Annotated in this window: 43 protein-coding genes and 1 rRNA gene; 18 read left to right on the top strand and 26 right to left on the bottom strand. The window is 40.7% G+C overall.

Annotated elements, in window-relative coordinates:
• Positions 1–99: ribosomal RNA gene (gene rrf / locus M5F03_RS04570) — 5S ribosomal RNA — on the top strand; the annotation flags it as partial.
• Positions 100–382: 283 nt separating this feature from the next.
• Here rrf and M5F03_RS04565 read toward each other — a convergent pair.
• From M5F03_RS04565 to rplM, 9 genes are all read right to left on the bottom strand, one after another.
• Positions 383–793 (bottom strand): roadblock/LC7 domain-containing protein, encoded by a 411-nt coding sequence (locus tag M5F03_RS04565; RefSeq protein ID WP_078194283.1) that lies wholly within the window; start codon positions 791–793, stop codon positions 383–385.
• 10 nt (positions 794–803) lie between these two features.
• A complete protein-coding gene (locus M5F03_RS04560; RefSeq protein WP_249706941.1) occupies positions 804–1349 on the bottom strand; it encodes a GTP-binding protein in 546 nt (181 codons plus the stop codon).
• Positions 1350–1364: 15 nt separating this feature from the next.
• Entirely contained in the window at positions 1365–2339 is a 975-nt protein-coding gene (locus M5F03_RS04555) for a hypothetical protein (RefSeq protein ID WP_249706938.1), read from the bottom strand.
• A gap of 86 nt (positions 2340–2425) precedes the next feature.
• Positions 2426–2785, bottom strand: a complete 360-nt coding sequence (locus tag M5F03_RS04550) for a roadblock/LC7 domain-containing protein (protein ID WP_180022868.1) — start codon at positions 2783–2785, stop codon at positions 2426–2428.
• 426 nt (positions 2786–3211) lie between these two features.
• Positions 3212–3853 (bottom strand): hypothetical protein, encoded by a 642-nt coding sequence (locus M5F03_RS04545; protein ID WP_249706935.1) that lies wholly within the window; start codon positions 3851–3853, stop codon positions 3212–3214.
• Between the two features lie 18 nt (positions 3854–3871).
• Entirely contained in the window at positions 3872–4300 is a 429-nt protein-coding gene (locus M5F03_RS04540) for a ClpXP protease specificity-enhancing factor (protein WP_249706932.1), read from the bottom strand.
• A gap of 27 nt (positions 4301–4327) precedes the next feature.
• Positions 4328–4981, bottom strand: coding sequence for a glutathione S-transferase N-terminal domain-containing protein (locus tag M5F03_RS04535; protein WP_249706915.1), 654 nt, complete (start codon positions 4979–4981; stop codon positions 4328–4330).
• Positions 4982–5444: 463 nt separating this feature from the next.
• Positions 5445–5831, bottom strand: a complete 387-nt coding sequence (gene rpsI / locus M5F03_RS04530; protein WP_078190115.1) for a 30S ribosomal protein S9 — start codon at positions 5829–5831, stop codon at positions 5445–5447.
• Positions 5832–5843: 12 nt separating this feature from the next.
• Positions 5844–6272 (bottom strand): 50S ribosomal protein L13, encoded by a 429-nt coding sequence (rplM, locus tag M5F03_RS04525; protein WP_004722943.1) that lies wholly within the window; start codon positions 6270–6272, stop codon positions 5844–5846.
• A gap of 191 nt (positions 6273–6463) precedes the next feature.
• On the opposite strand from rplM, the gene M5F03_RS04520 reads away from it, so the two are divergent.
• The 5 genes from M5F03_RS04520 to M5F03_RS04500 all read left to right on the top strand — a co-directional run bounded on the left by M5F03_RS04520 (position 6464) and on the right by M5F03_RS04500 (position 10491).
• The gene (locus M5F03_RS04520) at positions 6464–6844 is read left to right on the top strand and encodes a hypothetical protein (RefSeq protein ID WP_180009219.1); all 381 of its coding nucleotides are present in this window, start codon (positions 6464–6466) and stop codon (positions 6842–6844) included.
• A gap of 90 nt (positions 6845–6934) precedes the next feature.
• A complete protein-coding gene (gene pdxA, locus M5F03_RS04515; RefSeq protein ID WP_249706912.1) occupies positions 6935–7918 on the top strand; it encodes a 4-hydroxythreonine-4-phosphate dehydrogenase PdxA in 984 nt (327 codons plus the stop codon).
• A gap of 21 nt (positions 7919–7939) precedes the next feature.
• Entirely contained in the window at positions 7940–8797 is an 858-nt protein-coding gene (locus tag M5F03_RS04510; RefSeq protein WP_249706910.1) for a pilus assembly protein PilJ, read from the top strand.
• A gap of 30 nt (positions 8798–8827) precedes the next feature.
• Positions 8828–9640 (top strand): 16S rRNA (adenine(1518)-N(6)/adenine(1519)-N(6))-dimethyltransferase RsmA, encoded by an 813-nt coding sequence (rsmA, locus tag M5F03_RS04505; RefSeq protein ID WP_078190111.1) that lies wholly within the window; start codon positions 8828–8830, stop codon positions 9638–9640.
• A gap of 5 nt (positions 9641–9645) precedes the next feature.
• Complete coding sequence (locus M5F03_RS04500) at positions 9646–10491, top strand: symmetrical bis(5'-nucleosyl)-tetraphosphatase (RefSeq protein WP_078194272.1); 846 nt, start codon at positions 9646–9648, stop codon at positions 10489–10491.
• Between the two features lie 52 nt (positions 10492–10543).
• Here the strand turns inward: M5F03_RS04500 and M5F03_RS04495 are convergent, their stop codons facing one another.
• The 6 genes from M5F03_RS04495 to hflX all read right to left on the bottom strand — a co-directional run bounded on the left by M5F03_RS04495 (position 10544) and on the right by hflX (position 14776).
• The gene (locus M5F03_RS04495) at positions 10544–10990 is read right to left on the bottom strand and encodes a DUF2147 domain-containing protein (RefSeq protein WP_078194271.1); all 447 of its coding nucleotides are present in this window, start codon (positions 10988–10990) and stop codon (positions 10544–10546) included.
• A 140-nt stretch (positions 10991–11130) separates the two neighbouring features.
• A complete protein-coding gene (locus M5F03_RS04490; RefSeq protein WP_078190108.1) occupies positions 11131–11580 on the bottom strand; it encodes a DUF2147 domain-containing protein in 450 nt (149 codons plus the stop codon).
• Positions 11581–11640: 60 nt separating this feature from the next.
• On the bottom strand, positions 11641–12093 hold the full coding sequence (locus M5F03_RS04485) for a DUF2147 domain-containing protein (RefSeq protein WP_249706907.1): 453 nt from the start codon (positions 12091–12093) through the stop codon (positions 11641–11643).
• 248 nt (positions 12094–12341) lie between these two features.
• Entirely contained in the window at positions 12342–13016 is a 675-nt protein-coding gene (locus M5F03_RS04480) for an LrgB family protein (RefSeq protein ID WP_078190106.1), read from the bottom strand.
• A 10-nt stretch (positions 13017–13026) separates the two neighbouring features.
• A complete protein-coding gene (locus M5F03_RS04475; RefSeq protein WP_078194269.1) occupies positions 13027–13398 on the bottom strand; it encodes a hypothetical protein in 372 nt (123 codons plus the stop codon).
• A 43-nt stretch (positions 13399–13441) separates the two neighbouring features.
• Positions 13442–14776, bottom strand: a complete 1335-nt coding sequence (gene hflX, locus M5F03_RS04470; RefSeq protein ID WP_078190104.1) for a ribosome rescue GTPase HflX — start codon at positions 14774–14776, stop codon at positions 13442–13444.
• Between the two features lie 410 nt (positions 14777–15186).
• Between hflX and M5F03_RS04465 the strand changes: the two genes are divergently transcribed.
• Complete coding sequence (locus M5F03_RS04465; RefSeq protein ID WP_180108980.1) at positions 15187–16011, top strand: lysophospholipid acyltransferase family protein; 825 nt, start codon at positions 15187–15189, stop codon at positions 16009–16011.
• Between the two features lie 44 nt (positions 16012–16055).
• On the opposite strand, the gene M5F03_RS04460 is transcribed toward M5F03_RS04465, so the two are convergent.
• Entirely contained in the window at positions 16056–17675 is a 1620-nt protein-coding gene (locus tag M5F03_RS04460) for a phospholipase D family protein (protein ID WP_228144793.1), read from the bottom strand.
• A gap of 104 nt (positions 17676–17779) precedes the next feature.
• Between M5F03_RS04460 and M5F03_RS04455 the strand changes: the two genes are divergently transcribed.
• Positions 17780–18790, top strand: a complete 1011-nt coding sequence (locus M5F03_RS04455; RefSeq protein WP_249706904.1) for a metallophosphoesterase — start codon at positions 17780–17782, stop codon at positions 18788–18790.
• 291 nt (positions 18791–19081) lie between these two features.
• On the opposite strand, the gene M5F03_RS04450 is transcribed toward M5F03_RS04455, so the two are convergent.
• Both M5F03_RS04450 and trhA read right to left on the bottom strand, forming a co-directional pair.
• Positions 19082–20395: an MFS transporter gene (locus tag M5F03_RS04450; RefSeq protein WP_078194265.1), complete on the bottom strand. Its 1314-nt coding sequence runs from the start codon at positions 20393–20395 to the stop codon at positions 19082–19084.
• A gap of 145 nt (positions 20396–20540) precedes the next feature.
• Positions 20541–21182, bottom strand: a complete 642-nt coding sequence (trhA, locus tag M5F03_RS04445) for a PAQR family membrane homeostasis protein TrhA (protein WP_180110239.1) — start codon at positions 21180–21182, stop codon at positions 20541–20543.
• A 107-nt stretch (positions 21183–21289) separates the two neighbouring features.
• On the opposite strand from trhA, the gene M5F03_RS04440 reads away from it, so the two are divergent.
• The gene (locus M5F03_RS04440; protein WP_249706902.1) at positions 21290–22513 is read left to right on the top strand and encodes a class I SAM-dependent methyltransferase; all 1224 of its coding nucleotides are present in this window, start codon (positions 21290–21292) and stop codon (positions 22511–22513) included.
• Between the two features lie 11 nt (positions 22514–22524).
• On the top strand, positions 22525–22950 hold the full coding sequence (locus tag M5F03_RS04435; protein ID WP_249706899.1) for a GNAT family N-acetyltransferase: 426 nt from the start codon (positions 22525–22527) through the stop codon (positions 22948–22950).
• Positions 22951–23027: 77 nt separating this feature from the next.
• Here M5F03_RS04435 and M5F03_RS04430 read toward each other — a convergent pair whose 3' ends face one another.
• The 3 genes from M5F03_RS04430 to M5F03_RS04420 form a co-directional block, all read right to left on the bottom strand.
• The gene (locus M5F03_RS04430) at positions 23028–23366 is read right to left on the bottom strand and encodes a hypothetical protein (protein WP_249706897.1); all 339 of its coding nucleotides are present in this window, start codon (positions 23364–23366) and stop codon (positions 23028–23030) included.
• Between the two features lie 184 nt (positions 23367–23550).
• Positions 23551–25683, bottom strand: a complete 2133-nt coding sequence (locus tag M5F03_RS04425) for a 3-hydroxyacyl-CoA dehydrogenase NAD-binding domain-containing protein (RefSeq protein WP_249706895.1) — start codon at positions 25681–25683, stop codon at positions 23551–23553.
• Between the two features lie 11 nt (positions 25684–25694).
• Positions 25695–26900 carry an acetyl-CoA C-acetyltransferase gene (locus M5F03_RS04420; protein WP_249706892.1) on the bottom strand — a complete coding sequence of 402 codons (1206 nt, stop codon included), beginning with the start codon at positions 26898–26900 and terminating at the stop codon, positions 25695–25697.
• 206 nt (positions 26901–27106) lie between these two features.
• On the opposite strand from M5F03_RS04420, the gene M5F03_RS04415 reads away from it, so the two are divergent.
• Complete coding sequence (locus tag M5F03_RS04415; protein ID WP_111885037.1) at positions 27107–27376, top strand: hypothetical protein; 270 nt, start codon at positions 27107–27109, stop codon at positions 27374–27376.
• Positions 27377–27426: 50 nt separating this feature from the next.
• Here the strand turns inward: M5F03_RS04415 and M5F03_RS04410 are convergent, their stop codons facing one another.
• Positions 27427–28437, bottom strand: a complete 1011-nt coding sequence (locus M5F03_RS04410) for an AraC family transcriptional regulator (RefSeq protein WP_078190094.1) — start codon at positions 28435–28437, stop codon at positions 27427–27429.
• Positions 28438–28647: 210 nt separating this feature from the next.
• Here M5F03_RS04410 and M5F03_RS04405 point away from each other — a divergent pair, with 210 nt between their 5' ends.
• From M5F03_RS04405 to M5F03_RS04385, 5 genes are all read left to right on the top strand, one after another.
• Positions 28648–29769 (top strand): CaiB/BaiF CoA transferase family protein, encoded by a 1122-nt coding sequence (locus M5F03_RS04405; RefSeq protein ID WP_249706889.1) that lies wholly within the window; start codon positions 28648–28650, stop codon positions 29767–29769.
• Between the two features lie 216 nt (positions 29770–29985).
• Positions 29986–31224, top strand: a complete 1239-nt coding sequence (locus M5F03_RS04400; protein WP_249706944.1) for a carbohydrate porin — start codon at positions 29986–29988, stop codon at positions 31222–31224.
• A 170-nt stretch (positions 31225–31394) separates the two neighbouring features.
• Entirely contained in the window at positions 31395–33800 is a 2406-nt protein-coding gene (locus M5F03_RS04395) for a glucose/quinate/shikimate family membrane-bound PQQ-dependent dehydrogenase (RefSeq protein ID WP_249706886.1), read from the top strand.
• 265 nt (positions 33801–34065) lie between these two features.
• A complete protein-coding gene (locus M5F03_RS04390; RefSeq protein ID WP_078194255.1) occupies positions 34066–35709 on the top strand; it encodes a nitrite/sulfite reductase in 1644 nt (547 codons plus the stop codon).
• Entirely contained in the window at positions 35702–36187 is a 486-nt protein-coding gene (locus tag M5F03_RS04385; protein WP_249706882.1) for a DUF934 domain-containing protein, read from the top strand. The genes M5F03_RS04390 and M5F03_RS04385 overlap by 8 nt, the downstream gene beginning before the upstream one ends.
• Before the next feature lie 70 nt (positions 36188–36257).
• Here the strand turns inward: M5F03_RS04385 and M5F03_RS04380 are convergent, their stop codons facing one another.
• From M5F03_RS04380 to M5F03_RS04370, 3 genes are all read right to left on the bottom strand, one after another.
• A complete protein-coding gene (locus M5F03_RS04380) occupies positions 36258–36707 on the bottom strand; it encodes a VOC family protein (RefSeq protein WP_249706880.1) in 450 nt (149 codons plus the stop codon).
• Positions 36708–36913: 206 nt separating this feature from the next.
• Positions 36914–38089: a thiolase family protein gene (locus M5F03_RS04375; protein ID WP_180133919.1), complete on the bottom strand. Its 1176-nt coding sequence runs from the start codon at positions 38087–38089 to the stop codon at positions 36914–36916.
• Between the two features lie 113 nt (positions 38090–38202).
• A complete protein-coding gene (locus tag M5F03_RS04370) occupies positions 38203–38724 on the bottom strand; it encodes a GspH/FimT family pseudopilin (RefSeq protein WP_180133920.1) in 522 nt (173 codons plus the stop codon).
• Positions 38725–39102: 378 nt separating this feature from the next.
• On the opposite strand from M5F03_RS04370, the gene omp38 reads away from it, so the two are divergent.
• Complete coding sequence (gene omp38, locus M5F03_RS04365; RefSeq protein ID WP_249706877.1) at positions 39103–40155, top strand: outer membrane protein Omp38; 1053 nt, start codon at positions 39103–39105, stop codon at positions 40153–40155.
• Positions 40156–40578: 423 nt separating this feature from the next.
• Complete coding sequence (locus M5F03_RS04360; protein WP_249706875.1) at positions 40579–42756, top strand: TonB-dependent receptor; 2178 nt, start codon at positions 40579–40581, stop codon at positions 42754–42756.
• 65 nt (positions 42757–42821) lie between these two features.
• Here the strand turns inward: M5F03_RS04360 and M5F03_RS04355 are convergent, their stop codons facing one another.
• Positions 42822–43910, bottom strand: coding sequence for an SDR family oxidoreductase (locus M5F03_RS04355; protein WP_249706873.1), 1089 nt, complete (start codon positions 43908–43910; stop codon positions 42822–42824).
• Positions 43911–44162: the final 252 nt, after the last annotated feature.

Below are 44162 nucleotides of genomic sequence, written 5' to 3'. Positions count from 1 at the left end.
AGAGTGAACCACCTGATCCCTTCCCGAACTCAGAAGTGAAACCTCTTAGCGCTGATGGTAGTGTGGGGTTACCCATGTGAGAGTAAGTCATCGCCAGCTCATTATTCGAAAACACCCCCTGACTAGTGCAGGGGGTGTTTTTTTATGCGGGGAAAAAGGGAAAAGAAGAAAAGAAGAAAAGAAAAATAGAAGAAAAGAAAAATAGAAGAATAGAAGAATAGAAGAATAGAAGAATAGAAGAATAGAAGAATAGAAGAATAGAAGAATAGAAGAATAGAAAAATAGAAGAATAGAATAGGAAAATGAATAAGTTAAAGTGACGAATAAATGAATATTTCTGCCTCAAATATAAATTTAATAGTCTTTAATATTTCTATAAAGTTTATTGATCCGCTGAAATAATTGATTGCGTTGCAGCTTTAAGCATATATAAGACTTGGCCTAATAAAATGTCCTTATCAGTCAATGCCACAATAATCATGGGATGATTTTGTGCAGCAACAGATGCAAGTATCGCTTTTCCATTTTCGGCATCTAAGGTTATATTTTGACAACCGACCAAATGAATTTCTTTAATAAATGCTGACACCATTGCAAGGATAGAGCTGCTAACCGCAGCTAACTTGCTATTGTTATATTGCCCACGTTTGTAAACACTCGTTAGCTCAAATCCATCTGTTGAACACACCATGATGAAATGAACGCCTCGTGCATTGTTAATAATATTATTTATTTGTTCACGGGCATGTTGTATTAACTCATTCGAAGCGGTGCGTTTTGTGACATTAAACATTAGTAGCTCCTTATGCAGTGATATAGTGATTTACTTCGATTGAGGTAATTAAAGCTTCAAGAAGCAGTAAAATGTCAGATTTTTTGCGACAGTCAATAAAGAATAGGGGCGAATATAAGTCCTGACTAATTAACCAATCCTTATAGATAGCGGTATTTGTCGAACTGGTGATTTCATCTGTATGGGTAATTCCAATGGCTATGTTATCTGTATAGTTTTGGAAGGTTTCTAAGTAGCTTTCGAGTTCACTTAAGGGGTCATTAACATTATGATCAATCAGGATAATCGTCCCGATTGCGCCTTGACAAATAACTGGCCAAATAAAATCAAAACGACTTTGTCCAGGGGTACCATATAAACCTATTTTTAAACCATCTTCTAAGGTCACTTCTCCGTAGTCGATACCTACTGTGGTTTCAAGTTTTTGATGGCTGGTTTGATCTGTATTAAACGCCTCGGTCAGTAAAACTGGGATATCAGAAAGTGAACGGATCGCTTCAGTTTTTCCAGCACCCATAGAACCAGCAAAGACAATTTTATATTGCTGAAGAATCATGTTTGATGTCCTATTCTAAAATCCAAATTTACGCCGTAATTTACGAAAGAAGTTTTGCACAAAGTTCTTTTCTTCTGTTGGTTCATGCGTTTCAGGTGGCGTGTAATGTTTATCCCAAAGATTTATTTTTTTAATATTCAGTGATGCCATATTCGCAGCAATGAACTGCCGAACGGTGCTGAGGGGGATATCATATTGTTCTGCGATCGTTGATATCTTTGCGCCCTGGATAAAACATGCAGAAAGTTGAAAAATTTGTTTATGAGATAAATGTTCAGCAGGTTTTGGCCAGCTTAAAATTCGAAAATGACCATCTTCAGGAACTGTTTGGTAAAAATTCGGAGTTTGCCAAAATAGATTCCATATCCAGTCTTGAAGGATGACGGGGTGCTTTCGACTTACATGGGTCATATCTTCAATTGATGCGAAATCATATTTAAAACTAGCATCTGTGTGTTGAAGTTGACGCTCGAGGTTGAGCCAAGCTATATTTTGCGCGGTATCGATTACCGCTATTGTACCTAGATCATCATATAGGTGTAATTTTTCATGGTTATCTTCTGCATACATTTTTTTGAAGTAATCATCTTCCAAATTAAAATCGCTAAAGCTTTGAGTTTGACATTTTTGTGCATGCTCTATGGATTCGTTAAGGCCATTATGGCTGACGAGATGTTTATCAATCCATTGATTGAGCTCTTGATTATCATCCACGGGTAGGAACAGTGTATTGTTTCTGACGCGCCCTGATTGTTGGTTGTCTTTCGAGATCTTGAGCCAAGGTAAAGCGCGGCGAGTTAATATTTTTTGAATTCCTTCGGTGTCAAAAAAACGCTCATGAATAAATAAGCAATCGAGATTCACATCAGATGCACTTTTCCATTGGATATTAAAGTGCTGTGGAAAAATTGCGTAAAGCTGATGTTTGAGTTGATCTGAATCATGAATACTTAATCCTGCAATGCCGATATTGATATATTGCTTATTCATGGTGTTCCTCGACTAATTTTATTCAAACCTGTAAAACATTTTGGGAATAAAAAACCCTCTTATTGGCATAAGAGGGTTGGGTGAAATTAAGCAAAATCTAAGTTTTTTTCATAGGTTTTTAATTCGTGTCGAGCCATGGCTAGGTTTGCTTTGGCACGATCAAGTACTAAATATAAGAATACGGATTCATTATTTTCCAGTGGACGAATCAAGTGATACTGCTTTCCTAAGGTAATTAAAATATCAACAATGTGATCATCTAAATTGAGTGACTGAGCAACACGTCTTTTGGAGCGAACCACTTCAGTATTTCCAGCAGCTGCTAATTCTAAATCAATATCTCCACCGCCTTGTGTCGCCATAGCTAGGCCACTTTCACCGTCTACCAGTGCCGCTGCATGAAAACCGTCGATTGTTGTGAGTGATTCTAATGAAACTTTAGCCATTTTTATGCCCCTCTTTTAGGTTATACATGATTATTATTTGTAGATATTTAGGTAATTAAACTAGCGTTTTTAACTACATAATTTAATTATAGGAAGCGTAAGGGGCTTTGCAATAAAATTAATTTTTTGCTTTAAAAGGATAATATTTTCTAAATATAGCGTTAAGTTTTAGGATTTAAAAAATGTGATTTAATTTGCTATATATATTTTTTATGTATTTTAGAACTTTATTTTTGATATAAAATTTACCAAAAATTCAAATGTAATATTTTGTAAATGGTGTGACAAAACTCAATTTTTGCAGAATAAAGCTGACCGATTTACATAAAGAAAACAAAAAGTGATCTAAAGGCGTGTAATTTAGAATATTCGATTTAAAAAAACCTGCTTAAAAAGCAGGTCATTGATTTAGACAAATGAAGCTACTTAAGAAAAAATTTTACAAGCTGCAGATGCCAAAATCCATAAAATCACCACTGCAACAATAGGCTCTACAATTTTTGACCAAGTTGGAACTTGTACTTCAGTTGTCACATCTTCTTGAGTATGTTGTTGATTAACCATTTGATTGAACTCCTTCATTGATGCTTCTAATGATATCTCTTCTTGCAGATTGGGTTTAGAACCAAGAAGCTCTGTTAGGTTGTTTGTTGACCAAACCCAATCATCCGCTTGACCAGAAAGGTGTTCAATTTGTCCATTGAGTAATTCTTGAATGCTTTGTGGTGAGTGTGAGCCGGTATCATGAAGTTGCTTTAATTCATTTAATTGTAAATGAAAAATTTCAGTTGTTAGGTGCTCAAGTTCAGAGCGCTCTAATATTGATGCATTCGATGGATTGGTGGTCAGATGGCGTGAAACTTCTTGAATATAGAGTTCATCAGGATGAGTAATTTCTTGATAAACCTTTTGAGCATTAATGTGGAGCTGATGAATCAATTCACCAAAAGTTAATGCATTAATTTCACGTATATGTTGACGTTTTTCTTCACGATTTAAATGACTTAAAAGCGTAGGCTTTTGAGATTCTATTTGTTCGACAAAATATTGTACTAAATCAAAAGCCATTATTCGCTTCCTTATTCTTTAATCGAGCAACCTTAAACCTGGTTTTTTCTTCGGCTGCTCTTGTTGTTCTTGGTCGTTTGATTTTAAAGCATTTTGATCATTCTGAATACCTTCATATTCTTGAGGATCGAAGAACATGCCTTGACCATTTTCACGTGCATAGATACCTAGAACAGCAGAAAAGGGGATATAGAGGTTTTGCGAAACGCCACCAAAGCGTGCAGAGAAAGTAATCGTCTCATTGCTCATGTGTAGCGCATGCGTTGCATGAGGTGCGATATTCAGGACAATTTGGCCATCTTGGATATATTGAATTGGCACCATCGTACCATTCTGTGTCGCATCGACAAGTAGGTACGGTGTAAGTTGATTGTCACAAATCCATTCATAAAGTGCCCGTGTTAAGTATGGACGCGTTGGAGTGAGTTGTAGTTCTTGTTCAGACATAATGCTTACTCGAATATTTATGGGAAATTAATTTTTCGCTAAAAGCTCGCTATAGCGATTTTTTTCCTGCAATGTCATCGATTTGATAAATGCAGGACGGCTAAAGATGCGTTGGCAATAGAGAAATATAGGGCGGCATTGCTGTTTGGGAAGCTCAATCCCCATGGCTTTTAGGCGCAGAAATACAGGTGCGAGCATACAGTCTAACATGCTAAATTGTTCAGACATAAAATAAGGATAATGCTGAAACAAGGGGGTTAGTGAAATGAGTGTATCACGTAATTGTTTTTGTGCTTTTTGCTTGGCTTTTTCATCGAGGGTATCGGGATGGCGAAGCATAATATCGGCAAGTCTTAACCAATCTTGTTCGAAGCGCCATACATATTGACGTTGCTCTGCACGAGGCATGGGTGCATCTGCATACAGTTTATTTTGACGATATCGGTCATCCAGATATTCGGCAATAATACTGCTGTTATAGAGTTTTAGGCCATTTTCAATCATCATCGGAAGTTGATTGTAGGGATTTAAACTTGCAAGATCTTCGTCTTCATCATCAGCAATAATTAAATTATGTTTGATTTGCTTCTCTGCAAGTACATAGCGTATCCAGTGTGAGCGAAAGTCATCCGCATGACTGTAAAGCGTAATCCCTTGGAGAGGTGCATTTTCGATTGACATAATCCGAGACGATGAGAAATGAATAAGATAGGATACTAAAATTAGACAGTAAAATCACGGAGACTTTAGCAATATCAATGCAGCTACAGTGAAAATTACAGTTTTGTTTTATTTGATAGCTTTTCATGTCATTCATTTACCTGATCGTCACCGCATGATGACCATTGCACTTGTACAAAAAATTATTATTTTTCGCTTCTGTTATTTTTATGGGCATTGGCTTTTATACGGCACTCGCTGGAGGTTATGCCTCTGATTATGGAGCAGAGGATGATAGCCTAGAACAAAAAAGCAAAATGACCATCTGTACAATTACACTAACACTGTCGGTTATATGCTTAATTGCGAGTTTGAGTCTCTTTGTTTATCGGATCGTTATTCTATTTGCATCATCTTCATAAAAATTAAGACATAAAAAAACCTTGGCATAAGCCAAGGTTTTTTGTCCGATTCGGTAAACGAATTAACGTTTAGAGAATTGAGGACGTTTACGAGCTTTACGTAAACCAAGTTTCTTACGTTCAACTTCACGAGCATCACGAGTAACGAAACCAGCTTGACGAAGAGCAGGTTTAAGAGTTTCGTCAGAAGCGATCAATGCACGAGTAATACCGTGACGGATAGCGCCTGCTTGACCACCGATACCACCACCAGCAACAGTGATGTAAAGGTCATATTTTTCAGTAGCTTCTAAAAGCTCAAGTGGTTGATTAACAACCATACGAGCAGTTTCACGACCGAAATATTGTTCTAAAGAACGGTTGTTGATTACGAGTTTACCAGTACCAGCTGATAGGAAAACACGTGCAGTTGCGGTCTTACGGCGACCTGTACCATAGTTAGTAGCCATGTGCTGTATCCCTTAGATGTCCAAAACTTGTGGCTGTTGAGCAGTATGTGGATGCTCAGTACCAGCGTACACTTTCATTTTCTTGATCATTGCATAACCAAGAGGACCTTTTGGCAACATGCCTTTTACAGCACGTTCGAAGATTTCTTCTGGTTTGTGAGCAACTAATTTTTCGAAATTAGTTTCACGAATACCACCAGGGAAACCAGTGTGGCGATAATATTTCTTATCAAGTGATTTTTTACCAGTCACTTGAACTTGCTCAGCATTGATAACAACGATGTAGTCACCAGTGTCAACGTGAGGAGTATAAGAAGTTTTGTGCTTACCGCGTAAACGACGAGCGATTTCAGTCGCAAGGCGACCTAAAGTTTTGCCAGAAGCATCAACAACGTACCAGTCGTGTTGAACTTCAGCTGGCTTAGCGCTGAGAGTTTTCATTAAACCACTACCTATTATAGTTGGTTTGGACTATGGAAGCTGTCCAAACAAAAGGAGACGCGATTCTATACGAATACGTGAAGAATCACAAATGAAAATATAAAATTTCAAGCGCTGTATTGTAGTATATTTCTTCAGCAATAAACAGCAGATAATCCAGAAATTATAAAAAAAGCGGATGAAAGTAAATCATGTCGAATTCTAATCTGTTAAAAAACACATCTGAACCCTCATTTTGGCGGCAATGGTTGCAATTAATGGGCTTATGTAGCGCCTTGGTTTTAAGCCCAACTTTTTTGTATTTGGTGTATTTGCATGGGGCGGATGGTGCGATCATCGTTTGGTTAATGATGCTCACTTTATTTTTCCTTAGTTATTTATTGGTTTATCTGTTGATTGGATTATTGCTTGTGGGTGGTATGTCTTTTTGGCTGATAACGAAGTACCCGCAACATGTGTCAGCCGTTCAGCGCGGCATTGTCATTCTTATTGCACTGATTTGGATCATTGGCATTTCAGGTTTTGCTTTCGATTTCATCCCATACAATGTCGCACAACGCGCTTATTTTTGAGTTTTAGTCCGATATTTTTAATCAATAAAATTAGGTCTGTCATGTGCATCACACAGTATAATAATGCTATTGCACACACAGGATAGACCCATGCTGCCTTTATATATCACGAGCGGTGAACCCGCAGGTATCGGACCTGATATTTGTTTGAGCTTAGCCAATCGAATAGATGAAAGGCCACTTGTGGTTCTTATTGATAAAGATTTGCTGCTCAAGCGTGCTCAACAGTTAAAGCTCGAAGTTGAACTGATTGACTATGTTGGGCAGGAGGGTTCAGCAGCTCTAGGTCAGCTTTATGTGGAACATGTACCTGTGGCTAAATCTGTCATCGCAGGTCAGTTAGATGTGAATAATGCAGCCTATGTGTTGGAACAATTACGTCGTTCTGCAGATTATGCGATGTCTGGCAAAAGTGTAGGTGTTGCAACTGCACCTGTGCAAAAGTCGATTATTAATGATGCCGGTATTCATTTCAGTGGACATACGGAGTTTTATCAAGAATTTGCAGGCGTTGATCGTGTCGTGATGATGCTTGCGACCAAAACTTTACGTGTGGCGCTTGCAACTACACATTTGCCTTTGCGCGCTGTAGCAGATGCAATTACCAAAGAACGCTTACATCAAGTGATTGATATATTAATTCATGACTTAAAAACCAAATTTAAGAAAGATCACCCACATATTTTGGTGTGCGGTCTTAATCCGCATGCGGGTGAAGACGGCTATTTGGGCATGGAAGAGATTGAAGTGATTAATCCCGTGCTGGAAAGCTATCGTGCTCAGGGAATCAATATGAGCTTGAGTTTACCTGCGGATACCTTATTTACCCCTGAAAATTTAAAAGATGCAGATGCGGTTTTGGCGATGTATCACGATCAGGGCTTGCCTGTGTTAAAGTCGCAGGGCTTTGGCGAAGCCATCAATATCACTTTGGGCTTGCCATTTATTCGGACTTCAGTGGATCACGGTACAGCACTGTCACTGGCTGGAACTGGTCTTGCTAAAAGTTCGAGTTTACAGGTGGCGGTTGATTTGGCTTTAGAATTAGCACGTGCGAAAAATAACGAAACTTAATAATAAAGGTTTGAATTTTATATGAATAATAGTAAAAAATTATCAAAAATAAAACAGGAAAATAACAAGATGCTTAGGGCAAAATCGATCATTCGCCCATTTTTTGGGATTGCGTTAGCGTTGATGCTGTCAGCATGCTCAACGCTCGCTACAGATCATCATTCTTGTGAATTAAAAGTATTATCGCTGCAAATTCCAAAACAGACGGAAGGATTTATACGTTTTGCATCACCGGCTGCCGTGGATGGCTTTAAACATAATCAGCAAAAATTTAATCAAGCGCTGACTGCGGTGCATAAAAAATATGCGAATCGTGATGGTGCTGATAAAATGCTTCAAGATGGACAGGCAATCAATGCTAATATTGATCTGCTTGTACAGCATCAAAATAGCCTGAGTGCGCTATATGAATCTCAACTTCTTGTAAGTGAAACCATTCCGGGTATTCAAGCTGAATATAATATTCTGGCTGATATGATGGCTAGAGTAAACAATTCAGCTATTCAAGCAATGATTGCCAAAAATCAAGTCTATATTGCGGGACGAATGTTGAGTTCTTTGCTGAAGTTAACTGATGTGAATTCTATTCATCCAGACGATTTAGATGACTTTTTAGCAGATTTTGAAACTTTCAATATTTATTTGAAGGCTCAACTGAATGGTAATCCCGAACTGGGTGTAGAGCGCGTAAACAATGCTGAAATGCGTGAAAGTTTGCTCTCCATTCAGGCTGAAACTGAAGAAATGATGAAATCTGAAACAATGGCTTTGTTGCAACAAAGAGAGCCATTGCTCAGTGTAATTAAAGCGGCTCGGGATAATGTGACCAAGTCCGAAGAAATTTTTGCTCGCTTGAGTGAATTTGAATCAAGTCAGTAATCGTTGTAATAAACCTATGCGGAGAATTTTATGTATCAAATTAATGCCCTAAACCCAAAAGATGAAGGGCATCACACGCGTAAGCGGTTTGGACAGAATTTCTTACATGATCAACGTGTTATTGCCAAAATTGTACGTTCGGTAAATCCGCGTACTGGTGACAATATTGTCGAAATTGGTCCCGGTCTTGCTGCGCTTACATCGCCTTTAATTGGTGAATGCGATGCTTTAACTGTGGTTGAGCTGGACCGTGACTTAGCCGCAGGTTTGCCGGGCCGTGTGCCGCATCCCGAGCGCTTGACCATTGTTGAAACCGACGCGCTGAAATATGACTTTACCGAGCTGTTTGCCGAAGGCCGTCCACTGCGTGTGGTTGGCAACTTGCCGTATAACATCTCGACACCGCTGCTGTTTCATCTCTTGGAGTTTGGCGACAAAGTCAAAGACATGCACTTCATGTTGCAAAAAGAAGTCGTGGACCGTATTACCGCTTCACCGAATACTAAAGAATATGGTCGTTTATCGGTGATGATTCAATACTTCTGCAAACCGACGTTTTTATTTGAAGTTCCGCCGGGTTCGTTTAATCCGCCGCCAAAAGTCACCTCTGCGGTATTCCGTTTAGAGCCTTATGCCGTTAAACCGATTGTGGCGAAAGATGAAAAAGCGCTTGCGCGTTTGGTTTCACATGTCTTTACTCAGCGCCGCAAGACCTTGCGTAACAGCTTAAAAGGCATGTTGGTTGAAGATGGTTTTGAAAATGCAGGGGTTGATCCAATGGCGCGTCCTGAAACCCTAACACTTGCAGAATTTGTCGCATTAGCAGATCAAATGGTGGCTTAATAATTATGACTCGCAATATTCGCTATAACTATGTCATTGGTGATGTTCAAGGCTGTTTTGAAGCATTAAAAGCTTTACTGAAAGAGATCAAGTTTGATGCAGACCAAGATTTTATATGGTTTGCCGGTGATCTCGTCGCACGGGGTGAAAACTCGGTAGGCGCTTTGCGGTTCATCAAAAAATTAGTGGATAGTGAAGTTGCGGCGACGGTACTGGGCAATCATGATCTGACTTTGCTGGCATGCGCTCGTGGTATTAAGGATATCAATCCTAAAGACAATATCGATGATGTGATTCACGCTTTAGAAAGTGATGATTTGATCGATTGGTTGCGCAAGCAGCCGCTGTGTCTATTTCCGAATGAGCAAACCATTTTGACCCATGCAGGCATTCCTTTGAATTGGACTGCGCAGCAAACCGCAGACTTGGCAAAAGAGGTGGAAGCGGTGATTGGTCATGACGACTTTGATGTGGTTGATGCGTTTCTTCAAGTGATGTACGGTAAAGAGCCGAACCTATGGACGGATGATTTGTCTGGTCATGCGCGCTTACGCTGTATTACCAACTATTTGACCCGCATGCGCTTAACCGATGCAGAAGGCCGTTTAGAGTTTAGTTTTAAAGATTCACTCGATGACCCTATGCCGAAGGGTTTTAAGCCATGGTTTGAGTTTGAGTCACAAGCAGCTCAGACCCATCAAATTCTTTTTGGTCATTGGGCTGCTTTACAAGGAAAAAGCATTTCAGCAAAAATCCAAAATGTGGATGGCGGATGTGTCTGGGGCAATCAGTTGATGGCCTATCGTTTAGAAGATCAGCACATGTTTGCTGTCGATAATCCTGTAATGTAAGTATTTAAAAATAAAAAAGCCGCATTGATGCGGCTTTTTATTGGTGTGAGGATTAGTCTAAACGAATCCAAGTTTGGTTACGACCTAAGACTGAAACGCCAATACTTGCACGGATCGAAATACGTTTTCCTGTGCTGTTTAAGCGCACTTTAGCATCATAAACTTTGCCAGAAAGAGGGTCGATAATACGACCTTTTTCATAATTATTTGTATTATTAATTTGCTTTAAACCTTTAACAATTTCCATGCCGAGAATCGGTTGGTTGGTATAAGGTGCAGGGCACTTATTGCAGTTTTTTTGCGGTGTATAGCCCGGGCGTGGCGTAATTTTAATAATTTTACCGGTATAGGTATTATTGGATTCTTTGTGAATCGAAATAATCGCTTTGGCCGCTCCTGTTTTATCGTCAATTTGTTGCCACGTGCCAGCAATGTCATTTGCAAATGCACCATTCATCAATCCGAATGTGCAAAGGCTGAATAATATTTTTTTAAACATAATCGCTTTTCCCCTAGAAGCGTGATTTATGAGCACGTATGTTAGAAAGTTTACGAGAATAGTCAACTTTATTTTTAAAATAATTTGAATATCTTAGGCATAAAAAAACCGCCATGTTGGCGGTTTTTATAACACTGAGCTTATTCTTGGCGAATCCAAGTTTGACTACGACCGAGTGCTGAAACACCCATATAGCCACGCAGCGTGAGACGTTTTCCGCTGGCATTTAAGCGAACTTTTGTGTCGTAAATTTTGCCAGAAAGTGGGTCAATAATACGGCCTTTGTCGTAATTATTGGTCCCTTCAACATGTTTTAAACCAGTTAACACATCAAGGCCTAAAATCGGTTTGTTTTTATAAGGTGCAGGGCAGTTTACACAGGTGTCACGTGGCGTATAGCCCGGACGCGGCGTCACTTTGATGATTTTACCCACGAATGTGCCATTACTTTCTTTACGGATTTCAATAATGGCTTTTTGTGAACCAGTTTTATCATCAATTTGTTGCCAAGTCCCTGAAAGGTCTTGAGCAAAAGCTGAACCACTCATTACAGCAGCTAAGAATAAGAGGCTCACTTTTAATTTTTTCATCAGATATTCCCTGTAGGTGGTTCACCTATATCAAATCAATTTACTGAATAAATTTAAAATTTATTCAACGCGAATCCATGTCTGTGTACGACCAATCGCGGAAATCCCCAGATATCCACGTAAATGTAAGCGCTTACCATTGGCAGAAATTTTGCCTTTTAAGCTGTAAATTTTGCCTGCTAAAGGATCAATAATTTTTCCTTGAGAGTAGGTATTTTCACTTTCAAGTTTCAGCCCCTTAAATACATCCATCCCTAAAATAGGCTGGTTGGTATAAGGTGCAGGGCAATTCACACATTTTTCCTTTGGTGTATAACCCGGACGTGGCGTCACTTTCACAATTTTGCCGGTATAGGTGTCTTTGGCATCTTTTCGAATTTCGATCAGTGCTTTAGGCGAACCAGTTTTATCGTCAATTTGTTGCCAAGTCCCTGTAAGATCATGAGCATAGAGTGCGGAGCTTGTAACTACAGCACCGAATAATGCAGCCCATTTCAAACTTTTTTCGATCATATTAATAATCCTTTATCAATACACTTTGTGAGGGTTTATTGATCATACTAGGTAATATTTGAACTTAGAGCAACTACTCTAAGCGTAAATATTTACATTTTATTCGGGAAAGTTGACATGTTGCACAAAAGTGCCTTTACCAAAAATGTAACATCCACAGCACATCGTTCAATGTGTTGTGGTGTACCCTTGAATTTATATTAAGTTTATTTTTTATACAAAACAATCATTTAAAAGTGATTGCTCAGTCACATATTTTGTAGATAGAGTATGAAAGTTGGCAACCAGATTGCTGTGAATACTGCATTTACCGCCATGCCAAATGCCGCATAGCGCCCAGCAATGCTGCCGCGCTGCCAAGCTTGAGCTGTGCCAATCGCATGTGCAGCAAGTCCTAAGGCGAGTCCTGATGCACGTTCATCATGAATATTTTTGAGTATGATGGGTGAAAATGCTGCGCCAATCACCCCTGATAAAATCACAATCAAAATTACCAAAGGAATCGGGGAATGCAGCAGCGTTGCAATGTTGATGGCAATAGGGGTGGTCACTGCCCGTGTAGCAAAAGCCATAATGGTTGGATCTGACAAATGCAGCAAATAAGCCAGCCCCATAGGGAGGGCAACGGCACTGATACTGGCAAAGACTAAAATCCCGCCCACGGCTTTTAAAGGCAAGTCATCGTAGCGCATCGCTGCTAAAGGAATAGCCAAGGCCACTGTGACATAGCCGAGTAAGTTATTGAACAGTGGATTGACCTGTGCCATATAACTTTCATAGGAAATGCCAAAAAGATAGAGCATACCAATGACGAAAAACATCCCAATCACAATCACGGGGATTTGCGGTAATTTTTTATTAATAGGTTTTGCGACAAGATAGGCGATCAGGGTAATGATGAATCCAGAGATGATTGAAAGCATGTTGATTATCCTATAGCCATTTCTTAGACATTTTTGCGTAGACCCACAGCGGTATGAGGGTGCTGACAAAGAGAACAATCAAAAACATCGGAATTTCATCGCCTAAATGCATCATCATTAGCAATGAGCCTGCACTAATAGGTAGGAAGGCAAAGGCACTTTCTTTCATAATTTTATTATTGGTATCGACCAAACTGGCTGGAATTTTGTTGAATTTTCTCCAAAATGAAAGCACGATCAAGAGGGCAATCAAACCGACTAGATTGCCTAATTCTGGGTGATTGAATTGCTTCATGACCCAGACCGCGCCTTCACGGAAAATAATAATTAATGCAATAGTGCCTATCCAGGCTTTCCAGTCGATGCGCTTGATCCAGTCCATTTTTGTCTTTCGTTAAAATTATACTAATCAAGTTTTAACCGATTTAGTCTTTAATTTCAAATTCTTCAAGTGGACGTTGAAATTGTTGCGCACGCGTTCCCAAAATTTCTTCGATGGGTAAATGCGCCTGTTTAATCAGTTGTTCTAACTTATGCGGGGCAATGATGACATGCAAAATTAAGTTGCCTTGTTCATCATAACTTTCATTTTGGATCACATTGAGCGCATACAGTTGTGTTCTTAATTTGCCATAAGCCGGTTTTAGACGGACTTCAAAGCTTTGAATCTGTCCCATTAAGCATTCTTGAACCGCTTGGCGTAATAAGGGAAGACCTTTACCACTATGTGCTGAGACATAGACACGTTCCGGCTGATGTGGCTTGCCATAGATGATTTTAGGATCTTCGCCACTGACATCAATTTTGTTATAAACGCGCAGAATCGGAACATCGACACCAATTTCTTTCAGTACTTTTTCGACAGCCTCGATTTGTTCCATCATGTCCGGACTGCTGGAGTCAATGACATGTAACAATAAGGTCGCCTCCAACGTTTCTTCTAAGGTGGCTTTAAACGACTCGACCAGTGAGTGCGATAAATTACGCACAAAACCTACAGTATCTGCGAGAACTAAGTTGCCGATGCCATCCCAATGTAGACGGCGTAAAGTTGGGTCAAGTGTCGCAAAAAGTTGGTCTGCTGCATAGACATCACTTTTTGCTAAATTATTAAATAAGGTCGATTTACCAGCATTGGTATAACCCACCAATGACACGGTTGGAACAGCAGCTTTTTGACGTGCCACACGACCTTGCATACGTGTTTGGCGGACTTTCTCAAGTTTCGCTTTGAGTTGTCCCATACGGAGCTTGAGTAGCCGACGGTCAGTTTCCAGCAGCGTTTCACCCGGTCCACGTAGGCCGATCCCACCTTTTTGGCTATCGAGATCGCCACGACTACGAATCAGTCGTGAAGCCATATGTTGTAATTGGGCCAATTCAACTTGCAATTTACCTTCATAGGTACGTGCGCGTTGGGCAAAAATATCTAAAATTAATTCTGTACGATCGACCACACGACAACGCATGATGCGTTCAAGATTACGTGCTTGGGCAGGAGTGAGGGCATGGTCAAAGATGACCAATTCGGCTTCATGCTCTGCAACCACTTCTGCAATTTCTTCAGCCTTCCCTGAGCCGATAAATAATTTGGCATCAGGCTTAATACGCTGAGCATGCACATGTTGCAGAATATTGGCACCTGCAGATTGAGCAAGTAAGTGGAATTCTTCGGCATCAAGGTCTGCAAGCATTTGTACTGCCACACTGACTAAAATTACGCGTTCACCGCTCGCTTGATGTTGATTTAAATTTTCCACTCAGCACACACTCCTGTTTAAAGATTCATTTTAGGCGAAAATGCAGTGCGATGGTTAATCTAAGTGAGGGATTAATGGCTAAGTTCTGTATGTCGTGCTATTCAATTAGAGAAAGCTTCGAAAGCTCAGCGCCAATAAGAAAAGCACACTCACATATATCAATGAAAAACCAGCAATGGCTTTTAACGCTTGCCATGAAGAAATAGAGGGATTGTCTGAATATGAATGATTCATAATTTTAACCTTTAAAACCGATATAAAAATAATATTTGATTTTTAAAAACGATTAAAATGGGAAAATATTATCTTCGACTTCGGTTTTTATGATCAATGCAAAAAAACTGTCTTCGGTATATGATGATGAAAATTTACGCCAAATTGTGGCACCGTGTCCTTTTAGTGAACCGTTTATGAATCAACCTCAAATCGTCAATACACCGCAAATTAATGTGTTTTCAAAATTTTATTTGTATTGTAAAAAAGTCGGTGCAGCAGCTGTTGCCGTGACGCAGGGTTTTTATTTGGTTTATCGTCATCAATTGTATAAAGACCCGAATAACCCGCAAAATACTCGCTATGTGCAGTATTTTTGTCGCAAGTTATGCAAAGTATTCAATCTTGAAGTCAAAGTGCATGGTGAAATTCCACGACAACCAGCCCTTTGGGTAAGTAATCATATTTCATGGTTAGATGTGGCAGTTTTAGGTTCTGGTGCACGTGTTTTCTTTTTGGCGAAAGCTGAAATTGAAAAATGGCCAGTGCTGGGTAATTTGGCGAAAGGCGGTGGCACCTTATTTATTAAGCGTGGCTCTGGCGATTCAATTAAAATTAAAGAACAAATTACGGGCTTCTTAAAACAAGATACGCCGGTACTCTTTTTTCCAGAAGCCACCACTTCAGATGGCAGCAAAATTAAAAAAATTCATGGTCGTATTTTAGGTGCGGCAATTGAAGCCGAACGTCCAGTCCAAATTTGCTTAATTTGCTATGTGAATCAGGACGGTGAACTCGATAATATTGCGCCCTATGTCGGAGACATTAGCTTTGATCGACATGTCAAAAATGTCTTAGAAATGCCGAAAGTCACAGCGCATCTGATGATATTGCCCGCAATTGATTCGGCAGGTCATACTGTTGACAGTCTGACACAAGAAGTGCAGCAAAAAATGAATCAGGGATTAGCAGAGCTTCAAGCTAAAGTTCTTAAAGCGCCAGTTCCAGTTGAAGCTAAATAATTTAATGATACAGGCTGCAAGGGGATGCCTTTGCAGCACAATCCTTACATAAAGCCTTCGAGCGGCAACCAAGAGATAAATTTCACCCCTGCTTTTTGCCACCACTTGATTTTCGGTTCACGTGGATAAATACGCGTTTGACCATTTGACAGCTTAATTTTCCAATTGATCTGTTGGTCTGCATTGAGTACTAACTTATAGGCATATTTACTCAAATTTTCATCCATGGTGTAGTGGACTGCTTTGGCTAAGCGTGGGCTATTCAGTAATACCCCAATTTCAGTATTTAAATATGCTGAGCGAGGGTCAAAGTTAAATGAACCAATAAAAACTTGTTTTTCATCAATTGCCATCAGTTTGGCATGTAGGCTTGAACGGCTTAAACCTTTTAGACTAACTTTAGATTTTTCCGCCAACTCTTTGGTATTTGTATTGAGATTTTCTGCATCAGGTCTAGACAGAAACTCATAGAGTTGAACATCGTGTTCCAATAGATCTTGGCGATATTTACTATAAAAAGCATGAACCAATGGCACGTCATTGGCCTGGAATGAGTTGGTCAAGACTCTGACTTTTACGCCATCTGCACGAAGGTTTTTTAGGCGTTCAGCCCCTTTTTTTTCTGGGACAAAGTAGGCTGAAACGATATCGACACTTTGTTCAGGTTTATCTAAACGGTTGAGCAGCTGAAAGTTGAGATGCTCTTCTTTTTTAGCCTTAGATTTGATTTTGCTTGGGGAATCTTTGACCACTTCGGCTTTAACCCAGTCAAATTGGATTTTATTGTTGAGCCAGTCATCAAAGGCATGTGAACGGTTGGCTAAATCCAAATAATTGACCACAGTGGCTTCTTGGTTATAGTCATCGAGTTGTTGTTTGAGACTGTCAAAGCGCAAACTATAGTGGCGTGGATTGACCAATTGACGTACTGGAAAGGCATAATCATCATTCCAATATTCGTCAAAAGAATGGATGATTTCATCGGATGCCGCACCGACCAGCATGACGTCAACATCGGAAAATTGATAATTATCACTGACGTTATAGTATTGGTTACTCATATTGCGACCACCAATCAATGCGATTTGATTGTCTGCAATAAAGCTTTTGTTGTGCATACGGCGGTTGATGCGTTTTAGATCCAGCACCATATCGACAGGGCGGAAATGTCGGAAGCGGTATGGGTTATACAGTTTGACATCAATATTGGCATGCTGGTCGAGTGCCATATAAATCCCTTCCATCTTTTTTGCATTGTTGTCATCGACCAATAAACGAATTTTCACCCCACGATCTGCAGCTTTGATCATGGCATGCAGGGCCAAAGCACCAATTTTGTCGTTATCCCAAATATAGTATTGTAGATCTAAACTTTTTTCGGCTTTATTGATCAGTTCGATTCGAGCCGCTAAGGCTTCTAATGGGTCATAAAGTACGTGGTAACCAGTTAAATTTGGATTTTGTTCACGCAGCGGCAGCACAATTTTCGCAAGGCTAGTATCGTCAGTGGGAGTATTAAAGGCATATTCCACAGGTTGAGTTTGCTGTTTAGGCAAGGTACTACATGCAGATAAAGTCAAAACAAGGCTACAACTCAGCAAAACCGCCTTAGTGTGGTTGTGTATGAAGGGCAAATTTTGCTGTTTCGGTGTAGCTGAGTTCATACTGTTAGACATACTAAAAAATTTGATTTGAGTATAAGTGTCAGCTGTGAAAAGATAAATATAGTGACCGAGTTTTCTCGTTAGGCAAATTGTAGAGCAAATGTATGTGGGAATTAGATTCCGTAGTGATGTATTTTTATATCGGGTTGGCTGTGCTGGGCGTTTGGGCAATTTCTCAAGCTTGGTTAAGTCAGTCGCGCACGGAAACGATTCATCCGTTTAAAGCCTTCGTACATTTGTTGGCATTCTATCTTTCGTATTTACTTATCCCTTTATTCTTCTTTAGCTTTTATGCAGGCTGGAGTGGTTATTATTCACTGCATGAAGCGATTTTTGTCGGTGCTGTTACGGGGCTTTTGTGCTATGCCCGATTTATCGAGCCGCACATGATTCAGGTGAAAAAATGTCAATATCAATTGCATGAAACACGACAGTTATTAAAGCCTGTACGCATTGCCTTAATTGGTGATTTACATATTGGTTTATTTTCGGGTCATGAACGTCAGTTAAAAATGATCGTCGATAAAATCAATGCGCAAAATCCTGATTTGGTCGTGGTTGCAGGCGATTGGACTTACGAGCCAGAAAATAAGTTGGCTGAAGAGCTGGCCGTACTAAAAAAAATTATTGCTCCGATTTATTCGGTGAATGGTAATCATGATGAGCAATATCCCGGTCCGCCTATTCAAGCGCTGTTAAAACATGCATTAGAAAGTAACCATGTGGTGGATATCGAAGGGCAAGTGGTTGAGTTTAATGAGTTTCGCTTATTAGGCGTTGGGGACTTATGGGCTGGTAAAGCCGATATGCGCTATTTGCCAGAATTGCCACAAGATAAACCTTGGATCATTTTGTCGCATAATCCAGATACCGTCGATATGGTACCTAAACTTCCGGGACGACCATTGATGTTGTCGGGTCATACCCATGGTGGACAAGTGGAATTGCCATGGTTGACCGATTATGTAATGAAAAAAGTGTCGATTTTAGGTCATAAAAAAGGGCTATATCAGCATGACAATGCAGATGTCTTTGTCACTGTTGGTACGGGCATGGTTGGGGTACCTTTCCGTTTTCTTGTGCCACCGACCATTGATATTATCGAGTTGATTTAATCAAAAACTACCGTTCATTATCGCTAAACGGTTTGGTGAATGTTCTTCTTGATGTAGAGCTACAGGCCTTGTTTGGTTAATAAAATTGAATCGTGCCATTCATTTGCTGTTTGAAATTAAGTGAATGACCGTGTATTGGAACAGATGATGTGTATTGCTCAGTTGGATCTAAGCTGCATGCATGAATAAAATCGAAATGATGTCAACTATAGAGTAGCTAATCAGGTCATTGACTCAATTTGAGACATAAAAAAGCCAGCAATAGGTGCTGGCTTTTTTATTATGTGCAGATTAAACCTGATTATTCACATCATCATTTTTAGTTTCGCGAATCATTAAGAACGCGATCAATGAAAGGATTGATGCCGCAGTTAGGTAGTAACCTACTGCATATAAACCATAGCCAGTTGCAAGTTTAGTTGCGATCAATGGCGCGAAAGATGCACCAAAAATACCAGCCATGTTAAAGGTTAAAGCTGAACCTGTGTAACGTACAGACGTTGGGAAGATTTCAGACAATACCGTACCAATTGGACCATAGGTTAAACCCATGATCGCAAGACCGATACATAGGAATAAGAACACCATCGCAGTACTGCCAGACTCAAGCATGCTTGAGAAGACTAAGCCAAACAATGCAGATACAACACATACCGCAATCGAAGTCGTTTTACGACCAAATTTTTCAGCAAATACAGCAGAAAGTGGAATGAAGGCAGCGAAACAAAGTGTGGCAACCAGTTGAAGTTTTAAAAATTCTTCACGTGTGTAACCAAGCTGGGTTGTACCCCATTGTAAAGCGAATACTGTGGTTAAGTAGAACACAACGAATGTACAAATCGCGGCAATCGTACCGAGAATTAACATCCCCCAGTGCTTAGTGATCACTTCTTTGAACGGAATATTTACTTCTTTTTGCTTATCCAAAACTTTTTGGAACGCTGGTGTTTCATGTAATTTTAAACGAATCCACAGACCGACAATAACCAATAGCGCACTTGCAATGAATGGAATACGCCAACCCCATTGCATAAACTCAGCTTCAGACATGAAGTGACCTAAGGTCAAGAATGAGCCTGTTGCAAGAATAAAGCCGATTGGCGCGCCCAATTGAGGGAACATACCATACCAAGCACGTTTGCCTTCTGGCGCATTTTCAGTTGCAAGCAGCACGGCACCTGACCATTCACCACCTAAACCAAGACCTTGACCTAAGCGACAAAGTGCAAGCATGAGCGGAGCAGCGATACCAATTTGAGCATAGGTTGGAAGCAAGCCGATACATACTGTAGAAATCCCCATGGTGAGGAGAGCGGCAACTAATGTGGCTTTACGACCGATACGGTCACCTAAATGGCCAAAGAATGTTGCACCAATCGGGCGAGCAATAAATGCAATCGCAAACGTTGCTAAAGATTGAATTGTTGCGGTTGTGGGATCTGTACTTGCAGGGAAGAACAGATGCGGGAAGATAATTACAGCCGCAGTTGCATAGATGTAGAAATCGAAGAATTCGATTGTGGTACCTACAAGACTTGCTGTAAGTACGCGGAATTTTGAATTTGTTGGTTGCTGTTCAGTGGCAGCAGCACTTGAAGACGCCATGGTGGACCTTACACTTACTAAAAATAATTGAACTTAGTTTTAAAAGCGTAATCTTTTTAAAAAAGGCGTAATTTCTTAAAAAAATACGAAATACCAACTTACGGACTGCGGAATTAGGGTCACTAAAGAATGCAGTGTCAGTGGGTTATATCACGTAGAGATAAATCGACAGGAAATGTGATCCTGCACCTATCAATACAAAAATATGCCAGATAGCGTGTGTATATCTTACCTTTTTTAAGGCATAAAACAATGCACCGATTGTATAAGATAGCCCGCCAATGATCAGGTAGGTTAAAGCTTGATCAGATAAAAAGCGTTGCATATCATCCATTACCAGTACTGCAAGCCATCCCATCACCAAATAGGCAATCAACGAAATCTTTTGAAAACGATGAATGAAAATTAATTTGAATAGTGTTCCAATTGCAGCAATGACCCACAGTGCAATGAGTAAATAATGCGCTTTTGCGGTAGGCAATGCGATTGCCAGAAACGGGGTATAAGTGCCTGCAATTAAATAATAGATTGCGGTATGGTCGAGTTTTTTGTACCAACCACGGCGCTCAGGAGATTCTGCGAAGTGATATAGACTCGACGCTGAAAACAATAACAGCATACTGAATGCATACACCCAAAGTGCAAGCCATTGTCCAGTTGGAAGATATGATCCTTTTAAAATCAGTAGGATACCTGCGATGGCCGACAACGCTGCACCGAAAGCATGGGTATAGAAATTCAGTCTTTCTTCAGCTGGGTCATAAGCTAAAAGATGGGGAGGATTCATAACGTATCTTTTATAATAATTTAAATATACACATGTATAGTAATTCAATTTTGCTTTTGGTGTAAGAAGATTTAAAATTGTTTTGCAAATTTATCTAGGTTTATATTATGTCATCATTGGCTTCTTCCTCTACGCAAGAGCAGCAATTTTTAGCAGCCTTTCAGCAAGCCATTGAAACACAGCGTTTTGATCGCATGATCTTGAGTCAGTATAAAGGTGAATTAGACCAATTAGAAAAAATGACCTTACGAGTCATTTCGCTGCAAGGTGAGTCATTTCTTAGCTGTTTATATCGTTATAAAACCCAAGACATCACCAAAAACTATCCAATGGCAGCTGCATATCAACAAGTCGAAAGTTTATTGAGTTGTTGTAAGCAAGCCAACCTGATGACCTTAGATGAAGAAATTCAGCTTAAGAAAAATAAAAAGAAAGCCATGCTAAGCATCAGCAAAAAGCAGCCAGCCTTAGGGAAAAATCCTACGGAGCAGCAAGGGCATGATCGAGCAAAACATCGCTATGTCGATCAAGACAGTTATTTCTTACAGCCACTCGGTATTACGGATGCCAAAGCACAAATTATTCCGAGCATGGCGCGTAAATGGAAACAAATTAATAAATTTGTAGAAATTTTTTCAGGCGCTTTAAGTCAGATTAAAGAGACTGATCAATCTCTACATGTTGTAGATTTTGGTTCAGGCAAGGGATATCTAACTTTTGCATTATATGATTATTTAGCAAAACACCAGCAAGTGCCTAAAGTGACTGGGGTTGAGCTGAATCCAAAAATGGTGGAATTTTGCCAAAGCGTTGCTCAGCAGTCGAATTTCAGCCAACTGGATTTTTTCCAAGGCGATGTTCGTACCTATGCGCCTGAGCGCTTAGATGTCATGATTGCGCTGCACGCCTGTGATGTGGCAACGGACTTTGCGATTCATACCGGTATTCGATTAAATGCGCAAATGATCATGTGCGCGCCGTGTTGTCATAAAGAACTGCGTCCGCAATTGAAAGCGCCGCAAGTACTTGCACCGATGTTGCAATTTGGTATTCATGCAGGCCAGCAAGCAGAGATGCTTACTGACACGATTCGTGCACTTTTATTGAAAGCATATGGTTATGAAACCAAAGTCTTTGAATTTGTGGCACTTGAACATACCAGTAAAAATAAAATGATCTTGGCAACCAAACGTGCAGACTATGTCGAACCTGATCAAGCGGTATTGGCGCAGATCCAAGCTTTAAAAGACATGTATGGCATTCAAAAGCATTCGTTAGAATTATTATTGAATGATCAATGGGACCAGCAAGATATTGGCTGTAAATGCTAAAGGATGAAGGGATGCAGCAGTTAAATATTCAATTTGGTCCGTGGGAGCAACTGGCATCTGCAGCTCGGCCGATACGTGAACAGGTCTTTATTTTAGAACAGCAGATATCGCCCGAAGATGAATGGGATGCAGAAGATGCGATTTCACTGCATTTTATTGTTCATGATGGGATGAAAGCTATTGCAACTGCACGTTTGTTGAAAAATAACAGTATAGGTCGTGTTGCTGTTTTAAAGGCTCATCGCGGTCAGGGTATTGGTAAAATCTTGATGCAAGCTATCATCGAACAAGCGAAATTAGGGCAACGTGAATATTTAAAACTATCATCACAAGTGCATGCTATACCGTTTTATGCAGCTTTAGGTTTTGTTGTTGAAGGTGATGAATATTTAGATTGTGGTATTCCGCATCAAGATATGTACATGGCTTTGGCTTAAATACGTAAAATTGGACATCTATAAATAAAAAACGCTTAATATTTTAAGCGTTTTTTTTATATAGATGAGGTCAAAGCTTAGTGACTATGATCATTCGATGCAGTAGGTTCAGGGCTCATGTCATCCATATGTGCATGTTGTTCTTCAGTCATATGCATATCTGCTGCAGTCGGCGCAGAAGCTTCACGAGCTGCTTGATCAGCTTGCGCCTTTTTCAACGCTTCTTCTGACATCACAGGGGCATTTTTAAATGCATGCTGTTGAGTATTGTCTTTTTTCTGTTGGCTAGGCATATAGTCTGGTTCATTGGTCACAGCAAGCCAGAAAATACCCATGAATAGCGCACCTAAAATACAGAAGATAATCAGTGCCTTCCAGCCCCACGGTGATTTTTCAGGAGAAGTATGATCAGTCATAACAAGCTACTCAATCGGATAAAAAGAAATCAAAAAACTTGTTACTTTATAACATAAAACAGATGAGAGTTCGCGTAAATTCTAGACTTGTTTGCAAACACGCGACTGAGAAGGAAAATAAAAAGGAGCCGAAGCTCCTTTTGATGTGATTGAACAGCAAAATTTGCATGCTCAAAATGAATAATTAAATCTGCTCAGCTTTTGCCACTTTGTCTTTCAGCAATTGCGGTGCTTTGAAGCGTTCGCCATATTTTGCTTCTAGTGTATTGGCACGAAGTAACGCTTTTTCCAAACCATATTGATTTAAAAATTGAAGTGCACCACCTGTCCAAGGGGCAAAACCAATCCCGAAGATTGATCCGACATTACCATCTACTGTTGATTCAAGTACGCCTTCTTCTAGGCAGCGCAGCGTATCGAGCGACTGTACAAACAGGAAGCGGTCAATCATTTCCTGTTCAGAAATAGCATTATCTTTCTGCCATTTGCTCAAGCCATCCCAAAGGTGCTTTTTACCGCCTTCAGGATATTCATAAAAACCTGCGCCGGCAGCTTTACCTTTACGTCCGAACTCATGAATCATTGTCTGAATCACCTCATCCGCACCTGAACGTGGTAGGTCTTTGCCTTCGGCTTGCAAGGCTTTACGTGTCTCGGCCGCAACATGCTCAGAGAGTGTTAAAGACACTTCATCTTGTATGGCCAATGGACCTACAGGCATGCCGGCTTTCAGCGCAGCCATTTCAACGCGGGCAGGGTGCACGCCTTCAGCCAATAGACGTAAACCTTCTTGCACAAAGGTGCCAAAGACACGGCTGGTAAAGAAGCCACGGCTGTCATTGACTACAATTGGCGTTTTACCAATTTGCTGCACATAGTCATAGGCTTTGGCTAAGGTTTCAGCTGATGTATTTTTGCCTTTAATGATTTCGACCAATTGCATTTTGTCGACAGGGCTAAAGAAATGCAGCCCGATAAATTTTGCTTGATCTTGAGATGCATTGGCCAAGCCTGAAATCGGCAATGTAGAAGTATTGGACGCAAAAATACCACTCTCTGCCAGATAGGCTTCTGCTTCTTGTGTCACTTTGGCTTTGAGTTCGACATTTTCAAATACCGCTTCAATGATTAAGTCACAGCCTTGCAGGTCGGCAGCATCTGCTGTGGCATGAATCAGTCCTAAAACTTGATCACGCTTTTCTGCGCTTAAACGGCCTTGAGATACTTTTTTATCCAGCAGTTTTTGGCTATAGGCTTTGCCTTTTTCAGCAGCTTCTACAGAAACATCTTTGAGTACAACTGCAATGCTTTTTGATGCTGTGGCATAAGCAATGCCTGCACCCATCATGCCTGCACCCAAAATGCCGACTTTGTTGGCTTGCCATTTCGCAACGTCTTTTGGACGGCTTGCACCAGACTTAATAGCGTTGAGACCATGCCAAAAGGTGCCGATCATATTTTTAGAAATTTGACCGGTTGCAAGGTAAGTAAAGTAACGTGATTCAATGGTGAGCGCCGTATCGACATCGACTTGAGCACCTTCAACCGCTGCTGACATTATGGCTTCAGGCGCAGGGTAACAGCCCTTGGTTTTATCACGCAGCATAGCAGGGGCAATGGCAAGCATTTGTGCCACCGCTGGAGTTGATGGCGAGCCACCCGGAATTTTATAGCCTTTTACATCATAGGGTTGTTGTGATTTTGGATTGGCTTTCACCCACGCAATGGCTTTTTCCATCAAGTCTTCAAGGCTATCTGCAGTGTCTTGAATCAGCCCCAATGATTTGGCTTTTTCGACACCAATTTGTTTGCCTTCCATCAAGAGCGGAAATGCATTTTGCAGACCCAATAAACGTACCATACGAACAATACCGCCACCACCCGGCAGTAAACCTAAAGTTACTTCAGGTAAGCCAAATTTCGCTTTAGCATCATTAAGGGCGATTCGATAATGACAGCCAAGAGCTAACTCCCAGCCACCGCCAAGCGCTGTACCATTTAAGGCTGCTACAACAGGAATGCCACGGGTTTCGATATAACGCAGTTTGGCTTTCATCTCTTCAATCATATTGAAGAATTCTGTCGCATGCTCAGGTGTAGCTTGAATCAGTTCGTCTAAGTCGCCGCCGGCAAAGAAGGTTTTTTTTGCGGAACGAAAAATAATCCCTGCAATATTTTCATCTGCTTGCAGTTTGTCTACCGTTTCAGCCAGTGCCGTGCGGAAGTCTGCATTCATGGTGTTGGCAGATTGGTTTGGAGAATCTAAAGTTAAAATGACGATATTGTCGGCATTTTTTTCAAATTGAATTGCGCTCATTTTTACTCTCCTTATACCAACTCAATAATCGTTGCGATGCCCATACCGCCACCCACGCAAAGTGTTGCTAAGCCGCGTTTTTTACCTTGGCGTTCTAGTTCATCCATCAGGGTGCCTAAAATCATGGCGCCTGTTGCACCCAGCGGATGTCCTAATGCAATTGCGCCGCCATTCACATTGACTTTGGCAGGGTCCACCTTGAGTTCGGTGATAAAACGCATCACCACAGCTGCAAAAGCTTCATTCACTTCAAATAGGTCAATATCATCAATGGTTAGGCCAGCTTTGGCTAAGGCTTTACGCGCAGCAGGTGCAGGGCCAGTCAGCATAATGGTTGGGTCTGCACCCACCAATGCAGTGGCAAGCACTTTGGCACGCGGTTTTAGGGCTTGTTCTTTGATCGCTTTTTCAGAGGCAAGCAATACTACGGCAGCACCATCAACGATGCCCGATGAGTTCCCCGCATGGTGTACATGGTTGACTGCGCCGACTTCAGGATATTTTTGCAAGGCAATGGCATCAAAGCCCATTTGCCCCATCATGGCAAAACTTGGGTTGAGCTTGCCCAAGCCTTCTGCTGTGGTCGTTGGTTTAATAAATTCATCTTTGGCTAAAACAGTGACGCCTGCTTTGTCTTTAACTGGAACGACAGATTTGTCAAAATAACCCTTGGCTTGGGCTGCTGCGGCTTTTTGCTGAGAGTTGGCTGCAAAGGCATCCACATCTGCTCGGCTATAACCGTCAATGGTGGCAATTAAATCTGCCCCAATGCCTTGTGGTATAAAATCACAGGCCATATTGGTTTCAGGGTCGAGCGCCCAAGGGCCGCCATCTGAGCCCATTGGCACACGAGACATCGACTCAACACCGCCAGCCACTACAAGGTCTTCCCAGCCAGAGCGGACTTTTTGCGCTGCCATATTGACGGCTTCTAAACCTGATGCACAAAAACGGTTGATTTGAACGCCTGCCACATCATTGTCCCAACCTGCTGCAATGGCTGCGGTTTTGGCAATGTCTGCGCCTTGGTCACCAATGGGGGTTACACAGCCCAGTACAATGTCGTCAACTGCAGCGGTGTCAAATTGATGTCGGTTTTGTAATTCGTTCAATAAACCGGTCAGTAGGCTAATCGGTTTAACGGCATATAGTGAACCGTCTTTTTTTCCTTTGCCGCGCGGTGTGCGAATGGCATCAATGATGTAAGCCTCGCTCATAATCCTGTCCCTATGATCTATAAATTTTTATTGGTTTTTTGAGTGTACGGATTAATCAACCTAGTGCAATGATGAGAACGGGCGAGTCGTTTGATATTTTTGGTCAACGCTTGCTGCTGAATAAGATAAAAATCAACCTGCACATTGAAAGCGAGGATCGGTTAAGATCAGTTGCTATCGATTCAGTACATATTGAAGATCTGCTTATGCATAAAAATGTGAAGCGAGTGTTGAAAGGTCTAGCTTGGCTAGTACTAGTAGGCTGCTTAGGTTTTGTATGCATGATCGGTTTTTATATTTATATGATCTATCGCATTCATCCCTCAGATGAGGGGACGGGCGGTTTAGCCTGTGAGTATGATCGAAATGATCATGTGACCAAGGCAGAAATGTATCGGATACAGGATGGTAAACGCGTGATCACGCCCGTCGATCCATTGCTTTGTCAAAAACAACGTGCAGATTTTCCGAAATAAAAAAACCTGATCGAGATCAGGTTTTAGAGAATGCTATTTTTGAATGTTGCTTAGTGATAACCATGTAATTGGCGATATAGGCCTGGTGTTACACCGGTCCACTTTTTAAATGCACGGTGGAAAGTACTTGTTTCACTAAAGCCGACTTGCTGTGCAACATCTTCAAGCGTTAAGTCTGGGTTAAGCAATAAGTGAATTGCAGCATCTCGACGTAAAGCATCTTTTACACCTTGGTAGCTCTTACCTTCAGCGGCTAAACGACGACGTAGTGTTTGCGGAGATAGATACAGCATTGAAGCAACATCGTTCAAGGTTGGCATTTCTTCGCCAATTTGACTCTTCAGCACATCACGGATACGAGATGTTAATGAATTGGTATTTTTAAATTTAACCAATAACTGTGCAGGAGCCGCTTTTAAGAATTCTTCAAGCGTTTCTTCGTTTTGACGAATGGGTAAATCTAAATAATCCGCTGCAAATGTAATTTCAGTTCGTGGTGTATCAAACTGCATGACAGGTGCAAAAAACAAGGCATCATATTCGTCAGCATGTTCAGGACGTTCATAACCGAAGTGAACACGCTCTAAAGGCAGACGACGTTCAATCAACCAAGAAGCGAGACCATGCCAAATCATCAGCATACTTTCTGTAATGAAATGGTCTGGGTCCATAGATTTTGGAATTTGAGGAACTAAACGTGCTTCGTGCTTATCACGTTCTAGTGTCACCGACCATTCATCGCCAAACAGTTTGTAGAACTGCGAAGACAATTCGAGTGCATCACCGAGGGTTTTTGCATGAATAATCAATTGGCACATAATGGCAAAAGTACCCAAGCGGCGCGGTTGAATATCAAAACCGACATGTTCGTCTTGAGTCACCATCCACAACATTTTAATAAAACGTGTGTATTGTTCAGGTGAAATACGGGCTTTGGGTTGGCGTAGAAGTTCAGCCTCAATGCCAACATGAGACAATAAAGTTTCGACATCCATGCCGAGACGTTTCACACCAGTTAAGGCTGCGTTGACGAAATGGATACTGATCGTATCACGACTCATGTTTAATCCTTCAGTCTCTTTAATGTTCACAAATGTTTGACCTAAATGACGCTAAAAAAAGAAATCATGGCAATTTACAACAGCGGTTTTGCCATTTTTACATGGTAAATTGCCGAAACTATCAAGGTAAATGGCTGAACATGACATTGTTTTAATCATTTTATATTTCTACCATGGATAAAAAATCTACACAATTAGAGAAAAATATCCATGGAAGCTGCTTTAAAAGGATTGAAAGTACTCGACTTTTCGACATTACTCCCAGGGCCATTTGCGACCTTGTATTTGGCTGACATGGGTGCGGAAGTTGTGCATATTGAGTCACCGACGCGTCCCGATCTGGTTCGTTTGATGCCACCTTATGCCAATGGGCAAGCCACAGCGCATAGTTATTTAAATCGCAATAAACAATCCATCGCATTAGATTTAAAAGATCCGAAAAGTATTGAATTGATCAAAGCCAAAATTTCAGATTTTGATATTGTGGTAGAACAATTTCGTCCAGGTGTCATGCAACGCTTGGGTTTGGATTATGCAGATTTGGCCGAAATTAATCCGCGACTTATTTACTGCTCGATTACGGGTTATGGTCAAACCGGACATTACAAAGACCGTGCAGGGCATGACATCAATTACTTGGCTTTATCAGGCATTTCAGGTCATAGCGGACGCCAAGATAGTGGCCCGCCACCGATGGGGATTCAAATTGCCGATGTGGCAGGCGGATCAATGCATGCGATTACTGGCATCTTAGCTGCGGTGATTGAGCGTTACCGGAGCGGCTTAGGACAATATATTGATATTTCCATGACCGATTGCGCTGTCGCATTGAACAATATGGCTGCAACTGGCGTATTGGCTGCCAATGCGGTAACCGCGGCAGAGACGGCACATCTGAATGGCGGAAGTTTCTATGACTATTATCGAACCCAAGATGGTCGCTATCTGTCTATAGGTGGTTTGGAGCCACAGTTTTTACATGGATTGGCGCAAATTCTAGATTTACCCGCTTTAGCAACGCAAGGCATGTCATTTGATCCGCAAGACCAGACTGAAATTAAGCATGCAATTGCCCGAAAAATACTAACCAAAACATGGGCTGAGTGGAAAAAGATTTTTGCCTCTCAAGATGTCTGTGTGGAACCAGTTTTAAGTTTGGACGAAGCTCTAAATTCACAATTGGCCCAAGAGCGACATTGGTGTGTTGAAGTTCCGCTACAAGAAGGCGACACAATGACACAAACTCAACTGGCATGTCCGATTAAATTTTCTAGATCAGCATTGATTTATACCCATGTGGGTAAAACTTTAGGTGCGGATAATTGGTTATGAATGGTATAAAAAAAGGTGATAAGTTAAACAATAAAACCTTTAAAATCTCTTAATTAGATAAATATCTATATAAATATTGAGTGTTGTTAACAAAAAAATAAATAAATTATACAAATGTGAGAGTATTATGTGAACTATTAACACAATTGGTATATAGGTCTCCAAATGAAAATAGCTGTGAGTAAACTTGGATCTTTATATCTTAGCCTCGGAATAATGCTTGCGGGTTCAGCAACCCAAGCGGCAACTGCTGCAGATGCTTTCAGTTCTGAAAGCCCATGGATGTTCGGTGATTGGAACGGTCAACGAACAGCGCTTCAACAGAAAGGTTACGATTTTAGTTTTAGTTATGGTGGCGAATTAGCTACTTTGTTAGATGCAAAGCATGCTTCAAGTCATGGCACTGAATATGCGGACCAATTCGCGATCGGGGCACATCTCGATTTAGAAAAAATTGCGGGTTGGAAAGATACCGAAGCGCAAATCAATATCACTGAACGTAATGGTCGTTCATTGTCTCAAACTTCAGATGCATTAAATGGTCATTTAAGTGCAACACAAGAAGTGTGGGGTCGTGGTCAAACTTGGCGTTTGACTGATTTTTGGATCAAGAAAAAATTCTTAGACCAAAAATTAGATATTAAAGTCGGTCGTTTTGGTGAAGGTGAAGATTTCAACAGCTTTGACTGTGACTTTCAAAACTTAGCACTTTGTGGTTCACAAGTGGGTAACTGGGTCGGTGACCAATGGTACAACTGGCCAGTCAGCCAATGGGCTGCTCGCGTGAAATATAACATTCAGCCTGAACTCTATGCACAAGTCGGGGGTTATGAATACAACCCTGAAAATCTAAAACGTGGTAAAGGTTGGAACTTGAGTACTGATGGTTCTAAAGGTGCGATTATTCCTGCTGAAGTGGTGTGGACTCCAAAAGTGGGGATACAAAAGCTACCGGGTGAATACCGTGCAGGTTACTACTACAGTACCGCTGATGCCGATGTCATTGATAGCCCAGTAAATGAAAAAGATCACCATCAAGGTGGTTGGATTGTGGCGAAACAACAACTGACAGCACACAAAGACGATGCTTCACGTGGCTTAAGCGGTTTTGTGAATGTCACCGTGCATGACTCAGACACCAACAATGTGAGTGATATGCAAAACATTGGCTTGGTCTACAAAGGTGCATTCGATGCACGTCCTCAGGATGAAATTGCGATTGGTTTAGGTCGTATCAGCATTAATGATGATGTGAATGATGCCAATATTGCCAATAACAGCGTTGATGCACGCGGTCTACAAAGTGAAGAGTATGACGCAGAAATTTACTACGGTATTCATGCAGCAAACTGGCTGACTATTCGTCCAAATATTCAATATATCCGTCACGTCGGTGCTTACAAAAATGGTGAGAATGCGTGGGTCGGCGGTATCAAATTTCAAACAGCATTTTAATTGATGTCAAATTAGAGTTCTTATAAAAGCAATTCGGTAATTCTGAGAAAAATTACGATATTTCCTCTTGAATTGTTTTTGTAACAACTTCTCTTTGCGACATAAAAACGGTGGTGTGTTGAATGTGTTTCACGCACCAAATACAACATTCGACAATAGAGGTGGTCAACATGAGCAACCCATCTACCGGAACTGGGATGCGAACATTTACCGTCGTTGTGATGGCAATTTTCGCCTTGGTTCTATTGATTGGTGGTATCTGGCTGGCAGTCCTTGGCGGTTCTTGGTACTACATTATCGCCGGCCTGTTAATGCTGGCTTCAGCAATATACTTAAGAAAAATTCAAAACAGTTCTTTATACATTTATGCAGCGTTGATGCTGGGTACAGTGATTTGGGGACTTTGGGAGGCAGGGTCTGACTTTTGGGCACTTGCACCGCGTTTTGATATTTTAGGCTTATTGGGCCTTTGGTTACTGATTCCTGCCGTGACACGCGGTATGGAAAATGGCAAAACTGCGAAAATTACATTATCAGGCACACTGGTGATTGCGATTATCGTGATGATCTATTCAATTTTTAATGATCCGCAAGAAATTCACGGTGAAATTAAAAATGCACAACCTCAAACAGCCAAAGCGATTGAGGGTATTGCTCCTGAAGATTGGCCTGCCTATGGTCGTACACAAGGTGGTGTACGTTATTCTCCACTCACCCAAATCAATAGCGACAACGTTAAAGATTTAGAAGTAGCATGGACTTTCCGTACAGGTGAGTTACCAACAGAAAATGACTCAGGTGAAACCACAAACCAAGTCACTCCGATTAAAGTCGGCAATGACATGTTTATGTGTACAACTCACCAACGTTTAATTGCACTTGATCCTGCGACAGGTAAACAAAAATGGGCATTCGATCCAAAACTTAAAGCGGACAATACCTATCAACATTTAACATGTCGTGGTGTGTCTTATTTTGACGCAGCAAATACCACTCAGTTTGCAAAAAGCTTAGAGAACAAACGCTCGACTTCAACTGAATGTCCGCGCAAAGTTATCTTGCCTGTAAATGATGGTCGTTTGGTTGCAGTCAATGCTGACACAGGTAAAGCATGTAGTGATTTTGGTCATAACGGCGAAGTCGATCTACAAAAAGATATGCCTTATCCGTATCCGGGCGGTTATATCCCAACTTCACCTCCAGTGGTTACTGGCACAACCATTGTGATAGGCGGTTCAACTACCGATAACTTCTCGACTAAAGAGCCATCTGGTGTCATCCGTGGTTATGATGTCAATACCGGTGAATTATTGTGGATCTTTGATACAGGGGCGGAAGATCCAAATGCCATGCCAGGCGAAGGTCAAAAATACTCTGTAGCCTCACCGAATGCATGGGCACCTTTAGCATATGACGAAAAACTTGACATCGTTTATGTGCCAACAGGTGTAGGCACACCAGACATTTTTGGTGGTCACCGTACGCCATTAGATGAACGCTATGCAAACTCAATGCTTGCGATCAATGCATCGACTGGTAAATTGATTTGGAACTTCCAAACCACACATCATGATTTGTGGGATATGGATGTACCATCACAACCTTCATTGGCAGATATCAAAGATAAATCGGGTAATACTGTTCCTGCGATTTATGTCTTAACCAAAACAGGTAATGCATTCGTCCTTGACCGTCGTACTGGTAAAGCGATTGTGCCAATCACCGAAAAAGCGGTTCCACAAACTGTAAAACGTGGTCCACAAACTAAAGGTGAGCATTATTCTGCAACTCAACCGTTCTCTGATTTTGATTTAGCACCAAAAGATAAATTGACTGATAAACAAATGTGGGGTGCCACTATGTTTGACCAGTTGATGTGTCGTGTGTATTTCAAATCATTAAACTACGACGGTATTTATACACCACCTTCTGAAAATGGCACATTGGTATTCCCAGGTAACCTTGGGGTATTCGAATGGGGTGGTATGTCGGTGAACCAAGACCGTCAAGTTGCTGTGATGAACCCAATTGGCTTGCCATTTGTCACTAAGTTGATTCCTACAGATCCAAACCGTGAGCAAACTGCGAAAGGTGCGGGTACTGAACAAGGCGTGCAACCGATGTATGGCGTACCTTATGGTGTGGAAATCAAAGCCTTCTTGTCACCACTTGGCTTACCTTGTAAACAACCTTCATGGGGCTTTACTGCAGGTGTAGATTTAAATACACATGAAGTGGTCTGGAAAAAACGTATAGGTACAATTCGTGATAGTTTACCGAAATTGTTCCAATTACCTGCTGTGAAAATTGGTGTACCGGGTCTTGGTGGATCAATCTCGACTGCTGGTAATGTCATGTTTGTAGGCGCAACACAAGATAACTATATCCGTGCAATCAATGTAACGAATGGTGATACTTTGTGGGAAGGTCGTCTACCAGCAGGTGGTCAAGCGACTCCAATGACTTATGAAGCAAATGGTAAACAATATGTTGTGATCATGGCTGGTGGTCATGGTTCATTTGGTACAAAACTTGGTGATTACCTTGTTGCGTATGCTTTACCAGATAAAAAATAAGTGATTTTACATCGCTAAATAAAAAGCCCGATTTATCGGGCTTTTTATTGGCTGAAATTCTTTATGTAAATTTATGCTAAGTAATAGAAAAATAATTCAATATATTAATAAATAAAAAGTAAAGGACCGAAATCCGCTATATCAGTGAAATTGCGACAGTCTTATCAATAAAATCGCTATTAAATATGTAAAAAACGCATTTTCTTGATAGATAAAATCTCGTTATGCTGTGCATTGTTATAATAGAAATTACTAGCTGTACGCCATGTATTTATATACTGATTTTGACCAGCAACTGGTTAATGAACGTGTTGCACAGTTCCGTGATCAAACGGAACGTTATTTAGCAGGTAAATTGACGGAAGATGAATACCGTCCACTGCGTCTTCAAAACGGCCTTTATGTACAACGTTATGCACCGATGCTACGTATTGCAGTACCTTATGGCCTGATGAATTCTAAACAATTACGTAAAATTGCGTCATTGGCTCAGGACTATGACCGTGGTTATGCGCACGTATCTACTCGTCAAAACATTCAGTTTAACTGGCCTGCACTAGAAAATGTGCCTGATATGTTACAAGAGCTCGCATCTGTTCAAATGCATGCGATTCAAACTTCGGGTAACTGTATTCGTAACACAACCACTGACCAATATGCAGGTGTGGTTGCGGGTGAAATTGCTGACCCACGCCCAACGTGTGAATTGATTCGTCAATGGTCGACTTTCCACCCAGAATTCGCTTTCTTGCCACGTAAGTTCAAAATTGCAGTTTCAGCACTGGAAGAAACTGATCGTGCGGCAACGTCTTTCCATGATATCGGTGTGTATATCGTGAAAAATGAAGCAGGCGAGATTGGCTATAAAATCAAAGTTGGTGGTGGTTTAGGCCGTACCCCAGTGATTGGTAGCTTTATTCGTGACTTCTTGCCACGTGAAGATTTGATTGCTTATTTAGAAGCGGTACTTCGTGTATACAACTTACACGGTCGTCGTGATAACAAATATAAAGCGCGTATCAAAATTTTGGTGAAAGCATTAACACCAGAAGTATTTGCAGAGAAAGTGGAAGCTGAATTTGCACATACCATCAAAACTTTAAAAATTGATGCTGATACCTTGGCGAAAATGGATGAGAACTTCACACCATTTGATTACCAAGATTATGCGGATGAAGATTTCGCAGAGCAATTTGCCGCAGAGCCGAAATTTAAACAATGGTTCAACATCAACACCAATGCACATAAAGTCAAAGGTTACCGCATCGTTACGATTTCTTTGAAACGTGCGGGTATTGCACCGGGCGATATGACTGTTGAAGAAATGAACCTGATTGCTGACTTGGCTGACAAATATACCTTTGGTGAGTTCCGTACCACACATGAGCAAAACATTGCGCTTGTTGATGTACCGCAAAAAGATTTGTTTGATCTATGGAAAATCCTTGATCAACATAATCTTGCACGTGCGCATATTGGGTTCTTAACCGACATCATTTGCTGCCCAGGTGGTGATTTCTGTTCATTGGCAAATGCGAAATCGATTCCAATTTCTGAAGCCATTACACGTCGTTTTGATGACTTAGATACCATTTACAATTTAGGTAAATTGGATCTAAACATCTCTGGTTGTATGAATGCGTGTGGTCACCACCATGTCGGTAATATCGGTATTTTAGGTGTAGATAAAAAGGGTGCTGAGTTCTATCAAATCACTTTGGGTGGTAATGCCGACCATGATGCATCAATTGGTGACATCTTAGGCCCATCATTTGCAGCCGAAGTTGTACCAGACATCATTGAAGAAATCTTAAATACTTATCTAGACCTTCGTGCAGAAGGCGAAGAGTTTATTGATACTTACCGCCGTGTTGGAATCCAACCATTTAAGGAGCGTGCATATGCTTAATACAGCACTACAAGTCCTCTCTAAAGATGGCTCGATTGCAGACAATACTTACCAAGTCATTGGTGAAGATGGTGTGTTGCCACAAGGTGACGTGGTTTTAACAGTTGAGCAGTTAGATCAACTGGCGAATGTGTCTGGTAAAAAAGCACTTTTCGTAACGGTGGATGCTTCACCTGAAACCAATGAATTCCCGCTTGACCAGTTAGATGCTATTTTCATCGAATTTGCCGGTTTTAACGATGGTCGAGGTTACTCATTTGCTGCATTGTTACGTCGCCAAGGTTTTCAAGGCGAGCTACGTGCAACAGGTGATGTATTCAAAGATGTGTTGAACTACATGAAGCGTTCAGGTTTCGATACTTTTGTGGTGAAAGAAGGTAAAGATATTGCTGAAGCTGCTGGTGGCTTAGATGATTTTACCAATCCATATCAAGCTTCAACTGCAGTGCCGCAAGCGCATTATCAAACAGGTGCTTAAGTGCCATGATTGATTAAAAAAGCCTCCGTTCGGAGGCTTTTTTATTGATCGAAATACTTTTAATGAGTGATTATTCATTTTTAAGCTGGCAATTGACCATCCATTTAATGCCAAACTGATCGGTAAATGCGCCATACAGCGCGTCCCAGAAGGTCTTTTCGAGAGGCATTTCTATAGAGCCTCCTTTGGACAATGCATCAAACAATCGTTTGGCTTCAGCTTGTTCACTGCTTTCTAAATTAATCGAAATATAATGATTGCTGCCTACGGTAAAGGTTTGGTTGGTTTGTGCACAAAATTGTTCGTTGACATCTGAGGCCATCAGCACGGTAAATTCATTGATCGGTAGGGAAATATGCATAATCTTTTGCTGATCTGCATCGGATAGTGAAATGCCTTCCTCAGCAGGCATATCACCATAACGCATCACATTGAGGAACTCTCCACCAAATACAGAACGATAAAAATTAAAGGCTGCCTCGGTATTGCCTTGAAAATTCAAGTAGTGATTGAGCTGCATGGTGGTCATCCATTTTTATTATGTCGACATTTATTTTAAGAGCCTTGGCTGAGCTGTATGTGAACAATTTATGTCTAAAATGTAAGCATAAAAAATCCCTCTTACAGAGGGATTTTCAGTCTCCCTCCTTTATTAAAGGAGGGGTTAGGGGAGGATTAAAGAATATTCCCTCTAAATCGGCCTTTGTGAAGGGAGTCAGCAGAGGATTAAAGCAATTCAATCGCCACAGCAGTCGCTTCACCACCGCCAATACACAGCGCTGCAATACCACGTTTACCGCCTGTACGTTTTAATGCATGGATCAGCGTTAAGATAATGCGTGAACCTGTAGAACCAACAGGATGTCCAAGCGCACAAGCACCCCCGTTGATATTTACTTTTTCAGCATCTAATTTAAATTCATCAATAGGGCACATCGTGACCATGGCAAAAGCTTCATTAATTTCCCATAAATCGACATCAGCAACATTCCAACCCGATTTATCTAGAACTTTTTGAATTGCGCCTACAGGTGCAATGGTAAATTCTGAAGGATGCTGTGAATTTGATGCATAAGCCACAATTTTTGCGAGCGGATTTAAACCTTTTGCTGAAGCTTGATCTGCTGATGTTAAAACTAAAGCAGATGCGCCATCAGAAATAGAACTGGCATTGGCAGCGGTAATCGTTCCATCTTTAGCAAAAGCAGGGCGCAGCGTTGGAATTTTTTCGATATTAGCGTTAAAAGGCTGTTCGTCTTTATCGATAATCACATCGCCTTTACGACTCGAAACAGTGACAGGCACGATTTCGTCAGCAAAATAACCCTCAGTAATTGCAGTTTGCGCACGTTTAAGCGAGCGAATGGCGAAGTCATCCATTTGTTCACGTGTATAGCCTTTTGTGTTTGCCATATCCTGCGCAAAAGAACCCATGAGTCGGCCCGTTTCTGCATCTTCTAAACCATCTAAGAACATATGATCTTTAACGTCACCGTGGCCCATACGGTAGCCAGCTCGTGCTTTGGTTAAAACATAAGGGGCATTGGTCATTGACTCCATACCACCTGCAACCACGACTTGAGCCGAACCTGCCTTAATCATATCTGCCGCTTGCATCACGGCCTTCATACCTGAACCACACAGCTTGTTGATGGTTACGGCACCAGTTGAATCTGGAAGACCGGCTTTACGCATCGCTTGACGGGCAGGACCTTGTTTCAGACCAGCCGGAAGCACACAGCCCATAATGACTTCTTCAACATCTGTCGGTTGTATACCCGCGCGTTCGATGGCTGCTTTAATCGTAACTGCGCCTAATTCTGGTGCAGTGACAGCGGCTAAACTCCCTTGAAAACCACCCATTGCTGTACGGGCACCATTCACGATGACGATATCAGTCATTACATGTCTCCATTTTCTTATACATTAATTTTTGAATACGTCAGCAGTATAAGTAAAATTGAACAGGAATAAAGCAAATTTAAAAGGCTGCTTTGGACTCACCGGTTCTCAAATTAGCAACTGATTGGGTTTTCAAATCGTAAATGTCCCATTCGACTTAAGACTGCTCGGATCGGTTGAAGCGTTGATTTCGAACAGTAGTAGAAACTACCATTTGAACCATTGGGTAAACCGGAGCTGGCTTGAAAGGTGAGACTTGGAATGTGTAGAGTCCCACGCCAAGAGAGATCGCCATATTTTAAATTGAGTTTGTCTTGTCGTAATATTTTTTCATTTGCATCGACTTGACGGTTTTTATTACTGTCAATAAATATGATCAGTCCACTGTTCCAGTTGTTAGGTTGGCAAAGTTTAAAGTCAAGACTAGGACAAATCACAATATTGGAGTGATAAATTGTGGCCTGAGCTCGTGCGAATGCATTGTGATTTTGAATAGTCGATTTGATGTTATTCGCTTCTCGCTGCGCCATTAAATTGTTGAAATGTGGTAAAGCTATCGTCACGATAATGACCATAATCGCAATTGAGACCAAAAGTTCAAATAACGTAAAGCCGGTTTCTTTATTGTAAAGCATTGATTTAATCCAAAATTTAATATTATTTTTATATGTCTAATGTTATATGTGTTTTTAATGGCGATATTAATTTTGAGTATAGAATTTTATTACTCAATTTTAGATAAAGCTGTTAAAATGAAAATAGCAAGTGACAATAGGCGATTCACTGCTCAAAATTGAGTAAAAATTTACCGAATTACAACGGAAATTGTAAGTAATTTTGTCAATAATTTACTTGATTAGATTAATCAAGCACTTGGAAAAAGAAAAAAGTGTTTGTATGATTCAGCGTGAATAGCTTAAAAAAAAAACTGGGGTATAAGAAAGCCTATCTCAGGATAGCCAATTTTTCGGCTTGAGCTTGAACAACAATTGTTATCTCTGGAGGATAAATCCATGAAAATGAGTCGTATTGCATTAGCAATGCTCGTAGCTGCTCCTTTAGCAGCTGCAAACGCAGGCGTAACTGTTACTCCATTAATGCTTGGTTACACTTTCCAAGATTCTCAACACAACAACAGCCGTGGCAACTTAACTGATAGCCCTGAGCTACAAGACGACTTGTTTGTTGGTGCAGCTCTTGGTGTTGAATTAACTCCATGGTTAGGTTTCGAAGCTGAATACAACCAAGTTAAAGGTGATGTAGACGTTGATCAAGGCGAATACAAGCAAACTCAAATTAACGGTAACTTTTATGCTACTTCTGATTTGATCACTAAAAACTATGACAGCAAAGTTAAGCCATATGTATTATTAGGTGCTGGTCACTACAAATACAAATTTGATGATGCTGCAGCACGTGGTATTAATGGTCCTGATCGTGGTACTACTGAAGAAGGTACTTTAGGTAATGCTGGTCTAGGTGCTTTCTGGCGCTTAAACGATGCTTTATCTCTACGTACTGAAGCTCGTGCTACTTACAACATCGATGAAGATTTCTGGAACTACACAGCTTTAGCTGGTCTTAACGTAGTTCTTGGCGGTCACTTGAAACCTGCTGCTCCTGTAGTTGAAGTTGCTCCTGTAGCTCCAGTTGCTCCAGTTGCTCCAGCTCCTCAAGAGTTGACTGAAGATCTTAACATGGAACTTCGTGTGTTCTTTGATACAAACAAATCAAACATCAAAGATCAATACAAACCTGAAATCGCTAAAGTAGCTGAAAAATTGGGCGAATACCCTAATGCTACAGCTAAAATCGAAGGTCACACAGACAACACTGGTCCACGTGCTCTAAACGAACGTTTATCACTAGCTCGTGCTAACTCTGTTAAATCTTCACTTGTTAACGAATACAACGTTGACCCAGCTCGTTTATCTACTCAAGGTTTCGCGTGGGATCAACCGATCGCTGACAACAACACTAAAGAAGGCCGTGCTATGAACCGTCGCGTATTCGCTACGATTTCTGGTAGCCGTACTGTAGTGGCTCAACCTGGTCAAGCTCAATAATTTGAGTTTAACTTCGGTTAGAAAAAAGCGGCTCTTTTGAGTCGCTTTTTTTTTAATTTAAAAAAGGGACTTAAATTTGGCTAACAGGCACTAACTAAAATGCGTTATTAACTTTTGAATAATTTTTGGATGTAAAAGGATTTATCTATTCAAAGGCAATAAAGCATGTAAAAATTCAAACTATTTGTATATTAATTAATCATTTATTTGCCTAAGAGCTTTAATTGAACATACACAGATTGTATTTATTTTTTTATAAAAGCAATAAAAAACAATTATTTACATTTGTATTATCTACAATTTATAAAAAATGAATATTTATATTTTTCATTAAAAAAGTATAATCATCGGGATTTATAATGCAGTTAAGAATTATTATAAATATAATAATGATTCTTATTCAAATAAATTAAGCGTTCAACAATGATCAATTTTCCAAAAACTCATTTAGTCCGTGCGATTTCAATCGCGATCTTAGGGGTGGGTACATCTGCAGTAGTAAATGCAGCAGAGCGAACCGTGCTTGAAACAATTGAAGTTGAAGTGCCAGCCGAAAAGCAGCTTGCAAATGGAAAATTGAAAGCGCAGACAGACCTTGGTGCACTGGGAAATAAAAAAATTGTTGATACGCCTTTTAGCGTTGCTGCATATAGTGAAAAGTTAATTGAAGAACAGCAGGCTAGGACAGTTGGTGAAGTTTTAAAAAATGATGCGAGTATCCGTATTACCACCAACCAAGGTCATATAAACGAAAACTTTAATATTCGTGGCTTTGACATCAATCACGATGACATTGCACTCAATGGTATATACGGTATGGCGCCTTATGGACGCGTACCGACTGAATTTCTAGATTCGGTAACGGTTTTAAAAGGCCCGAATGCCTTGGTTGCAGGTATGTCGCCTGCTGGTGGGGTCGGTGGTGTGGTCATCGCTAAAACTAAGCGTGCAGATAAAGAAAAAACTCAAGTTTCAGCTTCAATGGAAGAAGGTGGTTTTTACCAATCAGGTTTTGACGTTTCGCGACGTTTTGGTGCTGAAAAAGAATTTGGTCTACGTGTGAATGGTGCTTATGGTCAAGGTGAGCACATTATTGAAGGCATGGAAGATAAACATGCATCAGGTGCAATTGCTGCAGACTATACAACGGATAAGTTAAAACTTAATTTTGATGCCTATGCGGTACGTGATGATCGTAATGGTGGGTCACCTGCAATGGTCGCGTTCGGCGTGAAAGACGCACATGGTCATATCTATAATGGCGTACTTGATGCGCCTAAAGGCGATACCAATTATTTTAGTAATTTAGAAGGTCATACAGATAGTGAGTTTGTAGGATTAAGTGGTGAATATGCATTTACACCTGATTTAAATGTGTATGCAGGTGTAGGGCATATTGAAAAGGCCTATAGCGGACACATTTTTGGTACGCGTCTTATCGTAGGGCAAGCTGATGGTCATGCTACTTCACAGTACTATCGTACAGGGTCATCTGAGTCGATTACATCAGCCAATACAGGTTTCCAATATAAGTTTAATACAGGTGCTGTAAAACATGCCTTAAATGTAAGAGCTGACTACTTGACCAAAGAAACAGATCAGCATGTGAAAGCGACGCAAGAGAATATTGAGTCAACCAATTTATATGATCCTAACACCACTATCGGTATGCCTTCAGCTTATCCTGTGGTTCAACCAAACTTAGACAATAAATATGTCAGCTATACGGTGTCTGATCAGATTTCGATGTTAAATGATAAATTGCAGCTGATTGTTGGTGCACGCTATCAGGATATCGATACCAAGAATTTACAAAGAAAGACTGGCTATCAAGATGATAAAATTTCGCCAAGCTTAGGTGTCGTGGTTAAACCTTTTGGTGAGAATCTTTCTATTTATGCAAACTATGTAGAGGGACTTTCTGAAGGGGTAACGGTGAATAACGTTGCAGATGCCAACAATAATGTCACCTTTGCGCCATTCCAAACCAAACAATATGAATTGGGTGCAAAATATCAAGTAGGTTCTTGGTTGAATACATTTGCCCTTTATCAAATTGAAAAACCATCGACCATGGTATCTTCATATTCTGATGGTCAACCCAATAGTACAATCAATCAAATTACCACAGATGATGCAGAAACACGTTCACATGGCGTGGAATGGGCATTTTCAGGAGAGATTTATACAGGTCTAAATCTGATGGGTAGTTTGGCTTATATCGATGCTGAATATACCAAAGCAGCGGTGAAAAATGGTGTAACTAATCAAGGCAATACGGTATATGGTATTCCTGACTTTACCGCAACGCTTGGCTTAGATTATGCGGTACCTTATGTAGATGGTTTAAATGTGAATGCGCGTGCAAATTATGTGAGTGAACAATATTTAAATGAAACTAATAGTCTTAAACTACCAGACTACACAATTTTAGATCTAGGTGCGCGTTATAAAACCAATTTGGGTGGTGTAAATACTACATTCTTAGCCAATGTTGATAACGTGACTGATGAGAAATATTGGGAAGGTACATTCAACTCAGGTTATGCCTTAGTGGGTGGTCCACGTACCTATAAAGTCGGCGTGACTTTTGATTTCTAAGTTAGATTAGTTTTTTTAATATAAAAAGCCACCTATTCAAGGTGGCTTTTTTGCAAATGAATGATTTACGGAATATATTGCTTCACCACACCGTCATCGAGGAGTTGTTGGAAATGCTCAACCACACTGTTTTGAATATTGCGGTATTCGATCCCTAATTCTTTCTTGCTCTTATCTGCATTAAAGTAAATTGGGTAGCCCATATTGAGTTCAACAAATTTACGTGGGAAACCCGCAAGAGGGCCAAATGCTTTAAAGGCAAACTTCGGTAAGGTATTGCGTGGAAAAGGAAATTTATTACCAAAATGCGAGCGTAATATTTTCCCCATTTCTAATAAACTTAAAGTACCACCGCTAATGATATAACGACCTGATGCTTTAGGGTTTAATGCTGCTTGTACGTGCGCATCGGCGACATCACGGACATCGACAATTCCATTCCACATTGGTGGAACACCCGCCAAAGTCATACCGTTGGCAAACTGCTGTAAAACCTCAACACTGCCAGACTGAGTCGATGCTGTTAATGAAGGGCCCATCACTAAGGCTGGATTTACACAAACCAAATCCCAGCGTTGTTGTGCTTTTTGCATATCCCATGCTTTTCGCTCTGCCATAACTTTTGAATACGGATAAGGCTGATGCGTCTCAGAGCTAGAAGTGTTCCAATGCGATTCATCAAATTCATTATGCTCGGTCTGTAGAATATCAATAGCATCACCATAGGTTGATGCGATGCTTGAAGTCACGACAACACGTTGTACAGATTCTGTTTTATTGACACTGTTGAGTACATTTTCAGTGCCTAAAATAGCCGGCTCAATAATGTCTTTTATTGCGTCTTTATAGTTGGTCACAACAAAAGGGGATGCCATATGGATCACAATGTCACAACCTTGCATGGCTGAATCAAATGCACCCTCATCCAATAAATTGGCTTGAAACAGTTTTAAAGCGCCAGTTGTTTTAGCTGCAATTTTTTCGAGATGTGCAAATCCTGATGTTTTATTCAGATCTCGAACTGTGGCATGCACTGTATGACCTAATTCAAGTAAGTTTTTAATGACCCAACTGGCAATATAGCCTGTCGCGCCTGTGACGAGTATCTGTCTTGTTGTCTTGCTATTCATATTCTTCAACTTTAATTGACGCATTTTTTTATCATATTGAGAATATTTAGTTTTGTCTTTGATTGATTTGAAAAAATATATGTTGATGATTGGGTTTAATGCGCACTAAATTCAGCAGAGAATGCATGTGAATGCTGTAAAAGTACTTTTTTATTAAGCCTCTTTCATAAATCAAAAAACGAACAGTCTCTTGCTGATTATTTGTACCGAAGAATTTTAAATATTCATGCATAATCTGCGGATGAAATATATCGATTCAAAGAAGCTTTCTGAAAC

This window comes from Acinetobacter amyesii, assembly GCF_023499985.1.
In the GTDB taxonomy this organism is placed as follows: Bacteria; Pseudomonadota; Gammaproteobacteria; order Pseudomonadales; family Moraxellaceae; genus Acinetobacter; species Acinetobacter amyesii.
This window is presented reverse-complemented; position numbering and strand designations above follow the sequence as displayed.

Excerpts from the sequence above, each read along its gene's own strand:
- M5F03_RS04565 (WP_078194283.1), bottom strand. The coding sequence starts at position 793 with ATGTTTAATGTCACAAAACGCACCGCTTCGAATGAGTTAATACAACAT.
- M5F03_RS04560 (WP_249706941.1), bottom strand. The coding sequence starts at position 1,349 with ATGATTCTTCAGCAATATAAAATTGTCTTTGCTGGTTCTATGGGTGCT.
- M5F03_RS04555 (WP_249706938.1), bottom strand. The coding sequence starts at position 2,339 with ATGAATAAGCAATATATCAATATCGGCATTGCAGGATTAAGTATTCAT.
- M5F03_RS04550 (WP_180022868.1), bottom strand. The coding sequence starts at position 2,785 with ATGGCTAAAGTTTCATTAGAATCACTCACAACAATCGACGGTTTTCAT.
- M5F03_RS04545 (WP_249706935.1), bottom strand. The coding sequence starts at position 3,853 with ATGGCTTTTGATTTAGTACAATATTTTGTCGAACAAATAGAATCTCAA.
- M5F03_RS04540 (WP_249706932.1), bottom strand. The coding sequence starts at position 4,300 with ATGTCTGAACAAGAACTACAACTCACTCCAACGCGTCCATACTTAACA.
- M5F03_RS04535 (WP_249706915.1), bottom strand. The coding sequence starts at position 4,981 with ATGTCAATCGAAAATGCACCTCTCCAAGGGATTACGCTTTACAGTCAT.
- rpsI (WP_078190115.1), bottom strand. The coding sequence starts at position 5,831 with ATGGCTACTAACTATGGTACAGGTCGCCGTAAGACCGCAACTGCACGT.
- rplM (WP_004722943.1), bottom strand. The coding sequence starts at position 6,272 with ATGAAAACTCTCAGCGCTAAGCCAGCTGAAGTTCAACACGACTGGTAC.
- M5F03_RS04520 (WP_180009219.1), top strand. The coding sequence starts at position 6,464 with ATGTCGAATTCTAATCTGTTAAAAAACACATCTGAACCCTCATTTTGG.
- pdxA (WP_249706912.1), top strand. The coding sequence starts at position 6,935 with ATGCTGCCTTTATATATCACGAGCGGTGAACCCGCAGGTATCGGACCT.
- M5F03_RS04510 (WP_249706910.1), top strand. The coding sequence starts at position 7,940 with ATGAATAATAGTAAAAAATTATCAAAAATAAAACAGGAAAATAACAAG.
- rsmA (WP_078190111.1), top strand. The coding sequence starts at position 8,828 with ATGTATCAAATTAATGCCCTAAACCCAAAAGATGAAGGGCATCACACG.
- M5F03_RS04500 (WP_078194272.1), top strand. The coding sequence starts at position 9,646 with ATGACTCGCAATATTCGCTATAACTATGTCATTGGTGATGTTCAAGGC.
- M5F03_RS04495 (WP_078194271.1), bottom strand. The coding sequence starts at position 10,990 with ATGTTTAAAAAAATATTATTCAGCCTTTGCACATTCGGATTGATGAAT.
- M5F03_RS04490 (WP_078190108.1), bottom strand. The coding sequence starts at position 11,580 with ATGAAAAAATTAAAAGTGAGCCTCTTATTCTTAGCTGCTGTAATGAGT.
- M5F03_RS04485 (WP_249706907.1), bottom strand. The coding sequence starts at position 12,093 with ATGATCGAAAAAAGTTTGAAATGGGCTGCATTATTCGGTGCTGTAGTT.
- M5F03_RS04480 (WP_078190106.1), bottom strand. The coding sequence starts at position 13,016 with ATGCTTTCAATCATCTCTGGATTCATCATTACCCTGATCGCCTATCTT.
- M5F03_RS04475 (WP_078194269.1), bottom strand. The coding sequence starts at position 13,398 with ATGGACTGGATCAAGCGCATCGACTGGAAAGCCTGGATAGGCACTATT.
- M5F03_RS04465 (WP_180108980.1), top strand. The coding sequence starts at position 15,187 with ATGAATCAACCTCAAATCGTCAATACACCGCAAATTAATGTGTTTTCA.
- M5F03_RS04460 (WP_228144793.1), bottom strand. The coding sequence starts at position 17,675 with ATGAACTCAGCTACACCGAAACAGCAAAATTTGCCCTTCATACACAAC.
- M5F03_RS04455 (WP_249706904.1), top strand. The coding sequence starts at position 17,780 with ATGTGGGAATTAGATTCCGTAGTGATGTATTTTTATATCGGGTTGGCT.
- M5F03_RS04450 (WP_078194265.1), bottom strand. The coding sequence starts at position 20,395 with ATGGCGTCTTCAAGTGCTGCTGCCACTGAACAGCAACCAACAAATTCA.
- trhA (WP_180110239.1), bottom strand. The coding sequence starts at position 21,182 with ATGAATCCTCCCCATCTTTTAGCTTATGACCCAGCTGAAGAAAGACTG.
- M5F03_RS04440 (WP_249706902.1), top strand. The coding sequence starts at position 21,290 with ATGTCATCATTGGCTTCTTCCTCTACGCAAGAGCAGCAATTTTTAGCA.
- M5F03_RS04435 (WP_249706899.1), top strand. The coding sequence starts at position 22,525 with ATGCAGCAGTTAAATATTCAATTTGGTCCGTGGGAGCAACTGGCATCT.
- M5F03_RS04430 (WP_249706897.1), bottom strand. The coding sequence starts at position 23,366 with ATGACTGATCATACTTCTCCTGAAAAATCACCGTGGGGCTGGAAGGCA.
- M5F03_RS04425 (WP_249706895.1), bottom strand. The coding sequence starts at position 25,683 with ATGAGCGCAATTCAATTTGAAAAAAATGCCGACAATATCGTCATTTTA.
- M5F03_RS04420 (WP_249706892.1), bottom strand. The coding sequence starts at position 26,900 with ATGAGCGAGGCTTACATCATTGATGCCATTCGCACACCGCGCGGCAAA.
- M5F03_RS04415 (WP_111885037.1), top strand. The coding sequence starts at position 27,107 with ATGCATAAAAATGTGAAGCGAGTGTTGAAAGGTCTAGCTTGGCTAGTA.
- M5F03_RS04410 (WP_078190094.1), bottom strand. The coding sequence starts at position 28,437 with ATGAGTCGTGATACGATCAGTATCCATTTCGTCAACGCAGCCTTAACT.
- M5F03_RS04405 (WP_249706889.1), top strand. The coding sequence starts at position 28,648 with ATGGAAGCTGCTTTAAAAGGATTGAAAGTACTCGACTTTTCGACATTA.
- M5F03_RS04400 (WP_249706944.1), top strand. The coding sequence starts at position 29,986 with ATGCTTGCGGGTTCAGCAACCCAAGCGGCAACTGCTGCAGATGCTTTC.
- M5F03_RS04395 (WP_249706886.1), top strand. The coding sequence starts at position 31,395 with ATGAGCAACCCATCTACCGGAACTGGGATGCGAACATTTACCGTCGTT.
- M5F03_RS04390 (WP_078194255.1), top strand. The coding sequence starts at position 34,066 with ATGTATTTATATACTGATTTTGACCAGCAACTGGTTAATGAACGTGTT.
- M5F03_RS04385 (WP_249706882.1), top strand. The coding sequence starts at position 35,702 with ATGCTTAATACAGCACTACAAGTCCTCTCTAAAGATGGCTCGATTGCA.
- M5F03_RS04380 (WP_249706880.1), bottom strand. The coding sequence starts at position 36,707 with ATGCAGCTCAATCACTACTTGAATTTTCAAGGCAATACCGAGGCAGCC.
- M5F03_RS04375 (WP_180133919.1), bottom strand. The coding sequence starts at position 38,089 with ATGACTGATATCGTCATCGTGAATGGTGCCCGTACAGCAATGGGTGGT.
- M5F03_RS04370 (WP_180133920.1), bottom strand. The coding sequence starts at position 38,724 with ATGCTTTACAATAAAGAAACCGGCTTTACGTTATTTGAACTTTTGGTC.
- omp38 (WP_249706877.1), top strand. The coding sequence starts at position 39,103 with ATGAAAATGAGTCGTATTGCATTAGCAATGCTCGTAGCTGCTCCTTTA.
- M5F03_RS04360 (WP_249706875.1), top strand. The coding sequence starts at position 40,579 with ATGATCAATTTTCCAAAAACTCATTTAGTCCGTGCGATTTCAATCGCG.
- M5F03_RS04355 (WP_249706873.1), bottom strand. The coding sequence starts at position 43,910 with ATGCGTCAATTAAAGTTGAAGAATATGAATAGCAAGACAACAAGACAG.